At 72.2% G+C, this 49,953-nt stretch carries 46 protein-coding genes and 3 pseudogenes; 14 read left to right on the forward strand and 35 right to left on the reverse strand.

Annotation, left to right across the window (positions count from 1 at the left end; translation table 11 throughout):
* Positions 1 to 114: 114 nt before the first annotated feature.
* Positions 115 to 291: pseudogene (locus tag ABZ215_RS25775) on the forward strand (SDR family oxidoreductase); the annotation flags it as partial.
* A 495-nt stretch (positions 292 to 786) separates the two neighbouring features.
* Here ABZ215_RS25775 and ABZ215_RS25780 read toward each other — a convergent pair.
* The 13 genes from ABZ215_RS25780 to ABZ215_RS25840 form a co-directional block, all read right to left on the reverse strand.
* Complete coding sequence (locus ABZ215_RS25780; RefSeq protein ID WP_354952267.1) at positions 787 to 1,581, reverse strand: MBL fold metallo-hydrolase; 795 nt, start codon at positions 1,579 to 1,581, stop codon at positions 787 to 789.
* A gap of 22 nt (positions 1,582 to 1,603) precedes the next feature.
* On the reverse strand, positions 1,604 to 3,217 hold the full coding sequence (locus ABZ215_RS25785; protein WP_354952269.1) for a long-chain-fatty-acid--CoA ligase: 1,614 nt from the start codon (positions 3,215 to 3,217) through the stop codon (positions 1,604 to 1,606).
* 14 nt (positions 3,218 to 3,231) lie between these two features.
* Positions 3,232 to 4,209 (reverse strand): NADPH:quinone reductase, encoded by a 978-nt coding sequence (locus tag ABZ215_RS25790; RefSeq protein ID WP_354952271.1) that lies wholly within the window; start codon positions 4,207 to 4,209, stop codon positions 3,232 to 3,234.
* 19 nt (positions 4,210 to 4,228) lie between these two features.
* Positions 4,229 to 5,191, reverse strand: coding sequence for an NAD(P)-dependent oxidoreductase (locus ABZ215_RS25795; protein WP_354952273.1), 963 nt, complete (start codon positions 5,189 to 5,191; stop codon positions 4,229 to 4,231).
* Positions 5,192 to 5,201: 10 nt separating this feature from the next.
* Complete coding sequence (locus tag ABZ215_RS25800) at positions 5,202 to 6,014, reverse strand: SDR family NAD(P)-dependent oxidoreductase (protein WP_020417145.1); 813 nt, start codon at positions 6,012 to 6,014, stop codon at positions 5,202 to 5,204.
* A 3-nt stretch (positions 6,015 to 6,017) separates the two neighbouring features.
* Positions 6,018 to 7,274: an MFS transporter gene (locus ABZ215_RS25805; RefSeq protein ID WP_354952275.1), complete on the reverse strand. Its 1,257-nt coding sequence runs from the start codon at positions 7,272 to 7,274 to the stop codon at positions 6,018 to 6,020.
* Positions 7,275 to 7,374: 100 nt separating this feature from the next.
* Positions 7,375 to 8,562, reverse strand: a complete 1,188-nt coding sequence (locus ABZ215_RS25810) for an LLM class flavin-dependent oxidoreductase (protein WP_020417147.1) — start codon at positions 8,560 to 8,562, stop codon at positions 7,375 to 7,377.
* Between the two features lie 29 nt (positions 8,563 to 8,591).
* On the reverse strand, positions 8,592 to 9,389 hold the full coding sequence (locus ABZ215_RS25815) for an alpha/beta hydrolase (RefSeq protein ID WP_354952277.1): 798 nt from the start codon (positions 9,387 to 9,389) through the stop codon (positions 8,592 to 8,594).
* A 101-nt stretch (positions 9,390 to 9,490) separates the two neighbouring features.
* The gene (locus ABZ215_RS25820; RefSeq protein WP_237336599.1) at positions 9,491 to 10,738 is read right to left on the reverse strand and encodes an acyl-CoA dehydrogenase family protein; all 1,248 of its coding nucleotides are present in this window, start codon (positions 10,736 to 10,738) and stop codon (positions 9,491 to 9,493) included.
* On the reverse strand, positions 10,738 to 11,760 hold the full coding sequence (locus tag ABZ215_RS25825) for a phosphotransferase family protein (RefSeq protein ID WP_354952279.1): 1,023 nt from the start codon (positions 11,758 to 11,760) through the stop codon (positions 10,738 to 10,740). Before ABZ215_RS25825 ends, ABZ215_RS25820 begins: the two co-directional genes overlap by 1 nt.
* Positions 11,757 to 12,530 carry an SDR family oxidoreductase gene (locus ABZ215_RS25830; RefSeq protein ID WP_354952281.1) on the reverse strand — a complete coding sequence of 258 codons (774 nt, stop codon included), beginning with the start codon at positions 12,528 to 12,530 and terminating at the stop codon, positions 11,757 to 11,759. Before ABZ215_RS25830 ends, ABZ215_RS25825 begins: the two co-directional genes overlap by 4 nt.
* Positions 12,527 to 13,285 carry an SDR family oxidoreductase gene (locus ABZ215_RS25835; protein WP_237336641.1) on the reverse strand — a complete coding sequence of 253 codons (759 nt, stop codon included), beginning with the start codon at positions 13,283 to 13,285 and terminating at the stop codon, positions 12,527 to 12,529. The genes ABZ215_RS25830 and ABZ215_RS25835 overlap by 4 nt, the downstream gene beginning before the upstream one ends.
* Before the next feature lie 2 nt (positions 13,286 to 13,287).
* Positions 13,288 to 13,572 carry a hypothetical protein gene (locus tag ABZ215_RS25840; RefSeq protein ID WP_237336602.1) on the reverse strand — a complete coding sequence of 95 codons (285 nt, stop codon included), beginning with the start codon at positions 13,570 to 13,572 and terminating at the stop codon, positions 13,288 to 13,290.
* 229 nt (positions 13,573 to 13,801) lie between these two features.
* On the opposite strand from ABZ215_RS25840, the gene ABZ215_RS25845 reads away from it, so the two are divergent.
* Positions 13,802 to 14,398, forward strand: coding sequence for a QsdR family transcriptional regulator (locus ABZ215_RS25845; protein WP_354952283.1), 597 nt, complete (start codon positions 13,802 to 13,804; stop codon positions 14,396 to 14,398).
* A gap of 3 nt (positions 14,399 to 14,401) precedes the next feature.
* Here the strand turns inward: ABZ215_RS25845 and ABZ215_RS25850 are convergent, their stop codons facing one another.
* The gene (locus tag ABZ215_RS25850) at positions 14,402 to 15,169 is read right to left on the reverse strand and encodes an alpha/beta hydrolase (RefSeq protein ID WP_354952285.1); all 768 of its coding nucleotides are present in this window, start codon (positions 15,167 to 15,169) and stop codon (positions 14,402 to 14,404) included.
* A 93-nt stretch (positions 15,170 to 15,262) separates the two neighbouring features.
* Here ABZ215_RS25850 and ABZ215_RS25855 point away from each other — a divergent pair, with 93 nt between their 5' ends.
* Together ABZ215_RS25855 and ABZ215_RS25860 are read left to right on the forward strand one after the other, a co-directional pair.
* Entirely contained in the window at positions 15,263 to 16,282 is a 1,020-nt protein-coding gene (locus ABZ215_RS25855) for an NADP-dependent oxidoreductase (RefSeq protein WP_354952287.1), read from the forward strand.
* 23 nt (positions 16,283 to 16,305) lie between these two features.
* Positions 16,306 to 17,181 (forward strand): alpha/beta hydrolase, encoded by an 876-nt coding sequence (locus ABZ215_RS25860; protein WP_020417157.1) that lies wholly within the window; start codon positions 16,306 to 16,308, stop codon positions 17,179 to 17,181.
* A 46-nt stretch (positions 17,182 to 17,227) separates the two neighbouring features.
* Here ABZ215_RS25860 and ABZ215_RS25865 read toward each other — a convergent pair whose 3' ends face one another.
* The 4 genes from ABZ215_RS25865 to ABZ215_RS25880 form a co-directional block, all read right to left on the reverse strand.
* On the reverse strand, positions 17,228 to 18,766 hold the full coding sequence (locus tag ABZ215_RS25865) for a long-chain fatty acid--CoA ligase (protein ID WP_354952288.1): 1,539 nt from the start codon (positions 18,764 to 18,766) through the stop codon (positions 17,228 to 17,230).
* 128 nt (positions 18,767 to 18,894) lie between these two features.
* Positions 18,895 to 20,424, reverse strand: a complete 1,530-nt coding sequence (locus tag ABZ215_RS25870) for an aldehyde dehydrogenase (NADP(+)) (RefSeq protein ID WP_354952290.1) — start codon at positions 20,422 to 20,424, stop codon at positions 18,895 to 18,897.
* Positions 20,421 to 21,377 (reverse strand): C-terminal binding protein, encoded by a 957-nt coding sequence (locus ABZ215_RS25875; RefSeq protein ID WP_354952292.1) that lies wholly within the window; start codon positions 21,375 to 21,377, stop codon positions 20,421 to 20,423. The genes ABZ215_RS25870 and ABZ215_RS25875 overlap by 4 nt, the downstream gene beginning before the upstream one ends.
* Positions 21,374 to 22,567 (reverse strand): fumarylacetoacetate hydrolase family protein, encoded by a 1,194-nt coding sequence (locus ABZ215_RS25880; protein ID WP_354711138.1) that lies wholly within the window; start codon positions 22,565 to 22,567, stop codon positions 21,374 to 21,376. The genes ABZ215_RS25875 and ABZ215_RS25880 overlap by 4 nt, the downstream gene beginning before the upstream one ends.
* A 144-nt stretch (positions 22,568 to 22,711) precedes the next feature.
* Between ABZ215_RS25880 and ABZ215_RS25885 the strand changes: the two genes are divergently transcribed.
* From ABZ215_RS25885 to ABZ215_RS25915, 7 genes and pseudogenes are all read left to right on the forward strand, one after another.
* Positions 22,712 to 23,431, forward strand: coding sequence for an FCD domain-containing protein (locus tag ABZ215_RS25885; protein WP_354711140.1), 720 nt, complete (start codon positions 22,712 to 22,714; stop codon positions 23,429 to 23,431).
* 113 nt (positions 23,432 to 23,544) lie between these two features.
* Entirely contained in the window at positions 23,545 to 24,990 is a 1,446-nt protein-coding gene (locus ABZ215_RS25890; protein WP_354952294.1) for an aldehyde dehydrogenase family protein, read from the forward strand.
* Positions 24,991 to 25,030: 40 nt separating this feature from the next.
* Positions 25,031 to 26,536, forward strand: a complete 1,506-nt coding sequence (gene xylB / locus ABZ215_RS25895; RefSeq protein ID WP_354952296.1) for a xylulokinase — start codon at positions 25,031 to 25,033, stop codon at positions 26,534 to 26,536.
* 151 nt (positions 26,537 to 26,687) lie between these two features.
* A pseudogene (locus tag ABZ215_RS25900) lies at positions 26,688 to 27,188 on the forward strand (HAD-IA family hydrolase); the annotation flags it as partial.
* Positions 27,172 to 27,933, forward strand: a complete 762-nt coding sequence (gene rpiA / locus ABZ215_RS25905; RefSeq protein ID WP_354952298.1) for a ribose-5-phosphate isomerase RpiA — start codon at positions 27,172 to 27,174, stop codon at positions 27,931 to 27,933. The pseudogene ABZ215_RS25900 and the gene rpiA, both read left to right, overlap by 17 nt.
* Complete coding sequence (locus ABZ215_RS25910; RefSeq protein WP_354952300.1) at positions 27,930 to 28,700, forward strand: SDR family oxidoreductase; 771 nt, start codon at positions 27,930 to 27,932, stop codon at positions 28,698 to 28,700. The genes rpiA and ABZ215_RS25910 overlap by 4 nt, the downstream gene beginning before the upstream one ends.
* Before the next feature lie 101 nt (positions 28,701 to 28,801).
* A complete protein-coding gene (locus ABZ215_RS25915; RefSeq protein ID WP_354952302.1) occupies positions 28,802 to 29,530 on the forward strand; it encodes an MIP/aquaporin family protein in 729 nt (242 codons plus the stop codon).
* 68 nt (positions 29,531 to 29,598) lie between these two features.
* On the opposite strand, the gene ABZ215_RS25920 is transcribed toward ABZ215_RS25915, so the two are convergent.
* Positions 29,599 to 30,543, reverse strand: a complete 945-nt coding sequence (locus ABZ215_RS25920) for an MBL fold metallo-hydrolase (protein WP_354952304.1) — start codon at positions 30,541 to 30,543, stop codon at positions 29,599 to 29,601.
* A gap of 96 nt (positions 30,544 to 30,639) precedes the next feature.
* Between ABZ215_RS25920 and ABZ215_RS25925 the strand changes: the two genes are divergently transcribed.
* A complete protein-coding gene (locus ABZ215_RS25925) occupies positions 30,640 to 31,539 on the forward strand; it encodes an AraC family transcriptional regulator (protein ID WP_354952306.1) in 900 nt (299 codons plus the stop codon).
* Here the strand turns inward: ABZ215_RS25925 and ABZ215_RS25930 are convergent, their stop codons facing one another.
* Together ABZ215_RS25930 and ABZ215_RS25935 are read right to left on the reverse strand one after the other, a co-directional pair.
* The gene (locus ABZ215_RS25930) at positions 31,540 to 33,921 is read right to left on the reverse strand and encodes a bifunctional salicylyl-CoA 5-hydroxylase/oxidoreductase (RefSeq protein ID WP_354952308.1); all 2,382 of its coding nucleotides are present in this window, start codon (positions 33,919 to 33,921) and stop codon (positions 31,540 to 31,542) included.
* Positions 33,922 to 33,931: 10 nt separating this feature from the next.
* On the reverse strand, positions 33,932 to 35,563 hold the full coding sequence (locus ABZ215_RS25935; RefSeq protein WP_354952310.1) for an AMP-binding protein: 1,632 nt from the start codon (positions 35,561 to 35,563) through the stop codon (positions 33,932 to 33,934).
* Between the two features lie 74 nt (positions 35,564 to 35,637).
* On the opposite strand from ABZ215_RS25935, the gene ABZ215_RS25940 reads away from it, so the two are divergent.
* A complete protein-coding gene (locus ABZ215_RS25940) occupies positions 35,638 to 36,471 on the forward strand; it encodes a PaaX family transcriptional regulator C-terminal domain-containing protein (protein WP_354952312.1) in 834 nt (277 codons plus the stop codon).
* Between the two features lie 5 nt (positions 36,472 to 36,476).
* On the opposite strand, the gene ABZ215_RS25945 is transcribed toward ABZ215_RS25940, so the two are convergent.
* The 4 genes from ABZ215_RS25945 to ABZ215_RS25960 are packed head-to-tail and all read right to left on the reverse strand — an operon-like array spanning position 36,477 to position 39,584.
* The gene (locus ABZ215_RS25945; protein WP_354952314.1) at positions 36,477 to 36,869 is read right to left on the reverse strand and encodes a RidA family protein; all 393 of its coding nucleotides are present in this window, start codon (positions 36,867 to 36,869) and stop codon (positions 36,477 to 36,479) included.
* Positions 36,866 to 37,612, reverse strand: a complete 747-nt coding sequence (locus tag ABZ215_RS25950; RefSeq protein ID WP_354952316.1) for an SDR family NAD(P)-dependent oxidoreductase — start codon at positions 37,610 to 37,612, stop codon at positions 36,866 to 36,868. The genes ABZ215_RS25945 and ABZ215_RS25950 overlap by 4 nt, the downstream gene beginning before the upstream one ends.
* Positions 37,609 to 38,439 carry an enoyl-CoA hydratase family protein gene (locus ABZ215_RS25955; protein WP_354952318.1) on the reverse strand — a complete coding sequence of 277 codons (831 nt, stop codon included), beginning with the start codon at positions 38,437 to 38,439 and terminating at the stop codon, positions 37,609 to 37,611. Before ABZ215_RS25955 ends, ABZ215_RS25950 begins: the two co-directional genes overlap by 4 nt.
* Positions 38,436 to 39,584 carry an acyl-CoA dehydrogenase family protein gene (locus ABZ215_RS25960; RefSeq protein ID WP_354952320.1) on the reverse strand — a complete coding sequence of 383 codons (1,149 nt, stop codon included), beginning with the start codon at positions 39,582 to 39,584 and terminating at the stop codon, positions 38,436 to 38,438. Before ABZ215_RS25960 ends, ABZ215_RS25955 begins: the two co-directional genes overlap by 4 nt.
* Positions 39,585 to 39,703: 119 nt before the next feature.
* Here ABZ215_RS25960 and ABZ215_RS25965 point away from each other — a divergent pair, with 119 nt between their 5' ends.
* Positions 39,704 to 40,705, forward strand: a complete 1,002-nt coding sequence (locus ABZ215_RS25965) for an RNA polymerase subunit sigma-70 (RefSeq protein WP_354952322.1) — start codon at positions 39,704 to 39,706, stop codon at positions 40,703 to 40,705.
* Here ABZ215_RS25965 and ABZ215_RS25970 read toward each other — a convergent pair whose 3' ends face one another.
* The 10 genes and pseudogenes from ABZ215_RS25970 to ABZ215_RS26015 all read right to left on the reverse strand — a co-directional run.
* Positions 40,706 to 41,287: a dihydrofolate reductase family protein gene (locus ABZ215_RS25970; RefSeq protein WP_354952324.1), complete on the reverse strand. Its 582-nt coding sequence runs from the start codon at positions 41,285 to 41,287 to the stop codon at positions 40,706 to 40,708.
* A gap of 69 nt (positions 41,288 to 41,356) precedes the next feature.
* Positions 41,357 to 41,764, reverse strand: coding sequence for a DUF126 domain-containing protein (locus ABZ215_RS25975; protein ID WP_354714059.1), 408 nt, complete (start codon positions 41,762 to 41,764; stop codon positions 41,357 to 41,359).
* Positions 41,761 to 43,038 carry an aconitase X catalytic domain-containing protein gene (locus ABZ215_RS25980; protein WP_354952326.1) on the reverse strand — a complete coding sequence of 426 codons (1,278 nt, stop codon included), beginning with the start codon at positions 43,036 to 43,038 and terminating at the stop codon, positions 41,761 to 41,763. Before ABZ215_RS25980 ends, ABZ215_RS25975 begins: the two co-directional genes overlap by 4 nt.
* On the reverse strand, positions 43,035 to 44,372 hold the full coding sequence (locus ABZ215_RS25985) for an MFS transporter (protein ID WP_354952328.1): 1,338 nt from the start codon (positions 44,370 to 44,372) through the stop codon (positions 43,035 to 43,037). Before ABZ215_RS25985 ends, ABZ215_RS25980 begins: the two co-directional genes overlap by 4 nt.
* Before the next feature lie 23 nt (positions 44,373 to 44,395).
* Positions 44,396 to 46,042 carry a dihydroxy-acid dehydratase gene (gene ilvD, locus ABZ215_RS25990; RefSeq protein ID WP_354952330.1) on the reverse strand — a complete coding sequence of 549 codons (1,647 nt, stop codon included), beginning with the start codon at positions 46,040 to 46,042 and terminating at the stop codon, positions 44,396 to 44,398.
* A gap of 9 nt (positions 46,043 to 46,051) precedes the next feature.
* On the reverse strand, positions 46,052 to 47,341 hold the full coding sequence (locus ABZ215_RS25995; RefSeq protein WP_020417191.1) for an FAD-dependent oxidoreductase: 1,290 nt from the start codon (positions 47,339 to 47,341) through the stop codon (positions 46,052 to 46,054).
* Between the two features lie 81 nt (positions 47,342 to 47,422).
* Positions 47,423 to 48,367, reverse strand: coding sequence for a LysR family transcriptional regulator (locus ABZ215_RS26000; protein ID WP_354952332.1), 945 nt, complete (start codon positions 48,365 to 48,367; stop codon positions 47,423 to 47,425).
* 60 nt (positions 48,368 to 48,427) lie between these two features.
* On the reverse strand, positions 48,428 to 49,405 hold the full coding sequence (locus ABZ215_RS26005) for an L-threonylcarbamoyladenylate synthase (RefSeq protein WP_354952334.1): 978 nt from the start codon (positions 49,403 to 49,405) through the stop codon (positions 48,428 to 48,430).
* A gap of 96 nt (positions 49,406 to 49,501) precedes the next feature.
* Complete coding sequence (locus tag ABZ215_RS26010) at positions 49,502 to 49,741, reverse strand: plasmid stabilization protein (protein WP_027935750.1); 240 nt, start codon at positions 49,739 to 49,741, stop codon at positions 49,502 to 49,504.
* A 50-nt stretch (positions 49,742 to 49,791) separates the two neighbouring features.
* Positions 49,792 to 49,953, reverse strand: a pseudogene (locus ABZ215_RS26015) (lipoyl synthase); the annotation flags it as partial.

Consider the following 49,953-nt stretch of genomic DNA (forward strand, 5'->3'; position numbering starts at 1 on the left):
ACGCGATCCGGAACTACCAGGCGCCGATCCCGCGCCGGGGGCGGCCGGAGGAGATCGCCTCGCTGATCCGCTACCTGCTCGGCCCGGGGGCGGGCGGACCGGGCGGCGGCCGGCGGGCTCACCGAGGAGCAGGTCCGCGCCCAGCTGGCCGCGACGACGAGCCTCCGGCGTCTCGTCACCGCGGAGGAGGTCGCGGACGTGGTCGTGTTCCTGTGCTCGCCCCGGGCGGCCGCCGTGACGGGAGACGCGGTGTCCGTGGCGGGCGGCAACCGCGGAGCGGTGCACTACTGAAGCGAGATCACGGCTGTGGTGCCAGGGCGTGCTCGACAGAGGTTCTGGCGGGTAGCTGGGATGGCGCTGGTCGCGTCGGGGGTTTGTGGGCATTGCTCAGAGATGTGCTGCCGGCACGGGATCCCGTGGCGGGATGCGCCGGCGGTGTTCGGGCCCTGGCAAACGATGTGGACCTGGCACCCTGGCCGCCCAGGCGCCTGGGATGTGGTGCTCCACCATCGGCCGCCCCCGGGCGCCCGCACACCAAGATCCACCGGCTGGCCGACTGCAACGGCCGCTCCCCTGGTCACCCTGTTCACCGAGGGCCAGGCCGGGGACCCCGACGTTCGAGCCGCTGATGGCCACCTGAAAAGTCCCCGCCCCGGCGGCGGCCTGCCCCGCGGGCACCAACGCACCGCCATCCTCATCCACGACGTCATCACCTGAACAGAAGAGCCCTGTCGGACGCGCCCTGGCTGGTTGTGCCGCCCATGACCGTGGGCGGCACAACCAGCACTACGCCCAGGAGAACCGGCGCAGTCCGTCGGCCGTGATCAGGCGGCCGAAGGACAGCTCGGGGAAGTGCGCGGGGGCGAACGGGTCGCCCGTAGCGGCCAGCTCGTCGGCGATGCGTTCGCGGATGGCGTTGGCCGCGGCCCGGTCCACGTCGAACATCCCTTCCCATTCCGGGTCGGTGAGCTCCCCGACCGTGTGCACCACGTCGCCGAGCAGGAGCGCGCGCTCGCCGGAGTCGCTGACCACGAACACGGTCGAGCCCGGGGTGTGCCCCGGCGCGGGCCGCGCGAGGAGACCGGGCACCAGCTCGGTCTCCTCGTCGAACGTCTCCAGCCGCCCCTCGATCGGGGCCAGCGTTTCCTGCAGGACGGGATCGGCCGTGGAGCCGGTCATGAAGTACGCCCAGTCCGCCTCGTGCACCCGGAACGTCGCGCGCGGGAACGTCACCTCGCCGCGGACCGTCGCCCAGCCGACGTGATCCGGGTGCAGATGCGTGAAGACCACGTCGGTGACGTCCTCGGGCGTGACCCCGGCCCGGCGCAGGTTCGCCGGCAGCCGGCCTGTCACGAACCCCTCGTGCACGAAGTCGTCACCCGCTCCGGCGTCGACCAGGATCGTCCGGTCCCCCAGCCGCACGAGGAACGCCCCGATGTCCATGTGGATCCGGCCGTGCTCGTCCAGCGGCTGGTGCGCACAGTCCCACCGCGCGTCCCGCCGGTGGGTCACGGTGTTCCCGATCGGCAACCTCGCGGTGCCGTCGAGGATCGGGACGATGTCGACGTTTCCTACCTTCATCGGTTCCTTCCAGTCACTCCGGTCAGCCGCGGACGCGCAGGGCCTCCCCCGACCATTCCTGTTCGCGCAGTTCGTACTTCTGCACCTTCCCGGTGGAGGTCTTGGGCAGTTCGGCGACGATCTCGACCTCGCGCGGCGCCTTGTAGCGGGCGATGAGCGACCGCACGTGCGCGATCAGCTCGCTCTCCGAAGGGTTCCTCCCCGGCCGCGGCACCACGAAGGCCTTGGGCCGCTCACCCCACCGCGGGTCCGGGACACCGATCACGGCGACCTCGAGGACGTCGGGGTGCGCGGCGATGGCGTGCTCGACCTCGATGGTCGAGATGTTCTCGCCGCCGGAGATGATCACGTCCTTGGCCCGGTCCCGAAGCTCCACGTACCCGTCCGGGTGCATCACCCCGAGGTCCCCGGAGTGGAACCAGCCACCGGCGAACGCCCGTTCCGTGCCCTCGGGATCGTTGAAGTAGCCCTGCATCACGTTGTTGCCGCGCATGACGATCTCACCCATGGTCCGCCCGTCCCAGGGAACGTCGCGCAAGTTCCCATCCACCACCCGGACCTCGTCCGCCTGCAGCATCCCCACCCCCTGCCTGGCCCGCAGTTTCGCGCGCTCCTCCGGCGCCAGGTCGTCCCACTCCCGCTGGTACTCGTTCACCGCGTACGGGCCGTAGGTTTCGGTCAGGCCGTACACGTGCACGATCCGGAAGCCCATCCGCTCCATCTGCAGGATCGTGGTGGGGCTCGGCGGCGCTCCCGCGGTGGTGACGACGAGCCGGTGGTCGAGCTGGTGGGCCGGCTCGGCCCGCATGATCGTGGTGACGACCGTGGGCGCCCCGTTGAGGTGGGTGATCCGGTGGCGGTCGATGAGCTCCCACACCCGGTCCCCGCGCACCTCACGCAGGCAGATCTGGGTCCCGCCCGCCGCGACCAGCGCCCACGTCGTGCACCAGCCGTTGCAGTGGAACATCGGCAGCGTCCACAGGTAGACGCTGTCCGCGTCGTGTCCGGAGTGGAAGATCTCGCCGAAGGAGTTCAGGTACGCGCCGCGGTGGGTGTAGACCACGCCCTTGGGCCGTCCCGTCGTGCCCGAGGTGTAGTTGATCGAAATGGGCGATCGCTCGTCGTCGACCGCCCACACCAGCTCGTCCTCCTCGTCCGCGGCGGCGAGGAGGTCGGCGAACGCGACCGCGCCGGGGACCTCGACGGTCGCCTCGGGACCGAGCGGGTCGGCAGCCACGGCGATCGTCCGCACCGTGTCCAGCGACCCGGCGATCGGCGCGATCGTGGCGGCGTACCCGGCGTCGACGACGAGCACGGTCGCGCCCGAGTGATCGAGGATGTAGCGGACCTCCTCAGGCGCCAGCCGGGTGTTGATCGCGACCAGCACCGCACCGGCCAGCGGCACGGCGAAGTGGGCGGCCAGCATCTCCGGCACGTTGGGCATGAGGTAGGCGACGCGGTCGCCCGGCCGCACTCCGGCGGCGCGCAGCATCCGCGCCCGCCGCTCCACGCGCGCGGCGAACTCCCGGTAGGTCCAGGCCTCGTCGCCGTGCACGACGGCGACCTTGCCGGCGTGCACGTTCGCCGAACGCCGCAGGAACGACAGCGGCGTCAGCTGGGTGATCCCGGTGTCCATCCGTGTGCTCCCCTTCAGTGCTCGCCCACGCGCAGGATGACTTTCCCCGTCGGCGCCTGCTCGGCCACCTCGTGCGCCCGCACCACCTCGTCCAGGCCGTGCGGCAGCACCGGCAGAGCGGACAGCGCGCCGTTCGCGAGTGCGTCGGAAGTCCACCGGATCGCGGCCGCCAGCCGCTCCGGGGACACCCCGTAGAGCAGCACGAACTCCAGCGTCGTGTTCGCCTTCATGAACTCGCCCACGGGCAGGGACAGCTCCCCCTCCGCGGCGTAGACGGCGATGGTGCCGGGGGCGCCGAGCACGGCCACGTCGAGGTCCAGGTTCGCCCCGAGCGCGACCTCGACGACCCGGTCGACGGGCCCGGCGAAGTCGCGGATGCGCCGGGCCGCGTCCGCGTCGGTGTAGCGGACGACGAAGTCGGCTCCGGCCTTTTCCGCCAATGCGCGCTTCTCGTCGGAGCTCACCGTGGCCACCACCCGCGCGCCCGCGTGCTTGGCCAGCTCGATGGCGAAATGCCCCACCGCGCCCGCTCCCCCGGCGACGAGGACCGTCCGCCCCGCCAGCGCCGCGGGATTCCCGCCCAGGCAGTGCGCGGCGGTCAGCGCCGGAACGCCGAGACACGCGCCCAGGTCGTCGGATGCGCCGTCGGGCAACGGCACCGCCCGCGCCGCGGGGACGACCGCGAACTCGGCCGCCGTCCCGTAGCGGTTGTGGAACGCCGCCAGGTACAGCCAAACTCGTTGCCCCACTTGGAGGCCGGTGACGCCGTCGCCGACCGCGTCGACCACACCGGCGCCATCGTGGTGGGGCACCTGGAACCAGTCGGGCGTGCGCCCGGCGAATCCCGCCCGGGTCTTCCAGTCGGTGGGGTTGACACCCGAGGTGGCGATCCGGACCCGGACCTGGCCCGGACCGGGCTCAGGCACCTCGAGCTCGACGACTTCGAGCACCTCCGCCGCGGGACCGGGACGACGGTAGACCGCTGCTCTCATGCCCGCACCACCTGCCTGTTCACGCGAGCCGGGTTCGAACGAGCTCGTGGTAGTGCCGGATCGCGCGGTCCGGGTCGTAGCGGGGACGCCATCCAAACTCCTTCTCCATCCGGGTTCCATCCAGCGCCATGTAGTAGCTGTCGGCCATCTGCATCGGGTTCAGCCCGGGCCCCACGTCGAGCGCCGCGCCGGGAATGACCCGGCGGATCGCGTCCGCGAAGTCGTGCATCGACACCGGGTGCCCCGCGGCCACGTTGTAGGCCTGGTGGCGCAGCGGCCCGGGAGCCAGCGCGACACACGCGATGGCGTCGGCGACGTCGAGGACGTAGATGATGTCGTCCCGCTCGTCCCCGCCCTGCTCGATCGTGAAACCGCGGCCCGAGGCCAGCAGCTCGACCATCGAGCTGTAGGTGTTGATCGGGCCGGCGTGCCGCTGCAGCCTGCCCGGGCCGAAGATCGTGGCGAACCGCAGGCTGACGCACTCCACTTCGGAGTTGCGCCCGTACCACGCCACCACGTTCTCCGCGGCCGCCTTGGTGATGCCGTACATGCCGGTCGGCCGCAGCTCGTCGTCTTCGCGCACGGCCTCGTAGGTGGGAAACCCGCGCTTGCCCGTCGCCGGCGCGTACACCGCCTTCGAGCTGGTGTAGACGACCCGCCGCGCACCCGCCGCCACCGCGGCGGCGCACACCGCGGCGGTGCCGCCGACGTTCACCGCGATCGCGGTGTGCGGATCCCGTTCGCAGTCGACGAAAGCCGCGAGATGGATGACGCAGTCCGGCCGCAGGCGCAGGGCGGCGTCGGTGAAATCGTCCGCGTCGCGGATGTCGCCGACGACGAGCTCGACCCGGTCCGCCACATCCTCGATCAGCGACGTGTCGTCCCGGCTTTCGAACACGGCCACCTCGTGGCCGCGGCCCAGCAGCTCCCGGACCACCCAGGCGCCGTTGACGCCCAGCCCGCCCGTCACCAGGAAACGCATGCCGGCTCCTTCACTGTCCGGCCAGGCGCCGGAACGACGGGACCATGGGCGCGTAGGCGGACATGCCGCCGTCCACGACCAGCACCTGCCCGTTGATGAACGACGACTCGGGCGAGGCCAGGAACAGGGCGGCCATCGCGACGTCGTCCGGCCTGCCCAGCCGCGGCGTCGCGACGTGATCCAGCAGCACCTCGGTCTGCGCCGCGGAGAACATCTTCTCGGTCGCGGGCGAGACGATGTGCCCAGGCGCGAGGACGTTGCACCGGATCCCCTGCTTGCCGTACTCGACGGCCAGCGACTTCGACAACCCGATCACCCCGGCCTTCGCGGTCGCGTAGGCCGGGCGGCCTTCGAGGGAAAGCCAGGCGGCCAGGGAAGAAGCGTTGGTGATGCTGCCCCCGCCCGCGCGGACCATGTGCGGCAGGACGTGTTTGGCGGTCAGGACGCAGCCCAGCAGGTCCACGCGCAGCTGCCCCAGCCACACCGACAGGTCGGCCTCGGCGACGAAGACGTCCTCGGCCACCAGACTCCGTTCGGAGGCGTAGTTCTGGAGCACGTCCACCCCGCCGAAGCGCTCGACCGCGAACTCGACGGCGCCGGCGACCTGAACCTCGTCCGAGACGTCCGCGGCGAACGGCTCGGCGACACCACCGTCCTCCCGGATCCGGTCCACCGTCGCCGACGCCTTGGACTTGTCCACGTCCACGACGAGGACCTTCGCGCCTTCGCGGGCGAACACCTCGGCCGTCGCCGCTCCGATACCCGAACCCGCACCCGTCACCAGCGCTGACTTGCCCGTCAGCCGCCCCGCGGCAGACCCCATGCTTCAACTCCTCCCGCGCGCCCGGCGATCCACCGACGCGATCACGACGACCAAGGTGATGACGCCTGCCGCGACCATGTACCAGGCCGGCGACGTCTTGTTCCCGGAAAGCTCGATCAGCAGGGTCGCCACGAACGGCGCGGTACCGGCGAAGATCGCCGAACCGAATCCGTAGGCGATCCCGAACCCGGACGCCCTGACCTTCGTCGGGAACAGCTCCGCGAACAGCGCCGGGATGGCGCCGCCGAACGCGGCGACCGGGATCCACAGGACGAGCTGTCCCAGCAGCGCCGGGCCGAACCCGGTCAGGCCGATGATGAGCAGACTCGGGTAGGGCAGGACCACCGCCAGGACGCACGCGAAGACCAGGACCGGCTTCCTGCCGTAGGTGTCCGAGAGGCGCCCGAACGCGACCACCAGGAAGATCCCGGCCGTGGTGGCGATGATGACCGTGCTCAGCGCCTGCACCGCGGACAGTCCCACGACGCTGCGGATGTAGGTGAGCGCGAACACCTGGACCGTGGACGAGGCGATGTTGAAGCCGACGCAGATCCCGATCACGATCAGGAACGCCCGCCAGTGCTGGGTGAACAACGTGCGCAGCGGGCTGCGCTCCTGGGCGTTGCCTGCCTTGAGCTCCTCGAACTCCGGCGACTCCGCGATGCGGTAGCGCAGGTAGAGGCCGATGACCAGCAGCGGGAACCCGAGCAGGAACGGGATCCGCCAGCCCCAGCTGTCGAGGTCGCCCGGAGACAGCGACACCGTCATGATCAGGACCACGACGGCGCCGAGCACGCTGCCGAGCGTCGAGGAGAAGAAGGCGAAGGAGCCGTACAGCCCACGGCGGTGCGGGGGCGCGTGCTCGACGAGGAAGCTGGCCGATGTCCCGAACTCCCCGCCGACGGACAACCCCTGGAGCAGCCGCGCGACACACAGGAGCACCGGTGCGACGATCCCCGCCTGCGGATACGTCGGCATGACGCCGATGAGCACGGTGGTCACACCCATGATCAGCACCGCGATCGCCAGGGACACCTTGCGCCCGCGCCGGTCCGCGAGCCGCCCGAACACGACGGCGCCCACCGGCCGCATGACGAAGCCGACCGCGAACAACGCCAACGTCGACAGGATCGCGGCGAGCGGCTCACCCGAGGGGAAGAACAGCTTCGAGATGACCGGTGTGAGCGACGCGAAAATCGCGAAATCGTAGAACTCGAGAGCGTTTCCGGAGCCGGCGGCGATGATCGACCGGCGCGCCACAGCGCTGTGCCGCGGCGTTCCCGTTCCCGGGGAAACCCTGTCTTCCGAATCCAGCGGGGATGGTTGGGACATCGTTGTCCTCCGATAGGCAGCAGTTACCCTACTTCGACTGAACGGCGAGCCCGCCCGTCACGCGGTCGACCAAGGGCGCGACACCCTCGGCGAAGTTGGCGATCCCCCGGACCGTGTCCTCGTGCCCGAGGTGACCGGCCTGGCCCATGAGCAGCAGGTGCCCGAACCCGCCGACGTGCTCGTAGAAGCGCTCGATCTGCCCGGCTACGGTGGCGGCGCTGCCGGCGAACACGATTCCGCGTTCGATGAGCTCGGCGAGCGACATCGCGGTCACGTCGGGGATCGGCGAGGACGCCGGGGAGCCGGGCATCGACGTCAACGGTCCCCGCAGGCCCACGGCCCGGACGTGGTAGGGCAGGTATCCCGGCGGGTAGGCGAACTGCTTGGCCACCTTGTTGCTGTGCAGGTACCAGAGCAGTTCGCGGGCTCCTTCGAAGCCCTCCTCGTCGGTCCGTCCGGTGTAGACCAGCGCCGCGTAGCCGAACATCTCGTCGCCCGGCGCGGGCTTGCCCGTCGCGGCGCAGTGGTCGCGGTAGGCCTGGAACACCGCCCTGGTCCCGTCGAACCCCGACAGGAAGGTGCCGACCCGGTAGCCGTGGTCGGCGATCCTCGGCACGCTGGCCGGGTTCACCGCGGTGACCCACACGGGCGGGCCGGGCTGCTGGTGGGGCCTCGGCCAGATGTTGACCTGGCGGTGGTGGAAGAACTCGCCCTCCCAGTTGAACGGGCCGTCGTGCGCCGACCAGGCTCGCGTGATGAGCTCGACCGCCTCCCACATGCGCTCGGACATCCGCACCGGCCGGGAATTGGTGGCGGCGACCTCGTACTGCACGCCCCGCACGAATCCGGCCTCGAGACGGCCGTGGCTGAGCAGGTCCAGCAGGGCCATTTCCTCGGCGATGCGCACGGGGTCGGTGCGGTTCGCGACGGGGTTGCCCAGGATCAGGATCCGCGCATTGGTGGTGAGCCGCGCGAGCGCTCCGGCGATCACGGGAGCGGCGGAGTTCATGCACGTCGCGGTCGAGTGGTGTTCGTTGACCATCACGTTCAGCCCGCATTCGTCCGCGACCTGCCACTCGCGGATGTAGCGGTCCCACAGCGCCGCGGCGCGAGCGGGGTCGATGACGCCGTTGGGCAGGGTGACCCGCACCGATTCGTAGGTCTCGGGGTCCGGCAGGTACGGGTAGGCCGCTTCGCTGAAATGCCAGTACTGCACGGGAACGCTCCCTTTCTGGTTGGTCGGGGTCAGGCGGCGGAGGCGGAGATCAGCTCGGCGATCTCCGCCGGGCATTCCACCTGTGCGCGGTGCCCGGCCCGGTCGAGGCGCTCGAAACGCGCGCCGGGGATCCGCGCGGCCAGCCCGTGGCCGTAGCCGGGCGCGACGATGCCGTCCTGCCCGCCCCAGATCACCAGGGACGGCACGCGGATGCGCCACAGCCAGTGGCGCAGCCGCGGGTTGTGCAGGTAGGGCTCCCAGCCGTACAACGCGAGAGCCTCTTCGTTGCGCGCCACCTCGAGAACGTCCTCGTCCCGCGCGTGCGCGAGGTCGCCCAGCGCGAAGCTCGTGTCCGCGTAGAGGCGCTTGTCCAGCTCGGTCCGCGGCATCGCGAAGAGGTCGGCGATCTCGCGGTCGAGCGGTCCGCCGAGCTTGACCCCCACCGAGCCGACGAGCACGAGACGGCCGATCCGCGCGCAGCTCCGCACCGCCATCTCCATGGCGACCCAGCCGCCGAACTGGAGGCCGACGACGGTGACGTCGGTCAGCCCGGACCGGTCCAGCCAGTCGAGGTAGAGGTAGGCCAGGTCGTCGACGGAGGTGCACCAGTCCGGCCGGGGCGAACGGCCGAAGCCCGGGTGACTCGGCGCGACCACGGAGTAGTCCTTCGCGAGCGCCGCCACGAACGCGGCGTTCTCCTCGGCCCGCTCTGCGCCGGGCAGGACCAGGGCGACCCGGCTGCCGTTGCCCGCGCGGCGAGCGTCGAGGTGCACGCCGGCCCCGAACTCGACGCCGGCCTCGGCGCCGACAAGATCGAGCGTCTGCACAATGCCTCCCAACAATGCCCCCGGCGGGGCCTGGTAGCTGAAGCTTGCCGCCCGGCGGCGGCGAAGACTGTGACCTGGGTCCGGGACTTCGGCCGGGCTCGCTACCGCTGCGCCGCGGGTGCCGGTCGCCGAGCCGAGGCGGCCTTGCGCAGTTCGCGGCGGGCGAGGGCGTCCTTGTGGACCTCGTCCGGCCCGTCGACGAATCGGAGCATGCGGGCGAGGGCGTAGCCGTAGGCGAGCGGGAAGTCCTGCGACAACCCACCCCCGCCGTGCACCTGGATCGCCTTGTCGAGCACCCACTGGACGGTCACCGGGGTCGCGATCTTGATCGCCTGGATCTCGGTGTGCGCGGCCTTGTTGCCCCGCGTGTCCATCAGCCAGGCCGCCTTGAGGGTGAGCAGGCGCAGCTGCTCGATCCGGACGCGGGATTCGGCGATCCAGTCGCGGACGACTCCCTGGCCGGACAGCGGCTTGCCGAACGCGACCCGCTCCTCCGCGCGGGCGCACATCAGCTCGAGCGCGCGTTCGGCCACCCCGATCGCCCGCATGCAGTGGTGGATGCGGCCAGGGCCGAGCCGGGCCTGTGCGATCGCGAAGCCGTCGCCTTCGCCACCGATGAGGTTTCCGGCGGGCACCCGGACGTCGTCGAAACGCAGTTCGGCGTGCCCACCGTGTTCGCGGTCGTCGTAGCCCAGGACGCGCATCGCCCGGGTCACGCGGACGCCGGGCGTGTCCCGCGGGACGAGGATCATGGACTGCTGGCGGTGCCGCTCGGCGTGCGGATCGGTCTTGCCCATGACGACGAAGATCGCGGCGTTCGGGTTCATCGCCCCGGTGATCCACCACTTGCGCCCGTTGATCACGTAGTGGTCGCCGTCGCGCTCGATGCGGGTGGCGACGTTGGTGGCGTCGGAGGACGCGACATCGGGTTCGGTCATCGCGAACGACGACCGGATCCGCCCGGACAACAGCGGTTCCAGCCACTGGCGTTTCTGCGCGTCGGTGCCGAACTGCGAGAGCAGTTCCATGTTGCCGGTGTCCGGTGCGGCGCAGTTGAGCGCGGCGGGCGCCAGGTGCGGGCTCCGGCCGGTGATCTCGGCCAGCGGCGCGTACTGCTGGTTGGTGAGGCCGGCGCCGTCCGCCCCGGGGAGGAACAGGTTCCAAAGCCCCCGGTTGCGCGCCTCCGCCCGCAGTTCGGACAGCACGGGTGCGGAGTCCCACGCCCACGGATCGTCCAGCTCGGACAGTTGCCGTTCGAACACCGGCTCCGCCGGGTGGACGTGCGTCTCCATGAACTCCAGGAGCCGCCCGCGCAGGTCCTCGGTGCGATCGTCGTAGCCGAAGTGCATCAGCCGTCCTCCTTCAGGGCAGCCAGCCCGATCTCCAGCAGGGGCCCGGTCAGCGCGCCGATCCCGTCGAACCCGGCGCCCACGGTCTGCCCGTGCAGGCGCCGGTGGCGGATCCCCTCGACGATCGCCGCCAGCTTGTAGCAGGCGAGGCCGAGGTGGAAGCCGAAGTGCGCCGGGTCGCGGCCACTGCGCGAGCGGTACCGCGCTCGCACTTCGTCCTCGGTGAGGTGTCCCGGCGCCGAGGCGGCGTCGGTGACGAGGTCCCCGCCCGGGAGCCGGCTCAGTTTCTGGTAGGCGATCAGCAGTGCGAGGTCCGTCAGCGGATCGCCGATCGTGGCCATCTCCCAGTCGATCACGGCCGTCAGGCGGTCGGCGGAGTCGACGAGCACGTTGTCGAGGCGGTAGTCACCGTGCACGATGCCGACCCCGGAATGGGCAGGGACGTTCGACGCCAGCCGGGAGCGCAGTTCCCCGGCCGACCGCAGGTCGCCGCTGCCGGCTGCCGCCAGCTGCGCGCTCCAGCGCCGCACCTGCCGGTCCAGGAACCCGTCGGCGCGACCGAAGTCCGCCAGCCCCACCTCGGCCGGGTCGACGTCGTGCAGCGCCACCAGCGTGTCGACGAGGCGAAGCGAGATCCGGCGAACCCGGTCCGGCCCGAGCCGCGCCAGCGCCGCCGCGCTCCGGAACGGGGTCCCGCCGACCTTCTCCATGAGGTAGAAGGGCGCCCCGATCACCGAGTCGTCCGTGCACAGCGCGTACATCGCGGGCACCGGCACGGCGGTGCCCTCCAGCGCGGCCATGACCCGGTATTCGCGCGCCACGTCGTGAGCGGTGGCGGGCACGGGTCCGACCGGCGGCCTGCGCAGCACCCAGGCGCGCTCGCCGTCACCGACCTCGTACGTCAGGTTCGACCGGCCGCCCGCGAGGAGGCGCGCCGACAGCGTGGGCCCGGCCTGCCCCGGCCGCTCGGCCGCGAGCCAGCCGGCCAGCCTGGTCAGGTCCAGGCCCGGAAGGCGACTCACCGGGCCGCCCGTTCCAGGTGCCGCTGCAGCTTGTTCATCCCGCCGAGCCAGCGGTCGGTGTCGGCGGCCCGGTTTCGGTAGTGGTCTCCTGCCTCGGGATGCGGGAGGATCAGGAAGCGGTCGTCGTGCAGCGCCCGCCACGTCACCTCGGCCACGTCCTCGGGGGTCACCGCGCCGTCGGCCAGCACCGACCGCATGGGACCGCTGGCCGCGAGCATGCCGGTCCGCACCCCCTGCGGACAGATCGCTTGGACCACGATCCCGCGGTGCCGGTAGGTCGCGGACAGCCACTCGGCGAAGGCGACCACAGCGTGTTTGCTCACCGAGTAGGTCGCGGTCCCGAGCGCGGTCAGCAGCCCCGCCGCCGACGCGGTCACCACGAACCGCCCGCGGCCACGCTCCAGCCACTCCGGCACCAGCAGCCGGGCGGCGCGGACGTGCGCCATCGTGTTGACCTCCCAGCTCGCCGCCCAGGCTGCCTCGCTGGCGTCCAGGCCGTAGCCGCGGACGACGCCCGCATTGGCGAACCAGGCGTCGACCTGGCCGAGGTGACCGCGCGCGGCCGACACGAGGGCCACGGCCCCGGCCACGGACGCGGCGTCGCCCGGCACCGCGAGCGCACCGATCTCCGCGGCCGCCGCCTCCGTCGCGACGGGATCCAGGTCGTTCACCACGACGCGCGCTCCCCCGGCGGCCAGCCGCGCGGCCAGCGCCTTGCCGATCCCGCCCGCGGCGCCGGTGACGACGACGCCCTGACCCGCGACCGTCATGCGGTCGCCCCGGCCAGGGTCACGCCGCCGTCGACGACGAGCAGGTGGCCGGTCAGCAACGACGCGTCCGCCGACAGCAGGAACGCGACGGCCCCGCCGATATCGTCCGGCTCGCCCAGGCGCTTGAGCGGGTAGGCCGCCGCCAGCTGCTCCTCCCGGCCTTCGTACAGGGCCGCGGCGAACTTGGTCTTCACCACCGCGGGCGCGACGGCGTTCACCCGGATGCGCGGGCCCAGCTCGACGGCCAGCAGCCTGGTCATCGCGACGAGCATGGCCTTGCTGGCGCCGTAGAAGCCGACACCCGGCGCGGGCGCAATCGCCGAATGGGACGCGACGTTCACGACCGCCCCGCCGTGCTCCCCCATCCACGCGCGGTGCGCGTGCTGCACCCAGGACAACGCCGCGATGCAGTTGACCTCGACGACCTTGCGGGCCACATCGAGGTCGAGCTCGACCATCGGCCCGTACCACGGGTTGACGCCCGCGTTGTTCACCAGCATGTCGAGACTGCCGAACCGTTCCACGGCCTGACCGGCCGCCTCCGCCTGGTGCGCGGTGTCGTCGGCCTTGCCCGCCACGGCGAGCGCCACCTCCGGGCCACCGAGGCGAGCGACGGCCTCCTCCAGCGCCTCCTTCTTGCGCGCGGTGATCACCACCCGCGCTCCTTCGGCGACCAGCCGTTCGGCGATGGCGAACCCGATGCCGCGGCTGGCACCGGTGACGATCGCGGTCCTGCCGTCGAACTTCCCGGGCACGGTCACCGCCCCCAGGAGACGTGCGCCCGGACCCGGCCACCGTCGGCGCTGACCCAGCCCTGGCGTGCGGCGTGGGCGAGCATGCGGGTGAACCCGTCGTGCCAGTCCTGATCACGATCACCAGCGGCGGAGCGCAGCCAGGAGACGTCGAGCCAGACGTGGTCGCCGGCGACCTCGCCCGCACCGGCGGCTTCCAGTGCCCGCGACAGGAGCTCCCACCGCGGCGAGCCCGCCGCGGCACGGACCGACAACGCGCCCAGGTCTTCGGCCCTGTCCAGCTGTGGCACCCCTGGTCCACCGTCGGGTACGTACACCACCATCTCCGCTCACCCTCGCCGTTCCGGTCTCGTTCCGTGAGCAGGAGTCTGGTGTGGTGCCGGGCCGCTGACTGTGACCTGGATCCGGGAGTTGGGGAAGGCCCGCGTCCTCAGCGCACGGGCCGACGGCACCGGCGCCGCTTCGGCGGCCGGACCAGGATGCCGCCTGGTGTCCCACGCACCGGCTAGGCTGCGGTTCATGCCTGCCGCGCGACGCCAGACCGCATCCCCGCCGCACCGGGACGAGGCGGCGCCGGCTTCCCAGGGGCGGGAAGCGGCGATCCGGCTGGCGCGGCGGCAGTTCCGCAGCGGAACGCGGATCGAAATGCAGGCACTGGCCAACGAGCTCGGCGTGAGCCGGATGACGCTGAACCGCTGGGTCGGGAGCCGGGACCGCCTGCTGGGCGAGGTGAACTGGTCCCTGGCGAAACCCACCCTCGACCGCTGCCGGCTCCAGTCCAGGGCGACCGGGATCGACGCCGTGGCCCAGACCCTCGAGGGGTTCATCGCCAGTGTCCTGGATGCGCCGTTCATGAAGACGTTCCTGCAGCAGGAAGGTGAGATCGCGCTGCGGATCCTCACCACCCGCAGCAGCGAACTCCAGCACAACTTCATCGGGTACGTGGCCGACCTGCTGCGCGACGAGCTGCCTGATCCGCCCGGCGGGCTCCCGGTCGAGGATCTCGCCTACCTCGTGGTCCGCATCGCCGAGTCGTTCTGCTACGTCGACATGATCACCGGCGGCGAGCCGGATGCCGCCAAGGTCGGCGCGGCGATCCGACGGCTGCTGTCCTGATCGTCAGACGCCCGCGACCGCGCGGGCGTCGAGGAACTGGCGCATTTCCCGCGCCACGGCTTCGGGTGTCTCGTAGCAGGCGAGGTGACCGGCGTCGGCGAGCAGCACCAGGCGCCCGCCGGGGACCCGCCGCACGTCCGAAATCTGCTTGTCCAGGTCGACCACGGTGTCCTTGCCGCCGACCAGGTACAGCAGCGGGACCCGCAACCCGGGCAGCTCGTCGGCCATGCTGGTGTGGACCCCGCCGCCGAGCCAGCCACGCCACATCCGCTCGGTGACCGTGGGCATCGTGCGCACCAGATCCGCCGTCTTCGCGGGATCCTGCGAGATACTCGCGATGCCCACGGTGATCGTGTCCAGGTCGCCGAAGGCGCTGTGGAAGCCTTCGATGACGGGGTCACCGGGGGAAGTACCGCCCGCGTTCCACGGCATCACGCCCACGACCGCCTCGACCTCGCCGGGATGGTCCAGCGCGATCCGCACGGCGATGGCGCCGCCCAGCGACAGCCCGGCCACGACGAAGCCGGTGAGCCCGATTTCCCGGCAGGCCTCGGCAACGGTCTCCGCGAGCCCCGGCAGGTCGCCGTCGGCCCGCGCACCGGCCGACCCCGCGTGCCCCGGGAGATCCATCAGGACGGCGCGGTACCCGTCGAGCAGGGGAACCACCCCGGCCCAGCACTCGATCGAACACCCGAAGCCCGGCAGGAGGACGATCGTCCGCGGCCCGTCACCGCGCACTTCGTAGTGAATTCCGTTGGCGGTGATGGGCATCGTTGCCCCTCCCTCACGCGACATGTCCGCAAGCCTATGTTACGTTTCTCCAATTGTAACACCGCTGGGGGAAGTGAGCGGAGGACAGGATCGATGAGCACGACCAGCCGCGAGGTTCATCTGGTGGCACGCCCGGCCGGGATGCCGTCCCCGTCGGACTTCGCCTTGGTGGAAACCGTCGTGCCCGAGCCGGCGCCGGGAGAGGTGCTGGTGCGCAACGACTGGATGTCCGTCGACCCCTCCATGCGCGGGCGCATGCGGGACGTGCCGTCCTACCTCCCGCCGTTCGCCCTCGGCGCACCCCTGGAAGGCGCGGCCGTCGGCACGGTCGTCAAGTCGCGGAGCGGGACGCTGCGCGAAGGAGACGTCGTGTGGCACCACTTCGGCTGGCGGGACTACGCCGTGGTCCGGGCGGACGAAACCCATCGCCTGGACACGACGGGCGTCCGCGGCTCGGACTACCTCGGCGCACTCGGCATGCCCGGCCTCACCGCCTACCTGGCGCTGAGCGAGTTCGCGCCCGTGCACCCCGGCGACGTCGTCTTCGTTTCGGCGGCCGCCGGCGCCGTCGGCGTGGTGGCCGCCCGGGTCGCCCGTCACCTCGGGGCCGCCGCGGTGATCGGGTCCGCAGGCGGACCGGAAAAGGCACGGCGGCTGGTGGAACAGCTCGGCTACGACCGGGCCGTCGACTACAAGTCGGGACCGATCGGGCCCGCTCTGCGCGCCGCGGCCCCCGGCGGGATCGACGTCTACCTGGACAGCGTCGGCGGGGACCAGCTGGAAGCCGCCCTCGACGCGCTGCGCACCGGCGGACGAGTGGCGGTCTGCGGCTCCGTCTCCGAGGCGAACGCCGCCGAACCCGTGCCCGGCCCAGCCAACCTCGCGCTGATCACGAAGAAGCGACTGACCTTGCGCGGCCTCATCGTGCTGGACCACCTGGACCGCTGGCCGGAATGGATCGCCCTCGCCCGGGGCTGGCTCGCCGACGGCTCGTTCGTTCCGGCCACCACCGTCGTGGACGGCCTCGAAAACGCCGTCGGGGCGCTGCTGGGGATGCTGTCCGGCGCCAACGTCGGCAAGATGCTGGTGCGTCTCAACCGGGCTGCGGCATGAGGACATCGTCCGAGCTGCGGCGAGTGAACGGTGTCGAGCTCGCCGTGACCGCGGCCGGCGAAGGGCCGCTCGTCGTGCTCGCGCACGGATTTCCCGACCTGGCCGTCACCTGGCGGCTGCAGATCCCCGCGCTGGTCGAGGCCGGCTATCGGGTGCTGGCTCCGGACATGCGCGGCTACGGCCGCAGCTCGCGCCCCGGCGAACGATCGGCGTACGCCCTGCGCACGGTCGGGCTGGACCTGATCGGCCTGCTCGAGCACGAGGGTGCCGACGCGGCACACTTCATCGGCCACGACTGGGGCGCCGCGTGCGTCTGGCAGCTCGGCCTCGACCACCCGGCCGCCGTTCTCTCGCTGGCCGGTCTCAGCGTGCCGTATGCCCCGCCGGCACCCGCCCCGCCGACGCAGATCCTGCGCGCACGCTGGGGCGAGCAGTTCTACCAGCTCCGGTTCCAGGAAGCCGGGCGCGCGGAGGCACTGCTGATGCGCGATGCCGGCCGCTCGCTCGCCGTCATCTTCGGCGATCGCTACGACCTCCTCGACGGCGACGAGCCCGTCCGCCCGCCCGAGTGGCTGCCGCCGGACCTGTTCCGCCGGCTCGTCGAGCGCTTCCGCGAGACAGGCTTCGCGGGCGGGCTGAACTACTACCGCAACATCGACGACAACTGGCGCGAAACGAAGGCGGCACCGGAACGGGTCATCCAGCAGCCCTCGCTGTTCCTCACGGGCAGCGCGGACCCGGTGACCACCTTCATGCGGCCCGAATCGGGCGCGCGGGCGTTCGAGGATCTCCGCACCCTCGTCGTGGACGGAGCCGGGCACTGGGTGCACCAGCAGGCCCCGGACACGGTGAACGAAGCGCTCCTGGCCCACCTGCGCCGTGCCGGCGCGGCTCGATGAGCAGCTCGGCCGGGGCCAATCCGCTTCTCCGGACGCCCCGGGGCGTTCAGGAAATCTCCCGTTTGAGGATCTTGCCGGTCGACGTCATCGGCAGCTCGTCCCTCAGCTCGACGATCCTCGGGTACTTGTAGGCCGCCAGCTGCCGCCGGCCCCAGTCCACCAGGTCCTCGGGCCGGAGGGCCTCGTGGCCCTCGGCGGGCACGACGACGGCCTTGATCTCCTGGCCGTGCGACGGGTGCGGGACCCCGATCACCGCGACGAGCGACACGGCCGGGTGCTCCATGAAGACCTCCTCGATCTCGCGCGGGTAGACGTTGTAGCCGCCGCGGATGATGAGGTCCTTGGAGCGCCCGACGATGTGGTAGAAGCCGTCGGAGTCCTTGCGTGCCAGGTCTCCCGTGCGGAACCAGCCGTCGCGAACGGCATCGGCCGTCGCCTCGGGCCGCTTGTAGTAGCCCTTCATGACGTTGTGCCCGCGGATGGCGATCTCCCCGACCACCTCCGGGTCGTCGGGGAGCGTCGTCCAGTCCTCCGCGATCAGCTTCATCTCGACGCCGTCGACGGGGCGTCCGATCGACCCGGCCCGGACCGGCTCGCCGAGCCGGGTGTGACTGGCCATCGGGGAAGTCTCGGACAAGCCGTAGCCCTCCAGGATCGAGGTCCCGAAACGGGTTTCGAACTCCTTGTGCAGCTCGACCGGCAGGGCCGAACCGCCCGAGGCGGCGACCCGAAGCCGCCCGTACAGGCGGTCCCGGCCCGGCAGATCGTCGAGGGCCTGCAGCAGTGCCCAGAACATCGTCGGGACCCCGGCGAAGATCGTGACGTGCTCGTCGAGCATGAGCCGCAGCGCCTCGACGGCGTCGAACCTGGGCACCATGACGATGGTGCAGCCGAACAGCGTCGAGGCGTTCTGGACGCAGGTCTGCCCGAGCGAATGGAACAGCGGGGCGACCAGCAGGTGGGTGTCCGGCCGGGCGGGGTCGAGCTCGTACACCGAGGCGGCGGCCCGTGCGTTGAGCAGCAGGTTGCGATGGGTGAGCTCGGCGCCCTTGGGGCGCCCGGTGGTTCCGGAGGTGTAGAGGATGACGGCGGTGTCGCCGTCCTCGCGCGCGACAGTGCCGAACGACGCGGGACCGGCCAGCGGCTCGCCGCACCACGTCGTCTCCCCCGCCTCGTCGACCCCGATGGTCCAGAAGCGGTCGCACTCCGCGGCCTTCGCGAAGCCCTCCCGCGCGGTTTCGGCGAGCCGGGGGTCAGCGGGATCTTCGTGCACCAGGTAGGCGACCGCGTCCGAGTCGTCGAGGTGGTAGGCGATCTCCCGGGCGCGCAGCAGCACGTTGAGCGGCACCACCACCCCGCCCGCGCGCAGCACCGCCCAGTACGCGATGGTGAACTCCGGGACGTTCGGGCACGACAGCGCGACCTTGTCGCCCGGCGCGACCCCGGAGTCCACCAGGCGCCGCGCCATCGCCGCGGATCGCCGCGAGACCTCCGCGAACGTCAGCCGGCGCGCTCCGGCGACGAGGAACTCCCGTTCACCGAAGCGCCCGGCGGAGACGTCGAGCGCGGTGGCCAGGTTCGACATGACCGTTCTCCTGCCTGTGCGTTTCGCCAGGGACGACGCCGACTCGAGACCGATGTTACTGATTCAAAAACGTAACGTCCTGCGGGCTCGGAAGTCAACGATCACGGTCACACCGCCGGACGGCGGGATCAGCCCGCCCGGCCGCCATTCGGGCCCGTGGTGAGCACGCCGTCGACGCGGCGCGGGACGCCCAGCGGGTTGCCGTCGCGGAGTGCGGCGGGTAGCAGCGGCTCGGGCACGTCCTGGTAGGTGATGGGGCGCAGGAACCGCCGGATCGCCGTGGCGCCCACCGACGTGTGCAGGACCGCCGTCGTCGCGGGCCAGGGGCCGCCGTGGTGCTGCGACCAGGTCACCGCCACCCCGGTGGGCCAGCCGTTGTGGACGAGGCGTCCCACCCTGGCTCCGAGCGCCGCCACGACGGAAGCGGCGGCGGGGTCGTCCGGCTCGGCGTGCACCGTGCCCGTCAGCGAACCCGGGACCCGGGCGAGCGCGGCCGCGAGTTCCTCCTCGGCCGAGTAGGTGACGAGCACCGTCACCGGGCCGAAGCACTCCTCGGTCAGGACGGCGGCGTTGGCCAGGAACGTCCGCGCGTCGGCCGTCACCACCTGCGGGGCCACCCGGTGCCCGCCGCCGTCCGGGTCCGGCCCGTCCAGCAGGGCGCGCACTCCCGGGACCTTCAGCAGCCGCCGCAGGCCCTCGCGGAATCCGGATTCGATCCGCGCCGTGAGCAGCGGGCCGGCCTCCGCCGCGGCCACCCGCTCCGCCACCCGGGCGGGCAGGCCCGCCGCCTCGGGCACGAACACCAGACCGGGCTTGGTGCAGAACTGCCCGCTGCCGAGCATCGCGCTGCCCGCCAGACCGTCCGCGATCTCGTCCGGCCGGGCCGCGCCCGCGGCGGCCGTCACGACGACCGGGTTGATGCTGCCCAGCTCGCCGTAGAACGGGATCGGATCAGGACGCGACATCGCGACGTCGAACAGGGCGCGGCCACCGCCGGGTGAGCCGGTGAACGCGACGGCGGTGACCGCCGGATCCGCCACCAGGGCCCGGCCCGCCGCCTCGCCGTGCACCAGGGTCAGCACGCCCACGGGGGCGCCGGCGGCGGACAGGGCGCCGGCCAGGATCTCCGCGGTGCGCACCGACAGCCCCGGATGCCCGGGGTGCGCCTTGACGACGACCGGGCAGCCGGCGGCGAGGGAGCTCGCTGTGTCGCCGCCGGCCACGGAAAAGGCGAACGGGAAGTTGGACGCGGCGAAGACCGCCACCGGCCCCAGCGGGACGAGCATGCGGCGCAGATCGGTGTGCGGGGGCACCGCCTCCGGGTTCGGCCTGTCGATGATGGGCTCGCAGAACGCGCCGTCCCGGAGCACCTCCGCGAACAGGTCGAACTGCGCGGCGGTGCGGGCGAGCTCGCCGGTCAGGCGCGGCGCGCCGAGCGCGGTTTCGGCGTCGGCCAGTTCCACGAGCTCGCCGGAGTGGTCGCGCAGCGCCTGGCCGAGAGCCGCGAGCAGCGCGGCGCGCTCCGGGAACGAGAGCCCAGCCAGCCACGGCGCGGCCTGCGCCGCCCGCGAACACACCTCGCGGATCTCCTCGGGTGTGGTGTCGGCGATCTCCGGGCCGATCGCGGCTCCGGTGCGGGGATCGACAGCGCGGCTCATCGGCCACCTCCTCCGGTCACGGGACAGCGCAACGGTTTCCCGGCCAGCGCCCGTTCGGCCTCCTCCGCGGCCAGCCGTTGCAAGGCGGCCAGGGAACTGTCCGAATAGAACGCGGCGTGCGGGGTGAACAGGATCTGCGGCAACTCGCGCAGTGGCGAGTCCGCGGCGAGCGGTTCGGGGTCGAAGACGTCCAGCGCGGCCGCGGCGACCCGGCCCGCCCGCACCGCATCGGCGAGCGCGTCGTGGTCGACCAGCCCGCCACGCGAGGTGTTGACCAGCACCGCGCCCTCGCGCATCCGGGCGAACGCCGCCGAGCCGAGCAGGTGCCGCGTCTGCGGGGTCAGCGGCGCGTGCAGCGAGACGGCGTGCGACTCGCACAGCAGCGTGTCCAGGTCGGTGAGGGTGATCCCGTCGGCGGACTCGGCGTAGGGGTCGTGGGCGAGCACGCGGAACCCGAACGCGGCGAGCCTGCGGCGCACGGCGAGCCCGATCCGGCCCAGGCCGACCAGTCCGACCGTGGTGTCGGCGAAGCCGGGAATCGAGCCGAGATCACTCGGGGCGCACCAGCCGGTCTCGCGGATGCGGCGGTCGTACGCCGGGATCTTGCGCAGCAGGGTCAGCAGCAGGGCGACGGTGTGGTCGGCGACGGTGTCGCTGCCGTAGTCCGGCACCGTGGCCACCGAGATCCCGCGCGCCTCGGCCGCGGCGACGTCCACGTTGTCGTAGCCGATGCCGTAGCGGATCACCGTCGCGCCGGGCGCCATCGCCGCGAGCACCGCGTCGGTCACGGGGGCGAAGTTCACGAACGCCACGTCGGCGCCGGCCACCGCGCGGATCGTCTCGTCCTCGCCGCGGCAGTCGTGCACCGAGAACTCCGCGCCGAAGCGCTCGGCGACGGCCGCCTCCGCCGCCACGCCGCCGAAGGCGTGATCGGTGACGACCACCCGGGTCACGAGACCACCTCCGCCGCGCGCCGCAGCAGGCCGCGCTCGGCGAGGTTGGCCATCAGCGCCCGGATGCCGAAGGTCCAGTCCTCGGCCGCTTCCGCGGTGGTGACGGTGTTGACCAGGGTGCCCAGCGCGGGTGAGCTGATCGCGACGACGTCGCCCTGCCGGTGGGTGAAGCCCTGCCCCGGCTCGCCGCGGTCCTCGGTCGGCGCGAACATCGTGCCGGTGAACAGGACGAACCCGTCGGGGTAGCTGTGGTGGGCGCCGTGGGCGTGCCGGATCAGGTCGGTGAGGTCCCGGCTGATCTCGCTCACCGGGTTCACGCCGTGCAGGGTGAACCCGTCGCCGCCGGTGATGTCCAGCGCGACCTCGGTGGCCCGCGCGTCGTCCAGCGTGAAACCGTCGTCGAACAGCCGCAGGAACGGGCCGATCGCGCAGGATGCGTTGTTGTCCTTGGCCTCGGTGAGCAACAGCGCGCTGCGTCCCTCGAAGTCGCGCAGGTTCACGTCGTTGCCCAGGGTCGCGGCCACCGGCGTGCCGGACGAGCTGACCGCGAGCACGAGCTCGGGCTCCGGGTTGTTCCAGGTCGAGCGGGCCAGCACGCCGATCTCCGCGCCGGTGCCGACCGCGGACAGCACGGGCGCCTTGGTGAAGATCTCCGGATCCTCACCGATGCCGACCTCCAGGTACTGCGACCACAGGCCCTCCTCGACCAGCACCTCCTTGACCCGGGCCGCCTCCGGCGATCCGGGCCGCAGCTGGGCGATCCGGCCCCGGACCACCTCGGCGATCCGGGACCTGATCTCCTCGGCCCGGCCGGGGTCCCCCTTCGCGCGCTCTTCGATCACGCGCTCGAGCATGCTGCGGACGAACGTCACGCCCGCCGCCTTGACGACCTGCAGGTCGACCGGGGCCAGCAGGTGCGGGGCGGTCCGGTCGCGCCGCAGGGTGGCGTCGATCAGCGCGGACAGCTCCCAGTGACCGCCGCCCTCGCGCGTGCGGACGATCGAGACCGCGTCCGGCCGGTCCAGCAGCTCGGAGACCGTCGGAACGACGTGGGTCAGGTCCACGGCGCGGTCACCCCGGATCGCCGCGACGCACGGTCCGCCGACCGCGGGGTCGAACACACGGGCCACCAGGGTGGCTCGCTCGGCGTCGGCGGGGAGCACGGCCCCGGCGTAGGCGTGCAGGTTCATGGATCGACAGCCCTCCTCGTCGCGCCCACCCGGGCGCCATCAATGTCCTATCATCGTACAAAGATGCCGTCAATCCAGCCGCCACATCGCCCGGCAGGCGGCACAGCACGAGGCAACCGGCCTGCTTTGTCGTACGATCGCCGAATGGCCGAAGCACTCCACAAGCGCCTGTCGGAAACCCTCGCGGACAAGCTGCAGGACGAGATCGTCCGGCTGGCGCCCGGCGAGCGCCTCCCGACGGAAGCCGAACTCGCCCGCCGCTTCGACGTCTCGCGCACCGTGGTGCGGGAAACGGCCCGGCTGCTGATCCAGCGTGGGCTGGTCACGGTGAAGCCCGGCCGCGGCATGACCGTCGCGGAACTGGACGGGCGGCTCATCGCTGAGCAGTACGGCCTGCTGATGCGCCGCAGCGAGGGCTCCTTCGCCCAGCTCCTCGAACTGCGCCTGGTGCTCGAGGTCGAAATGGCCCAGCTGGCCGCGGCCCGGCGGACCGAACAGCACCTCGCCGACCTCGACGACGCGAACCGGCGACTGGCCGACGCTCTCGACCGGCCCGAGGCCCGCGACGAATTCCTGGACGCCGATCTCCGGTTCCACGAAATCGTGGCGCAGGCGAGCGGAAACCCGTTCTTCTCACTGGTGATCGGCCCGCTCAACGGGTTCCTGCGCGACACCTACCGCACCGGTCCCGGCTATCCCTCCGAAGCGGCCAACACGCTGGAGGAGCACGTCCAGATCGCCGAGGCCATCGCCGCCGGCGACCCGTCCCGCGCGCGCTTCGCCACCGAGAACCACCTGCGCCGCGTCATGCGCCACCGCGACCGCCTGCTGGCCGAGAACGAGGCGATCCCGACCCGCGCCTGACCGGGCGCGGTCACCCTCTTGCGCGACACGCAACTCCCGCTCTAAGGTCCGATTATCATACAAAGATCGCACCGCTGCCGCGGACAGTCCGCGCGCACCAGGGAGTTGAGGCAATGCAGCCCGATGAGCCCGTGCTCGTCTGCCGGAACTTCGTCGCGGGAACCTGGCGGGACACCGCGGAACCGGGAATCGAGCGGGCCAACCCCGCCACCGGCAGGATAGTCGCGGTAGCCCCGCGGTCCACCGCCGCCGAGGTCGACGCGGCCGTCCGCGCCGCCGCCGACGCCTTCCGCGGCTGGCGCCGCACCGTCCCGGCCGACCGCGCCGCGCACCTGCACCGGCTCGCGGAATCGTGCGCCGACCGCGTCGACGACCTCGCCACCGCGATCACGCGCGAGCAGGGCAAGCCCCTGGACGAGGCGCGCGGCGAAGTCCGCAAGTTCATCGCCGCGCTGCACTACTACGCCGAAGAGGCCACCCGCGTCTACGGCCGCACGATCCCGAACGACGCGCCCGGGTTCACCAGCATCGTGGAGAAGGAACCCCTCGGCGTCGTCGCGGGGATCGTGCCGTGGAACTACCCGATCGAACTGATCGGCTGGAAGCTCGCCGGCGCCGTCGCCGCAGGCTGCACCATCGTGATCAAGCCGTCCGAGTACACCCCCGGATGCGCCCAGGTGCTGTCCGAGTGCCTCGCCGAGACTCTGCCCGCGGGCGTGGCCAACATCGTCTTCGGGGACGGCTCCACCGGGCAGGCGCTCGTGGCGCACCCCCGGATCGCGAAGGTGGCCTTCACCGGCTCGATGGCCACCGGACAGGCGCTGTACCGGGCGGTCACCGGAATCACCGGGCTGTCCCTGGAACTCGGCGGAAGCTGCCCGATGATCGTCACCGGCACGGCCGACGTGCCCGGCGCGGTACGCGGCGCCACCCGCCGCGCGTTCCGCAACGCCGGCCAGATCTGCATCGCGATCAACCGGATCTACGTGCACGACTCGGTCTACGACGAGTTCGTCGACGGGCTCGCGGCCGCGGCGGACGCGCTCACCGTCGCCGACGGGCTGGCCGAGCCGTCCGCCGACGTCGGCTCGCTGACCATGGAAGAAACCTACCGGCGCACCCTCGACCACATCGCCGACGCCGACAAGCGCGGCGCGCGGATCGTGGCAGGCGGCGGACCGCTGGACGGTCCCGGATTGTTCCTGCGCCCCACCGTGATCGCCGACGCGCCCGACGACGCGCTCGTCATGACCGAGGAAACGTTCGGCCCGGCCGTCGGCGTCGCCCGCTTCACCGGCCTCGCCGACGCGATCGACCGGGCCAACCGCGTGCCCGGCGGCCTCGCCGCGTACGCCTACACCAACGACACCCGCGAAACCTTCACGCTCGCGGGCGACCTGGACTTCGGCAACGTCGCCATCAACAACGTCGACGCCGGGATCATCAACGCACCCTACGGAGGCCGCCGCGAGAGCGGGTTCGGGTCCGAGCACGGCCCCGAAGGCCTCGAGTCCTACCTCCAGCTCAAGCACGTGAGACTCCGCCACGGCGCGCGATGACGCGCGGGAAAGCGCAACGACGCGCGGGAAGGACAACAACATGCTGATCGGCATCGACCTGGGCACTTCGGCGTGCAAGGTCATCGCGGTGTCGCGCTCGGGTGAAGTGGTCGCCAAGGTGCTGCGCCACTACCCCGTGCACACCACCAATCCCGGCTGGGCCGAGCAGGAACCCGCCGACTGGTGGGCGGCCACCGACGAGGCACTCGCCGCCGTCACCGCGAGCCTGCCCGACCGCGGCCGGGAAGTGACCGGAATCGGCCTGTGCGGGCAGATGCACGGGCTGACCGCGCTCGACGGCGCGGGCGAACCGCTGCGGCGGGCCATCCTGTGGAACGACCAGCGCGCCGCGCGGGAATGCGAGTGGATCACCGACCGCGCCGGCGGTCTGGACGAGCTGCTGCGCATGACCCGCAACCGGATGCTGCCCGGCTTCACCGGGTGCAAGATCGTGTGGTTCCGCGAGCACGAACCGGAACTGTTCGCCCGGACCCGCCGCATCCTCAACCCCAAGGACTACCTGCGCCTCCGTCTGACCGGCGAGTACGCCACCGACGTGTCCGACGCCTCGGGCACCGGCCTGTTCGACGTCGCGAACCGCCGCTGGTCCGACGAGCTGCTGGGGCTCCTCGGCATCGAGCGCGCGCTGCTGCCCGACGTCGTCGAATCCGTCGAGGCCACCGGCACCGTGCTGCCCGGTCTCGCCGCCCGGTGGAACATCCCCGAAGGCACACCGGTGTTCGGGGGCGGCGGCGACGCGGTCATCCAGACCACCGCGATGGGCCTGCTGGACACCGGACCGGTCGGGTTCACGATCGGCACCGCGGGCATCGTCGCCGGCGGCGCGTCCCGGTGCCCGGACAACCCCGGCGGACGGGTGCAGGTCTCCTGCGGCAACGAACCGGGACGCTGGCACGTGATGGGGGTGTCGCTCAGCGCGGGCGGCGCCTTCCAGTGGCTGCGCGACGCGCTGGCCCCCGTCACCGCCGCCGACCCGGTCACCCTGGAACGACTGTCCAAACTGGCCCGCGACATCGGCCCCGGCTCGGAAGGCGTGCTGTTCCTGCCGTACCTGCTCGGCGAACGGTCCCCGCACGTCGCGCCCGAGGCGTCGGCGAGCTGGGTGGGACTCACCCCGATGCACCACCTGGGCCACATCGCGCGCAGTGTGATGGAGGGCGTCGTGCTGAACATGCGGGAAATTCTCGAGGTCTACCGGCAGGCCGGGCTGCCGTGCGACCGGGTCGTGGCCTCCGGTGGCGCGACCAAGGAACCGCTGTGGCTGCAGATCCTCGCCGACGTCCTGAACCGGGAAACCGTCACCGTCACCGGGGTGGCCGAGGGCGGCGCCTACGGTGCCGCGCTCGCCGCCGGGGTGGGGATCGGCTGGTGGCGGGATCTCACCGAGGCCGTCGGCATGCTGGCCGTGGAGCAGACCTTCACGCCCGACCCCGCCGCCGTCGCGACCTACGACCGGATCTTCCAGCGCCACCGGCACCTGTACGAGGGCCTGCGCCCGCTGTTCGCCGAAACGGTGCCGGCGTGACGCGTGCGGTGGTGCTCGACCTGGACGGCACTCTCGTCGACAGCGCCCCGGACATCGCCAGGGCGCTCACCTCCGCGCTGACCGCGCACGGTCTGCCCGGGATCGGCGCCGACCGGGTGCGCGGTCTGCTGGGCGGCGGCGCCGCGGAACTCGTCCGCGGCACGCTCGACGCCGTCGGCGGTGTCCCGCGCTCGCGGGTCCGGTGCTGGCGGCCTACTCCAGCGCCTACCGGGCCGAACCGGCCGCGGCGACCACCGTGCACGCCGACGCACACGAAGCACTCCAGGCGTTGCGGCACAAGGGAATCCGGATCGGGGTGTGCACCAACAAGCGCACCGGCCTGTCCCACGACGTCCTCGCCGCCACCGGGCTCGCCCCGCTGGTCGACGTCGTCGTCGGCATCGACGCGGTGCCCGCGGGCAAACCCGACCCGGGGCACCTCGAAGCCGCGCTCACCGCGCTGGACGTCTCCCCCGCCGACGCACTCTACGTCGGCGACACCGGCATCGACGCGCTCACCGCACAACGCGCCGGAGTGCCCTACCGGCACGTGTCCTGGGGGCACCCGCTCTCGGGCGTGACCACCATCGACACCTTCGGCGCACTGGCCGAGGGCTTGGCGGACAAGGAGTTCCATGCAACCGAGCAGTGACCAGGACCGGGCGAAGTGGGCGGCCGGTGTCGGCGCCATCGAAACCTACGTGCACGACGGGATGAAGCTGGGCCTGGGTTCGGGGACGACCTCGCACTGGTTCGTGCGCGCGCTCGGCAAGGCGGTGGCCGACGGCCTCGACGTCGTCGGGGTGCCGACCTCCACCGCCACCCGCGATCTCGCGATCGAGGCCGGGGTGCCGCTGACCACCCTCGCCGAAGCGGTCCGGCTGGACCTCACGATCGACGGCGCCGACGAGATCGACCACGACGGCGCCATGATCAAGGGCGGCGGCGCCTGCCTGCTGTGGGAACGCATCGTGGCCGACGCGTCGGACCGGATGGTCGCGGTGGTGGACGACAGCAAGGTCGTCCCGGCGCTGGGCGCGTTCCCGCTGCCGATCGAGGTCATCCCCTACGAGTGGGAGTCTACGAAGCGCTCGATCGCCCGGTTGCTGGACAAACTCGGCCATCCCGCCGCCGAACTGACGCTGCGCACCCGGGACGGGGCGCCGGTCGTGACCGACAGCGGCAACTACCTGATCGACGCCCACCTGAAGTCCATCGCCGACCCGCTGGCGATCGACGCCCAGCTGAACTGGATCCCCGGCGTGGTGGAGAACGGCCTGTTCACCGGGATCGCGGACGAGATGGTCGTCGGCCGCGCCGACGGCACCTACGACGTCCGCGACTGCGGCAGCGCACCCACCGCACGCCCGTCCACGACCCCGCGAGGTGACCGTTGACCAGCACCACCCCGACCCTGCCGGTGTTCTCCCTGGCCGGACGCACGGCGATCGTGACCGGCGGCGCCCAGGGCATCGGCGAAGCCATCGTCACCGGGCTGCGCGACTCGGGCGCCCGGGTGTTCATCTGCGACATCAACGACGAAGCCGGCGAGACCACCGCCGAGCGGCTCGGCGTCGAGTTCGTCGCCGCGGACGTCACCGACTCCGCCGCCGTGGAAGCCGCGTTCGACCACGTCGTCAGCACCGCCGGGCGGATCGACATCGCCGTGAACAACGCCGGCATCGTGCACAACCACCCCAGCGAGTCGCTGTCCGACCACGACTGGCGCAAGGTTCTCGCCGTCAACCTCGACGGCGTGTTCCACTGTTGCCGCGCCGCGGGTTCCCGGATGCTCGCCCAAGGCGGCGGGAGCATCGTCAACACCGGCAGCATGAGCGGCCACATCAGCAACTTCCCGCAGCCGCAGGCCGCCTACAACGCGGCGAAGGCGGGCGTCATCCACCTCACCAAGTCGCTGGCGGGCGAATGGTCCGGCCGCGGCGTGCGCGTCAACTCCGTCTCCCCCGGCTACGTCGGCACCGAACTGACCCAGCGCGGGATGGACAACGAGGAGTGGCGCCGCGCCTGGCTCGCGGGCACCCCGATGAACCGGGTCGCCACGCCCTCCGAGATCGCACCCGCGGTCGTCTTCCTGGCCTCCGACGCGGCCGCCTTCTGCACCGGCACCGACCTCGTCGTCGACGGCGGCTACACCGTCTGGTGACCCGCCACTGATCCAGTCCGCGCCACCGCCCGGCGGCACGTCCGCCGGGCGGGGCTGCGCCCTGCCCGGAAAACCGGCACGAACCACCTCAGGAGAACTCGATGGGGAGCATCTTCCTTTCCGAGCTGATCGGCACGGCGCTGCTCGTGCTGCTCGGCTGCGGGGTTGTCGCCAACGTCGCCCTCACCGGATCGAAGGGACACGGCGGGGGCTGGCTGCTGGTCAGTTTCGGCTGGGGCCTCGCCGTGTTCGCGGGCGTCTACACCGCCGCCCGGTCCGGGGCCCACCTCAACCCCGCCGTCACGCTCGGGCTGTGGATCGCCGGGCAGGACTTCGCCCCCGGTGTCGCCGCCGGCCTCCCGCACGCCGCCGTCTACATGGCCGGGCAGCTGACCGGCGCGATGGCCGGCGCCGTCCTCGTCTACCTCTGCTACAAGAAGCACTTCGACGCCGAGACCGACGACGGCGCCGTGCTGGGCGTGTTCGTGACCGGGTCGGCGATCCGCACCCCCGCCTGGAACGTCCTCACCGAAACGATCGCCACCTTCGTCCTGGTCTACGTGGTCCTGCTCCTCGGCGGAACACCGTCCGGCCTCGGCCCGCTCGCTGTCGCCCTCCTGGTCGTCGGGATCGGCGCCTCCCTCGGCGGGCCGACCGGCTACGCCCTGAATCCCGCGCGCGATCTCGGCCCGCGCATCGTCCACGCCGTCCTGCGGCTCGGCCGCAAGACCGGATCCGACTGGGCCTACGCGTGGATCCCCGTGGCCGGGCCGTTCCTGGGCGGTCTCGTGGCCGGCTTGGCCTACCACGTCAGCCCGCTGCCGCTCTGAGGGCGGACCGACAGGAACGTCCGGGCGGCTTCCCATCCGACGCAGCCGTCTCGGGCATCAGGATGTGGTCACCGGCGCACGTCGGCTGGTGCGCGGTCCGCCTCGTCCGCGCCGACCCACCGGTCGATGCGGAACCGGCTGCCGTCGCGCTTCACCTCGGCCGCTCCGGCGCCGGCGAAGTGCGCGGGGATCACGATCTCCACCTCGTCCGCGGCCTGTTCGAGCACGCGCCTGCGGGTCGCTGCCGCCTGCTCGCGGTCCTCGCAGAAGCAGCTGTTGCAGGACGGCTCCAGGATCTGCACGGGGCTGTGCAGGATGTCGCCGACGAAGACGGCCTTGTCGCCGCCGGAACGAACGCGCAGCACGGAGGATCCCGGGGTGTGCCCGGGCGCCGGTTCCAGGGTGAGGTTCCCGTCCACCCGGTAGCTGTCCTCCCACAGCGTGGCGCGGCCGAGCACCGGCGCGATGCTGTCGGCGTAGACGAGGAGACTTCCCTTGCGCCGCAAGCGATCGTAGTCGTCGCGGGGCGTGGGGCGCCGTCCGGCATTCTCGGGCGCGAAGTAGCGCGCGTCGACGGCCGGGATGAGGTAGGTCGCGTTCGGGAACGCCGGCTCCCAGCCCCGGGCGCCGCCGAGGGTGTTCCAGCCGACGTGGTCGTAGTGGATGTGGGTGTTGACGACGACGTCCACATCGTCCGGCCGGACACCGGCGGCGGCGAGCCGGTCGAGGAAATCGGTGTCGAGGTGGTCGAACAGCGGGATCTGCGGCCGGTCGCGGCCGTTGCCCACCCCGGTGTCCACGAGCACGGTCTTGCCTTCGCTGCGCAGGACCCAGGTCTGCACAGCGCCGTGGTAGGCGCCGGTGTCCGGGTTCCAGTGGTCGGGCGCCAGCCAGTCGTTGTCCCGCCAGATCTCCGGGGTGCTGTCGGGAATGATGAAGCGGGCCGGTGCGATCTCGCCGGTCCATTCGCGCACTTTGGTCACTTCGACCGCGCCGATGGTGAAATCAGCCATGAGCCCAGGCTAGGCACGGCAGGTGAGCCGGTGAATGATCGATCGGCCCGTTTGCATACGAGTCCGGCCCAGTGCGTGAGCGGTACAGTCGACCGCGTGGATCTGCTCAGCGACATCATCGGGGTGATGCGCACCGGGCGGCCCGCGGCCAACCGGATGCGGGTCGGTTTCCCGTGGTCGTACCGGTTCGCGCCGTACGACGGCGCGGGCTTCCACGTGGTGCTCCGTGGTTCCGGCTGGCTGCTGATGCACGGCCGGGAGCCGGTTCAGCTCGGCCCCGGGGATGTCGTGCTCCTGCCCGCCGGTGACGGGCACGTGCTGTCCGGCTCGCGCGACGGGGCCGGCGCCGTGCCGTTCGAGACCGCCGTGGCCGATCCGTCGGGCGGCGTCGAATTCCTGTGCGGCAAGTACCGGCTGGACCGGCGGCACAGCCACCCGCTGCTGGCCACGCTGCCGGACCTCGTGCACCTGCCGGCCCACCTCGGCGACCACAGCCACCTGCGCGGGACGCTGGACCTCCTGGCCGCCGAGACGACGACCCGGCGCCCGGGGCGGGACGCGGCGCTCGCCGGCCTGCTCGATCTCCTGCTCGTCTACATGATCCGCGCCTGGTTCGACGATCACGGGCACCTCGGCTGGCCCCGGGCGCTCCGCGATCCCGCCATCACGGCGGTGCTCGAAGCGATGCACAGCAGCCCCGGCAGGCCGTGGCGGATCGAGGACCTGGCCGCGGAAGCGGGCCTGTCCCGCACAACGCTCACCCGCAAGTTCACGGACCTGGTCGGGCAGGCTCCGATGACCTACCTGACGCACTGGCGGATGACGCTCGCGGCGCGGCTGTTGCGGGAAACCGACCTGGGGCTGGCAGCCATCGCGAGACGCGTCGGATACGCCTCGCCGTTCGCGTTCTCGCACGCGTTCAAACGGGAATTCGGCGTGGCACCGGGGCATTATCGCGACGCCCACGCCGGAGCCGCGCAGGTGGTTCCCGGGTAGTCACTCGTCTGGCTCACCCCGCCCGGGCCGCCAGCGGCGGTGCGCCGTCCCGGGTTCGCCGTGGCGGATGAGTTCCAGGCGTGGCTTCGGGCCTTCGGTGCGGCCCGTTTGGGGGCGGCGGGAACCCGCGCGCCACGGCAGCGGCCAGTCCGCGCCGGGGCCGGTGTAGGACTGTTCCGCGGCCGCGTGCAGGGTCCAGTTCGGGTCGTAGAGGTGGGCACGGCCCAGCAGGCACAGGTCCGCGCGGCCGGCCAGCAGGATCGAGTTCACGTCGTCGTGCGAGGAGATCGCGCCCACGGCCATCGTGGCGACGCCGGTGCGGTTGCGGATCCGGTCGGCGAACGGGGTCTGGTACGACCGGCCGAACGCGGGCTTCTCGTCGGGGTGGACCTGGCCCGTGGAGACGTCCACGAGATCCACACCCGCCTCGGCGAAGGCGGCCGCGATCTCCACCGCGTCGTCGGCCGTGATCCCGTCGTCGCACCAGTCCGTGGCCGAAATCCGCACGCTCATCGGCCGATCGGACGGCCACACCTCACGCATCGACGCGAACACCTCCAGCGGGAACCGCAGTCGCGCCCGCAGGGAACCGCCGTAGCGATCCGTGCGGCGGTTCGTCAGCGGCGAGATGAACGACGACAGCAGATACCCGTGCGCGCAGTGCAGTTCCAGCAAGTCGAACCCGGCCTCGACGGCGCGCGCCGCCGCGTCTGTGAACTGCTGCCGGATCTCGCCGAGGTCCCGCACCGTCAGTTCCCGCGGCACCTGGTTCACCCCCGGCCGGTACGGCAGCGGCGACGGCGCGACGACCGGCCAGTTGCCCTCCGGCAGCGGCTGGTCGATCCCCTCCCACATCAACCTCGTGGAGCCCTTGCGGCCGGAGTGCCCGATCTGGATGCCGATCTTCGCCGTGGTCTCGGTGTGCACGAAATCGGTGATCCGCCGCCACGCCCGGGTCTGCTCGGCCGTGTAGATCCCGGTGCAGCCGGGGGTGATGCGGCCGGTGGCGGACACGCACACCATCTCCGTCATCACCAGGCCCGCGCCGCCGAGCGCCTTGCCGCCGAGGTGGACGAGGTGGAAGTCGCCTGGCAGGCCGTCGGTCGCCCGGTACATGTCCATCGGGGACACCACGACCCGGTTCTTCAGCTCCAGCCCGCGCACGCGGAACGGCTGGAACATCGGCGGCCGCACGTCGCCGTCGCCGTTGCCGCGCCGCTGCTCGTGCCGGGCGAACCACTCGTCCACCCGCTCGACGAACTCCGGGTCCCGCACGCGCAGGTTGTCGTAGGTGACCCGGCGGCTGCGGGTCATGATGTTGAAGGCGAACTGCACCGGCTCCTGGTGCACGTACTGCCCCAGGTTCTCGAACCACTCCAGACTCGCCTGCGCGGCCCGCTGCGTCGACTCGACCACCGGCCGCCGCTCGGCCTCGTAGGCGGCCAGCGCCCGCTCGACGTCCGGTTGCTCGTGCAGCGCCGCGGCGAGCGCGAGGGCGTCCTCCATGGCGAGTTTGGTGCCGGAGCCGATCGAGAAGTGCGCGGTGTGCGCGGCGTCGCCGAGCAGGATGACGTTGCCGTGGCGCCACCGCTGGTTGCGCACGGTGGTGAAGGTGATCCAGCGGGAGTTGTTCGCCAGCAGCTGGGCGTCGCCGAGCACGTCGGCGAACAGTTCCCGCACCAGCGCGATCGACTTCTCGTCGGAGTCGCCGGGCGCGAACTCACGGTCGGCGAAGGCCTTGAACCCGGCGCGCTGCCACACCTCGTCCGCCATCTCGACGATGAAGGTGCTGCCGGTCGCGTCGAATGGGTAGCCGTGGATCTGCATGACCCCGTAGGGGGTGTCGACGATGTAGAACTTGAACGCGTCGAACACCTTGTCCGTGCCGAGCCACATGTAGGCGCAGCGGCGGGACTCCAGCGACGGGCGGAACACGCCGGCGTGGCGGGCGCGCACCGCGGAGTTCACCCCGTCGGCGGCGACCACGAGGTCGTAGTCCGCGGCGAGCCGGCCGACGTCCGGGGCGAGCGTGCGGAAGTGCAGCCGCACACCGAGTTCCGCGCACCGCTGCTGGAGGATCTGCAGCAGTCGTTTCCGGCTCATCGCGGCGAAGCCGTGCCCGCCGCTGGTCAGCACCTGGCCCCGGTAGTGGACGTCGATGTCGTCCCAGCGGGCGAACTCGCGCTCCATCTGCCGGTAGACCGACTCGTCGGCGTGCTCGATGCCGCCGAGCGTCTCGTCGGAGAACACCACGCCGAAGCCGAAGGTGTCGTCGGCGGCGTTGCGCTCCCAGACGTCGATCTCGTCGCCCGGGCTCAGCTGCTGGGCGAGCGCGGCGAAGTACAGCCCGCCCGGGCCACCGCCGACGACCGCGATCCGCATCCTCGTCTCCTCACCCGGCCTGCGCGGCACGTTGCCGCAGCTTGAACCGCTGGAGCTTCCCGGTCGCGCTGCGCGGCAGGCTGTCCACGAACTCCACCGCCCGCGGGTACTTGAACGGGGCGATGCGCTGCTTGACGAAGGCCTGGAGCTCGGCCACCAGATCCGCGTCGCCCGCGACGCCCGGCCGCAGGACCACGAACGCCTTCACGATCTGCCCGCGTTCGGTGTCCGGGGCGCCGACCACTCCGCATTCCTGCACGGCGTCGTGCGCGAGCAACGCTTCCTCCACCTCCGGGCCGGCGATGTTGTAGCCGGCGGAGACGATCATGTCGTCGTTGCGCGCCAGGTAGTGGAAGTAGCCGTCGGAGTCGGCGACGAACGTGTCGCCGGTGATGTTCCAGCCGTTCTGCACGTAGGCGGCCTGCCGGTCGTCGGCGAGGTAGCGGCAGCCGGTCGGGCCCTTCACCGCGAGACGGCCGGGCGTGCCGGGCGGCAGCGGCTCGCCGTGGTCGTCGAGGATCGCGGCCCGGTACCCGGGGACGGCGCGGCCGGTCGCGCCCGGCCGGATGTCGTCGTCGGCGGCGGACACGAAGATGTGCAGCATCTCGGTGGAGCCGATGCCGTCGATGAGCGCCAGTCCGGTCGCCTCGTGCACGGCCCGCCAGGTCGACTCCGGCAGGTGCTCCCCCGCCGACACCGCGCGCCGCAACCGGCCCAGCGCCTGCACCCGGCCCGAGCGGAGCATCGAGCGGTAGGCCGTCGGGGCGGTGAAGCAGACCGTGACGTCGTGGGCCTCGATCGCGTCCGCGAGCTGGTCGGGGGTCGCCTTTTCGATCAGGAGCGTGGCCGCGCCGGCGCGCAGCGGGAAGACCAGCAGCCCGCCGAGGCCGAAGGTGAAGGCCAGCGGCGGCGTCCCGGTGAACAGGTCGTCCGGGCGCGGTTTGAGGACGTGCCGGGAGAAGGTGTCGGCGATCGCGAGGATGTCGCGGTGGAAGTGCATGGTGGCCTTCGGCCGTCCGGTGGTGCCCGAGGTGAAGGCCAGCAGGGCGACGTCGTCGGCCGCGGTGTCGACGGCGGTGAACTCCACCGGCGCGCCGCGGGTCCGCGCGTCCAGATCGTCCGGGGCCGCCGATCCGTAGGTGACCACCGGCGCGCCGCGCAGGTCCGCGGCGCGCAGTTCGTCGGTGAAGCGCGCATCGCACAGGGCCAGGCCGACCTGGGCGATCTCGGCGATGGTGGTGAGCTCGGCCGCCCGCAGCAGGGGCATGGTGGGCACGGCGACCGCGCCGGCCTTCATCACGGCGAGCCAGCACGCGGCCAGCGCCGGGGTGTTGGGGCCGCGCAGCAGCACGCGCTGGCCGGGGACGACGCCGAGCTGCTCGGTGAGCACCCACGCGGTGCGGTTCACCTGGTCGCGCAGCTCGCCGTAGGTCCAGGCCCGGCCGTCCGTGGTGAGCAGGCACCGGCGGTCCGGCCCGTGCTCGGCGATCACCGCGTCGAGCAGTTCGGCCCCGCAGTTCAGTCGTCGCGGGTAGGGCAGGTCGAGGAGGAGTTCGGGCCACAACCGCGCCGGCGGGAGGTGGTCCCGGCAGAAGGTGTCGACATGAGCGGAGGGGCTGAGCCCCGGACCCACGGTGGTCATAGGCCAAGTATTCTCTCTTCGTGACGACAGTCAAGCAATCGTCAGAAAGCAGGGCACCCGATAAGCTGCGCCGCGTGCCTGCCGATCCCGAAGACCGCGCGCCGAAACCACGCGCGCTGATCGTCACCGTCTACGGCCTCTACGCCCGGGAGGCGGGCGGCTGGATGAGCGTCGCCTCGCTCATCCAGTTGCTGGCGCAGTGCGGGGTCGACGAGCCCTCGGTGCGCTCGTCGATCTTCCGCCTCAAGCGCCGGGGACTGCTCACCGCGGCGAAGGTCGGCGGCGTCGCCGGGTACGAACTGTCCGACACCGCACGGGAAATCCTCGACGAAGGCGACCGCCGCATCTTCGAACGCCGCCGCGCGAGCGCCGGCGAGGGCTGGCTGATGGTGGTGTTCAGCGTGCCGGAGTCCGAACGCGACAAACGCCACCAGCTGCGCTCCCGGCTGTCCTGGCTCGGGTTCGGGACCGTCTCCGCGGGCGTGTGGATCGCCCCGGCGCACCTGCTCGACGAGACCCGCGAAACCCTGGCCCGGCAAGGGCTGCAGGGTTACGTCGAGCTGTTCCGGGCCGATCACGCCGGCTTCGCCGCGACCGCGGACCGCGTGCGCGACTGGTGGGACCTGGACCGCCTGCACGAGCTCTACGACGCGTTCCTGGCCCAGCACGGGCCGGTCCTGGCCGGTTACCGGCGGCGCCGCCGCATCGACGGCGCCCGCGCCTTCGCCGACTACGTCAACGCGCTCACCGACTGGCGCCGCCTGCCCTACCTGGAGCCCGGGCTGCCGCTGGACGTGCTGCCGCCGGACTGGATCGGCATCCGGGCGGCGGACACGTTCTTCGAGCTGCGGCGCAGGCTGGCCGGCCCGGCGCACGACTACGTCGAATCGCTGCGCGCGGCGGCCTGACCGCCTCACACCACGGCGAAACCCTGCACCTCCACCAGCGCCTCGGCGTCCCACAACCGGGACACGCCGATCGCGGCCATGGCCGGGTAGTCGGTGCCCGCCAGGCGCCGCCACACCTCGCCGATCTCGCGGGCATGCGCGCGGTAGCCGGCCAGATCGGTGGCGTAGACGGTGAGGCTGACCAGCCGGTCCGGCGTGCCACCGGCCGCGCGCAGCGCGCCGAGCAGGTTCGACAGCGCCCGCTCGAACTGCTCGACCACGGTGCTGCCGACGATCCGGCCGTCGGCGTCGAGCGCGGTCTGCCCGGCCAGGAAGACCGTCGTGCCGGTCGCGACCACCGCGTGGGAAAACCCCCGCGGCGGCGCCAGCTCCGGCGGATTCACCCGCTGCACGCTCACTGCACCGCACCTCCGTCCACCTGGAGCGCCTGCCCGGTCACCGCGCCGGACCGCACGCAGAACCACACCGCGTCGGCCACCTCGTCCGGCTGGATCAGCCGGCCGATCGGCTGCTTGCGCGCCAACGTCTCCCGCGCCTCCTCGGCGCTGCGCCCGGTCGTGGACACGATGGCGGCGATCGTCTGCTCGGTCATCGGCGTGTCCACGTAGCCGGGGCAGACGGCGTTCACCGTCACGCCGGTGCGGGCCAGTTCCGCCGCCGCGGCGCGCACCAGGCCCAGCACGCCGTGCTTGCTGGCGGTGTAGGCGGCGATGTAGGGCTCGCCGATCCGGGCGGCCGTGGACGCCATGACCACGATCCGCCCCCACCCCGCCGCGCGCATCGACGGCACCGACCGGCGCACGAACCGGAACGGCGCGGTCAGGTTGAGGTCCAGCATCCGCTGCCAGTCGGCGTCGGTGGTGCGTTCCAGGCGGGCGGAGTGGCCCGCGCCGGCGTTGGCGACGAGGATCTCCACCGGACCCCACTGCTGTTCGACCTCGTCGTGGACGCGGTCGGCGGCGTCCGGGTCGGTGACGTCCGCGGGAATCACGCGCACCGGCCCCGCGCACCCGGCGGCGGTTTCGTCGAGCTGCTCGCGGTTGCGCGCCACGAGCGCGACCCGGCAGCCTTCGGCGCTGAGCCGCCGCGCGATCGCGCGACCGATGCCCCGGCCGGCCCCGGTCACGAGCGCGACCCTCACCGCCCCTCCCAGCGCGGCGGGCGGCGTTCGGTGAAGGCGGCGTGGAACTCGGCGTGGTCGCGGGTGGTCATCAGCAGGGCCTGGGTCATCGCGTCCAGTTCCATCGACGCCGAGATCGACATGTCCAGCTCGGCGGTCAGCAGCGACTTGGTCTGCGCGAGGGCGAGTGCCGGCCCGTCGGCGAGCCTGCGGGCCAGGTCGGTGACCGTGGCGTCCAGGTCGGCGTCGGCGACCAGCCGCGACACCAGACCGTAGCGGTCGGCCGTCTCGGCGTCGATCGTGTCGCCGAGCATCAGCAGTTCGGTGGCGCGGCCCAGCCCGACCACGCGCGGCAGCAGGTAGGCCGCGCCCATGTCGCCACCGGACAGGCCGACCTTGGTGAACAGGAACGCGAACCGCCCGGAGGTGCTCACGACGCGGAAGTCCGAAGCCAGCGCGACGACAGCGCCCGCTCCGGCCGCGATGCCGTGGACGGCGGTGATGATCGGGATCGGGCACTCCCGCATCGCCCGGATCACCGCGCCGGTCATCTTGGTGAACCGCATCAGGTCACGTGGTTCCATCTTGATCAGCTCGCCGATGATCTCCTCGACGTCGCCGCCGCCGCAGAAACCCCGGCCCTCGCCGCGGATCACCAGCACCCGCACGTCCTGGTGGTGCGGCAGCTCGGCGAGCAGGTCGCGCAGGTCGGCGTAGCTTTCGAAGGTCAGCGGGTTGAGCTTCTCCGGCCGGTCCAGCGTCACCGTGGCCACCCCGTCGGCCTTGCCGAACCGGAAGTGCCGCCAGTCCTCGGTGAGCCGCGGCGAGGCGTGGAAGCGGTAGGTCATCGGGTGTACTCCCTGCCGATCAGGTTGCGCGCGATGATGGAACGCTGGACCTCGGAGGCGCCTTCGTAGATGCGCAGCGCCCGGACGTCGCGGTAGAGGTGTTCGAGCGGGTGCCCGTGCCGCAGGGCGGCCGCGCCGTGCAGCTGCACGCAGCCGTCGATGATCTTGTGCGCGGCTTCGGTGGCGTACAGCTTCGCCATGGCCGACCGCCGGGACTGCTGGTCCGGCTCGCCGCCGTCGTCGTAGGCGGCGGCCGCGGCGTAGACGAGCAGGCGGGCCGCTTCGAGTTCGGTGGCCAGGTCGGCGATGCGGTGCGCGACGGCCTGCTGGCTCGCCAGCGGCGCGCCGTACACCCGGCGCTCGCGGACGTGGGCCACGGTCGCGTCGAGCGCCGCCTGCGCCATCCCCACCGCGAACGCGCCGACGCTGGGCCGGAACAGGTCCAGCGTGCGCATGGCGACGGCGAACCCGCGGTCGACCTCGCCGAGCACGGCGTCCGCGGGCACCCGCACCCCGTCGAACACCAGGCGTCCGATCGGGTGCGGTGACAGCATCTCCAGGGGCTCGCCGGACAGCCCCGCGCTGTCGCCGGGAACGGCGAAGGCAGTGACCCCGCGCGCGCCGGCGTCGGGGGTGGTGCGGGCGAACACCGTGTAGATGTCGGCGTCGGGAGCGTTGGAAATCCAGAGCTTTTCGCCGGTCAGCACCCAGCTGTCGCCGTCGCGCTCGGCACGCAGTTGCAGGGCCGCCGCGTCCGACCCCGCGCCGGCTTCGGTCAGGGCGAACGCGGCGACGGCTTCCCCGGAGATCACTGCGGGCAGCCAGCGCGCCCGCAGCCCGGCGGAGCCGGACTGCAGGATCGGGTAGCTGCCCAGCCCCTGCAGGGCCAGCGCGGTCTCCGCCTCGGTGCTGATCTGGGCGATCGTCTCCCGCAGCAGGCACAACTGCACGGCGGCCGCGTCCGAAGGTTCCGCGCCCCCGCCGAACAGCCCGCGGAGCAGCCCGAGCTCGCCCAGGGTGCGGACGAGCTCCCGGTCCACCCGCCCGGTTCCGCGCGGGGTGAGCTTGCCGGTGGCGACGTCGCGCACCCAGCGCTGGTACTCCTGCTGCTCGTCGCTGAGCCGGAACGCGGCAACCCCGGACATGCTCCGAGACTAGCGCACTGGTGACGCTCGTCAAGATTGCGCAACACGGCTGGCGGCGATCAGAAATCCTCCGCCAGGTCGTCGGTACGGGTAGCCCTCTCGTGGAAGGATTGACGACCATGACCGACGCCCGGCCCCTCGGCGCCGACGAGGCCACGTTCATCGCCGCGGCCCGTTCCGGCGATGCGGCGCGGTTCGCGCTCATCACCGAGCGCCACCGGCGTGAGCTGCTGGTGCACTGCTACCGGATGCTCGCCAACTTCGCGGACGCCCAGGACCTGACGCAGGAGACGTTCCTGCGCGCGTGGCACAAGCGGGAGTCGTTCCAGGGCCACGCCGCGCTGCGGACCTGGCTGTACCGGATCGCGACGAACGCCTGCCTCGACTTCCTGGACAAACGCGACAACCGCACACCCGTGCCGTCCGGGCTGCCGGACTTCGAGCTGCCCTACCTGCAGCCCTACCCCGACCGGATGCTCCCCGAGGACCCGCAGGAAACGGCGGTGGCGCGGGAGACGATCGAGCTGGCGTTCATCGTCGCCGTCCAGCACCTGCCGCCACGGCAACGGGCGGTGTTCATCCTGCGCGACGTCCTCGGCTGGCCGGCGCCGCGGACCGCCGACGCCCTCGACTTGACCGTCGCCTCGGTGACCAGCGCACTGCAACGCGCCCGCGTGACCATGCGCGAGCAGCTGCCCGGCCGCCGGCTCGACTGGCGCAGCCCCGCCACCCACGAGCTGTCCAGCGACGAACGCAGCGTGGTCAAGGCCTACATCGACGCGCACCAGCGCAACGACCTCGACGCGCTGACGTCCCTGCTGCGCGACGACCTGCGCTTCGCGATGCTGCCCGACTCCGGCGCCGTGACCACGACGGCCAAGGACGCGGTGGACGGCTGGATCGCCGGTGGCCTCTTCCAGCCCGGCCACGACGACTGGCGCGGCATCCCCACGACCGTCAACCGCATGCCAGCCGCCGCGCTCTACCTGCTCACCCCCGGCGACCCGGACCACCGGCTGTTCGCCGTCGCGGCCCTGCACGTCGTCGACGGCAAGATCGCCGAGCTCACCGGGTTCGACGCCGCAGGCACACCCTGGCTGGGCCTGCCGCCGACGCTGTGATCACCTCGTCTCGTACCGGGTCAGCACCACCCCGCCGGGGAACGTCCGCGTCTCGACCAGGTTCAGGTTCACCCAGCTGTCCAGCGTGGTGAAGAACGGCGTGCCGCCGCCGACCAGGACGGGGTGGGTGACCAGGACGTACTCGTCGATCAGCCCGGCCCGCATGGCCGCCCCGGCGAGCGTCGCGCCGCCGATGTCCATCGGGCCGGCGTCCCCGGCCTTGAGGCGGGTGATCTCGGCGACCGCGTCGCCGGTGACCAGGCGGGTGTTCCAGCCGACCCGGTCGATCGTCGAGGAGAACACCACCTTCGGCATGTTCCGCCAGCGGCGGGCGAACTCGATCACCGCCGGCGTGGCGCCGGGCTGTTCGCCGGCGGTCGGCCAGTGGGGACTCATCGCCTCCCACAACTTGCGCCCGTACAGCGACAGGCCGGTCGCCGCCACCCGGTCGGACCACCACTGGAACAGCTCGTCGCCCGGCGACGAGTCCGGCCCCTCACCCCCGCTCCAGCCCAGGTCGTCGCCCGGCGCGGCGATGTAGCCGTCCAGGGTCACGTTCATGGCGAAGGTCAGTTTCCGCATGGCGTCAGCCTCTCGTGAGTCGGTCTCACACGTACCGACGGACGCGGCGCGGAAACCTCATCGGTGCGCTCACCCCCGGGTGATCTCCACGATCCCGCGGTCCGCGTCGAGGCGGAGGTGGTCGCCGGTGCGGATCACCGCGACCGGGTCCTGGTCGAGGTCGCTCAGCGTGGGGACCCGGGTGACGACGGCACCCAGCGCGGCCTTCGTCGTGGTCACGGTGAAGATCATGCCCAGCGGGGCGGTGCCCAGCAGCCGGGTGGACTGGAAGAAACCCGACCAGCCGGACGAGCCCTTCGCGCCCGGGAACACCAGGATCTTCCCGGTGAAGCACACCCCGCACAGCTCGTGCCTGCGCTCGATGATCGTGCCGGTCGCCGGGTCGATGCCGCCCCAGCCGGAGATCGTCTCGTGCGACACCAGCGCCTCGCCCTCGGCCACCCCGGGCACGACCGTCCGGCCACGCAACGTGATCATCGCAGCCCTCCCCGCCAGCACCCGGTGACCGCCGCGTCCACGCAGTCCTCCAGCGACCCGAACCAGGCCTCGATGCCCAGGATCGCGGGCAGGTAGTGGGCCTGCTTGGCCGAGTCGGTGGCGAAGACCTTCGTGCCCGGCGGCGCCACCCGCGACATCGCCGGGCACGAGTCGGCCAGCAGCTTGCCGCCCGCCTTTTCGATCACTGCGGTGTAGCCGCTGCGGTCGGCCACGGCCTTGAGCGCCCGCGGTGCCATGATCCACAGCTGGGTGCCTGAGTGCAGGCTCTTGCCGTCCAGCGCCCGCGCCGCGGCGCGGATCTGGTCGATCGAGGCGTGCGGGCAGCCGAGCAGGACGAAGTCGACGTCGGTGGACCGGCCCTGGTCGTTCAGCTTCTCGTAGATCGCCCGCCGCTCGCGGGGACCGTAGACGACGGCGTCCGGGACGGGGCCGTCGAACGCCGCTTCCACGGTCGGCGCCTCGGGGGTGATCCCGGGCAGGTGGTAGAGCTCCACGCCGCCGGAGGACGCCGCCGCCGCGCCGAAGTGCTTGAGGTCCACCAGATCCGGCCGCGTGAACTCGCCCGTGATCACCGGCCGCTGGTCCTGCACCAGCTCTCCGGCGAAGTACCCGAGCATGCCCCAGTCGAGGAAGTCGCGCACCCCGGATTCGACGCGGATGTGGTGGGTGCCGAACCGGTTCTCCGCGAGGTGGTTGCCCCAGCACGGGATCTTTCCGGTCAGCGACGCCGCGCCGGTGGACGTGCCGCCCTCGCAGTTGGTCCGGGCGCCGAGCACCGAGTTGCAGTAGACCACCGCGGAGGACTCCATCCACGCGCAGTGCTCGCCGCGCACCGGCAGGTTGCCCACCTGGTAGGGCGTGCAGGTGGCCAGGATGTTCACGCCCCGCCGGCCGTAGAACGCTTCGGCGTCGCTCTGCAGGTCGACGAACTCCTTCGGATACGGCACCACACCGGCGGAATCCGGTCCGAAACCCTGCTGCAGCTGGCAGGTCGGCACCCGCATGTCCGGGATCTCGATGGCGTCGTCGCAGTCGAGGTTGAGCACGGCGAACGCCTTGTGCCAGCCGCCGGCGGCCACCAGCTTCGCCTTCAGCGGCGAGGGCTGGGTGCTGGTGCCAGCCACGTTGCGGGTGTCGCACAGCCGCTGCGCGCCCAGCGCATCGCCGTACCGGATGAGCAGGTCCATCGCGGCCGCGACGGCCGGGCCCTCGGCGCCGTCGCGCATGGCCTTCTCCTCGTCGGTGAGGATCACCGGACCACCTCGCTCGCGACGACGGGCACGTGCTGCCCCACCGGGTTCGTCTCCGGCCCGCGGCGCACCGCCGCGAACATCAGCAGGCCGCCGAACACGATCAGCACGATCGGGGTGAACTCGTAGGGCATGATCGCCGACAGCGCGAGCAGCCACACGGTGTAGAGGCCCGGCAGGATCAGCCCGAACATGTAGCCGATCCCGTACCCGCTGGCCCGCACCGAGGCGGGGAACCGCTCGTTGAGGTAGACCAGGATGACCCCCAGCGGCGCCGACGGCAGCACCTTCGCCACCACCGCGATGAGCGCGATCAGCCACACCGGGGCGCCCGCCCGCGCGGCGACGACCAGCAGCGCGAACGCGCCGCCGACCACGAACGCCAGCACCAGCGCCCACCGCATCAGCAGCGCCCGCCGCCCGAACCGCTGCCCGGCCGCGGCCAGCACCATGATCAGCACGATCGAGCAGACCGATCCGATGATCTCCACGGCCGACGACAGCCGCGGGCTCTGGTCGAGCACCTGCACGAGCAGCGTCGGCAGGAACGACACCGACATCTGGCTGGCGAACCAGTAGCCGCAGGTGAACAGGAACACGCTGAAGATCAGCGCCCGGTGCGCGGTGAACAGCTCGACCACCGGCTGACGGGCGCCCTGGCGCGCGGTGCGCGCCGACTCGTCCTCGACGACGTGGCGGTAGTGCATCAGGTACGCCACCCCGAGCGCGAAGCCGAGGAAGAACGGGATCCGCCAGCCCCAGGAGAGAAAGCCGCTGTGCGGGAGCACGTCGAGCATGCCGAGCAAGAGCGTGTTGATCACCAGGAACGAGGCGGGGGCGCCGACGCCGATGAGACCGCCGACGCGGCCGCGACGGCCGGGTGGCGCCTGTTCCAGCGCGAGCGGGATCGGCGCGGCGTACCCGCCGGCGAGGAAGATCCCGCCGATCAGCCGGAGCACCGCGAACACGGCGATCGCGCCGTAGCCCCACGACCCGTAGCCGGGCAGCAGGCCGATCAGCAGGGTGACGATGGTGAAACCCCAGCCGCTGATCATGGTGACCGGTTTGCGGCCGATGCGGTCGGAGAGGTTGCCGAAGATCACGCTGCCGATCGGACGGGCGACCAGCCCGACCGTGAACAGCAGGGTGGTGAACGTGGCGCGCACCGACGCGGGCAGGTCGGGCGGCATGAAGTAGGCCATCGCGGCAGGCAGGACCAGCGCGGGCAGGTACACGTCGAAACTGTCGACGAACATCGAGAACGCCCCGCCGCGGGCGGACCGCCGCTGGTCGGCTTCACCGATCGCGGTGGACGGGGGAACTTCGGGCAGCGCCATTGCGGCCTCCTGTCGGGGAGAGGTCAGGGACGGAGCACGGCGCCGTCGTCGAGGGGACGCACGGTCCGGCGGTAGACGGACAGCCAGCCGGTCTCCTCGTGGTCCCGGGCCGGCTGGGGGTTTCGGGTGCCGAGTTCGGCCGGGCCGACCCGCAGGTCGCAGACCCGGGCGGGCAGGTCGATGTGGACGGTGTCGCCGTCGCGGGCGAGCGCGAGCGGCCCGCCGTCGGCGGCCTCGGGGCGCACCTCGCCGACCACGATGCCGCGGTTGACCAGGCCGGAGAGCTGGCCGTCGGTGACGACCGCGACCCGGCCGGTGAGCCCGTCGCGGTCCAGCGCGAACACGATCTGGGAGGCCATGCCCATGCCGGGGCGGCCGCGCGGGCCCAGGCCGCGGACGATCACGACGTCGCCGGGGGCGATCCGTCCATCGGCGAGCGCGGCCACGGCGTCCTCCTGCGACTCGAAGCAGCGGGCGGGGCCGATGAAGGCGGCCGGCCGCTCGTCGCCGACGGCGAGCTTGACGATGCCGCCGGCCGGGGCGAGGGAACCACGCAGGACCACGATCAGCGGCTGGTCGGTGAACGGCTGGTCGCGGGTACGGATGATCTCCGGGTCGGCCACGGTGACCGGGGCCAAGTTCTCACCCACGGTGGCGCCGGTCGCGGTCAGCGGCGACGGGTCGATCAGGTCGCCGAGCGCGTGCATCACCGCCGCCGCGCCGCCCGCGGCCTCGAACCGCTCGATCGTGTGCGGGCCGTTCGGCCGCACGGCGGACAGGACCGGCGTGGTGGAGCCGAGTTCGGCGTAGAGGCCGAGAACATCGAGGTCCACTTCGGACTCGGTCGCGACGGCCTGGAGGTGCTTGACGGTGTTGATCGACGCGCCGACCGACAGCGCCACCCGGACCGCGTTGCGGAAGGCCGCCTCGGTGAGGACGGCGCGCGGGCGCAAGTCCTCGCGGACCATCTCGACGATCCGGGCGGCGGCCGCGTCGGCGGCGGCCCACATCGCGGGCGAGTTCGCGGCCACCGGTGTGGTCCCGGGCAGCGCCATGCCGAGTGCCTCGGCGACGATGTGCATCGAGTTCGCGGTGCCCATGCCCGGGCACACCCCCGGCCCGCCGACGGCGACGTCGCTCATCTCGGTCAGCTCGTCCACTGTGGACTGGCCGCAGGCGTGCAGGAACACCTCCTCGATGTCGCAGTGCCCGCCGCGGAAGCACCCGCTGGGCTGGTAGCCGCACGCGACCAGCAGCGTGGGGATGTCGAGCCGCCCGGCGGCCATCAGCTGCGCCGGCGCGGTCTTGTCGCAGCTGGCCAGGCAGATCATGCCGTCCAGCTGGGCGCCCTCGACGGCGACCTCGATGTCGTTGACGATGAGGTCGCGGGCGGACAGGATGTAGCCGCCGCCGTGGCCCGCGGAGTGGATGAAGTCGCTGGGCGCGGTGGTGCGCACCTCGAACGCGAGACCGCCCGCCGCGGCGATGCCCTTCTTGATCCGCGCGGCGATCTCGTCCAGGTGGCTGAAGCAGATGGCCAGGTCCGACGAGGAGTTGACCACGGCGATCTTGGGTTTGCGGAGGTCGTCGTCGGTGAGGCCGAGCGCGCGCCACTGCGCCCGCCGGGTCGCCCAGCGCACGGTTCCGGGCGGGAAGTCGCTGCGTACCAAGGGTCCTCCTCAGCCGTCGAGGTTGGCGGACAACCGGGCGGCGAGGTCGCCGTGGTCGATGTCGTGCACGCTGTCCTTGCCCGCGAGGTCCAGCGCGTGCGCGGCCGCCATGCCCATCGCCCCGCACGGGCCCATTACCCGGATGCTCGACAGGGCGGCCGCGTCGCCGTCGACGCAGCGGCCGGCGACCAGGACGTTGTGCGCCTCCGGCGGCGTCATCGCGCGCAGCGGCACGTAGTGCACGTGGTCCGGCCCGAAAGTCTCCCACACGTAGCCCTCCGGGCTGTCGTGCAGCTCGACCGGCCACGCGGTGCGCGCGACCGCGTCCGGGAAGCGCTTCCCGGACCGCACCTCGTCCAGCGTCAGCTGGTGGGCGCCCTGCGCCCAGCGGGTCTGGCGCCGTCCGGGGAACCCGTAGGCCCGCACCCGGGCGCGGCCGAACGCGGCCGGGAACTCGGCACGCAGGAACGCCACGACCCGGTCGGCCTGCGCCTTGCCGTCGAGCTGGGCGCGCGCGGCGGCGATCGGGTCCAGCGGCGCTTCGATGTGGGTCATGTTGAGCACGGCGGTGCCGCGGCCGGGGAAGTAGAACGCGAGCCCGTCGTGGCGGCGCAGGCCGTACTCCGCGGCCTTGGCGCCGACCCGCTCGGCCAGCACGTCCGGGTCGGGCTTGCCGTCCTCGTCGACGTGCTCGACGACCAGCTGCTGGGAGCCGTAGATCTCCCGTTCCGGCAGCCGGCACGGCAGCCCAGCCTCCCACACCAGGGAGGCGTCGCCGCTGGCGTCGACGAAGCCGACCGCGCCGACCTCGACGGAGCCGTACCGGGTCGCGAAGGTGACCGACTCGATCCGTTCCCCGTCGCGGACCACCCCGGTGATCGACGCACCGGTGATCACCTGGATGCCGTGCTCGCGCACGGTGTTCTCCACCCACCGGCCGAGCGCGACCTCGTCGTAGCCGACGGTGATCGTGTGCCGTCGCGTGTAGAACAGGTCGCCCGTGGCGTCCAGGTCGCGGAAGATGTCGTCGAAGATCCCGTGGGTGAGCCGGCGGTAGCCGGGCGCGTTGCCGAACACGCCGCAGAACAGGCCGATCAGCGAGTTGACCATCTGGCCGCCGAGCACCGGCAGCGCGTCGACGAGGACCACCGAGCGGCCCAGGCGGGCGGATTCGACGGCGGCGGACAGGCCGGCGATCCCGGCTCCGACGACGCAGACGTCGGCGGTGACGTGGTGTCTGGCAGGGCCGGGGGGTTTGCGGACCGTGTGGACCTTGAGCTCGGTGAGGGGGTGCGGCATGGATCACACGCTAAGCGGGTGCGCCGGGCGGCCGGAAATAGAAGATCGTGCTGCGCGGGCATAAACCGCATTGATGGTGGTTCAGATGCCGGCGGCCAGGGACACCAGGACCTCGCGGAACCAGCGGTGCGAGGGGTCGCCGTCGTAGTCGGTGTGCCACCAGAACCGCTCCACGATCGGTTCCGGATCGCCAGGGCACGGCAGGATCCGCAGGCCGAGCCGGGGCGCGACGCGCCGGGCGAGCCGTTCCTGCAGCAGCGCCACGCGGTCGGTGCCGGCCACGAAGTGCGGCACCGCCTGGTAGCTCTCCACGCGGACGCGGATGCGCGGCTGGATGCCGAACAACACCAGCTGGCGGCTCATCGGCGCGGCCGGGGCGAACCCGCGGTCGGGCTGGAACGGGGCGACCCAGGTCATCTCCGCCAGCTGCGCCAGGCTCAGCTCGTCCCCGGTGACGTGCGGGTTCGCGGCGTCGACGACACACACCCACCGCTCGGTGAACAGCTCCACCGAGCGCACGTCGGGCAGGTCGAAGCGGCTGGCCGGGGGCGCGACGAGGCCGTCGATCAGGCGGATCGTGCCCCCGATGTCCCTGGCGAACGCCTCGCGGACCAGCCGGACGTGCAGCTGCACACCGGGCGCCTGCTCGGCCAGGAGGGCGGACAGCCGGGAGCCCAGCACCTCGATCGTGTAGTCGGCCATGAACACCGTGAATTCGCGGCCGGAGACGCCCGGTTCGAAGTCGTGGCCGGTGCCGAAGAGGCGTTCGGTGGCGCCGCAGATCGCCTCGACCTGGTCGGTCAGCTGCGCGGCCAGCGGGGACAGCACGTAGCCGTTGCCGCTGCGGACCAGCAGGTCGTCGTCGAAGTGGCGGCGCAACCGCGCCAGCGACGCGCTCACCGCGGGCTGGGTCACGCCGAGGCGCGCGGCCGCCCGGGTGACGTTGCGTTCCCGCAGGAGCTCGCGCAGCACGACGAGCAGGTTGAGGTCCAGGTTGACCAGATGGACGGCGGAGGGCCTTGCCACCGAGGGACTATAAATCGGACTGCTGGCCCCGGCAAGCTCCCGGGTCCCTGGTGCTTCGTGTCAGTCGCGGGGGCCGGCGGCGCGGCGCAGCCGGTTGGCGATCGCGAGCCCGAGCCCCTCCTCCGGCGGCAGGGACGCCACGACGAGGTCGCACCCCCGCTGATCGAATTCACGCAGGAATCCGTAGAGGTTGCGTGCGTAGTCGGCCATCGAGCCGGGGACCGGCACCACCGCGTGCGCCGTCGTGGGTTCGCCGGACGACGGCGGCAGCAGGACGCCCACCTGGTGCCCCTGCTCCTGCGCGAGTTCCGCCTCGACGACGACCTTCTCGGGCTCGACCAGCACGACCCGCGCGCGCGGCGCGTAGTGCGACGGGTGCTGCCCCGGCACCCGGACGTGGCTCGTGGCAGGGACCGTGACCGGCCGCCCCAGCACCGCTTCGAGGTCCTCGCGCGTCACCCCGCCGGGCCGCAGGACGCTCGGGGTCTCGCCCGTGAGGTCGACGATGGTCGATTCCACGCCGACGTCACAGGGGCCGCCGTCCAGCACGAAGTCGACCACGTCGCCGAGCTCCGCCCGCACGTGCTCGGCGGTCGTGGGGCTGACGGAGCCGAACCGGTTGGCGGAGGGGGCCACGACCCCGCCGCCGAACGCCGAGAGCAGCGCGAGCGCGACGGGATGGCTGGGCACCCGGATGGCCACGGTCTCCAGGCCGCCGGTCGCTTCGAGCGGCACCCGGGGCGCGCGCCGGAGGACCAGCGTCAGCGGGCCGGGCCAGAAACGCTCGGCCAGCAGGCGCGCCGTCTCCGGGACGTCCTCGACCCACTCCCCCAGCAGGTCCGCACCGCCGATGTGCACGATGAGCGGATGCGACGGCGGGCGCCCCTTGGCCTGGAACACCCCCGTCACGGCGGCCGCGTCCTCGGCGTTGGCGCCCAGGCCGTAGACCGTCTCGGTGGGGAAGGCCACCAAGCGCCCGGCGCGCAGCAGGCCGGCCGCCTTGTCGATGTCGTCGGTACTCGCCGTCACGGACGCCATCTTCCCATCGGCCCCGCTCACCCCTCGCGGCCCCGGCCCCTCTGCCAGGGGTGACAACGGCTGTCGGGCAGCCTCGGGGCGTCGATGGCGAGCAGGTCACTCGTCGAACACCGCGGCCCCTGCCGGTTCACCGCGAGCGGGCGGCTCGATCTCGACGCCGCCGGCGAAGCGGCGCCGGATCCTGGTCGCCATGCCCGCACCGCCGGAGGGCCTGGTCAGCACCGAGTGGAGAATGTCACGCACCTCAGCCTCCACTGACCGGCCGTGTTCGGCTGCACGCACCCGCAGCGCCGCCACCAGGTCGTCGTCGAGGTCCCGGATCGTCAAGGTCGCCATCACACCCCCATTGCAGGCAGTGCGTGCAATGCTCGCACGTCGGGGGACTTTCAGCGCGTGAGGAGGCTGCTGGCTTCTTGGGCGGCGGGTCCGGCTTCGGCCAGGTGCGCGAGGTTTGCGGGCAGTTCCTCGCCGCGGTGGCGCTTGGTCTGGGCGTAGAGCCGGCCGGCGCGGTAGGAGGAGCGGACCAGCGGCCCGGCCATCACCCCGGC

The organism is Amycolatopsis sp. NPDC006131, from assembly GCF_040614175.1.
Lineage (GTDB): Bacteria > Actinomycetota > Actinomycetes > Mycobacteriales > Pseudonocardiaceae > Amycolatopsis_E > Amycolatopsis_E tucumanensis.

Coding starts and splice junctions, on each gene's coding strand:
- ABZ215_RS25955 (WP_354952318.1), bottom strand. CDS start 38,439: ATGACCTACCGCTTCCACGCCTCGCCGCGGCTCACCGAGGACTGGCGG.
- ABZ215_RS25985 (WP_354952328.1), bottom strand. CDS start 44,372: ATGGCGCTGCCCGAAGTTCCCCCGTCCACCGCGATCGGTGAAGCCGAC.
- ABZ215_RS25795 (WP_354952273.1), bottom strand. CDS start 5,191: ATGCGTTTCCTGGTGACGGGCGGGCTGGGCGTCAACGGCGCCTGGGTG.
- ABZ215_RS25965 (WP_354952322.1), top strand. CDS start 39,704: ATGACCGACGCCCGGCCCCTCGGCGCCGACGAGGCCACGTTCATCGCC.
- ABZ215_RS25830 (WP_354952281.1), bottom strand. CDS start 12,530: ATGACGGTCGCGGGTCAGGGCGTCGTCGTCACCGGCGCCGCGGGCGGG.
- ABZ215_RS25785 (WP_354952269.1), bottom strand. CDS start 3,217: ATGGACACCGGGATCACCCAGCTGACGCCGCTGTCGTTCCTGCGGCGT.
- ABZ215_RS25820 (WP_237336599.1), bottom strand. CDS start 10,738: ATGCACTTCGGCTACGACGATCGCACCGAGGACCTGCGCGGGCGGCTC.
- ABZ215_RS25790 (WP_354952271.1), bottom strand. CDS start 4,209: ATGAGAGCAGCGGTCTACCGTCGTCCCGGTCCCGCGGCGGAGGTGCTC.
- ABZ215_RS25930 (WP_354952308.1), bottom strand. CDS start 33,921: ATGCGGATCGCGGTCGTCGGCGGTGGCCCGGGCGGGCTGTACTTCGCC.
- ABZ215_RS25975 (WP_354714059.1), bottom strand. CDS start 41,764: ATGATCACGTTGCGTGGCCGGACGGTCGTGCCCGGGGTGGCCGAGGGC.
- ABZ215_RS25880 (WP_354711138.1), bottom strand. CDS start 22,567: ATGAACCTGCACGCCTACGCCGGGGCCGTGCTCCCCGCCGACGCCGAG.
- ABZ215_RS25885 (WP_354711140.1), top strand. CDS start 22,712: ATGGCCGAAGCACTCCACAAGCGCCTGTCGGAAACCCTCGCGGACAAG.
- ABZ215_RS25845 (WP_354952283.1), top strand. CDS start 13,802: ATGCCTGCCGCGCGACGCCAGACCGCATCCCCGCCGCACCGGGACGAG.
- ABZ215_RS26010 (WP_027935750.1), bottom strand. CDS start 49,741: ATGGCGACCTTGACGATCCGGGACCTCGACGACGACCTGGTGGCGGCG.
- ABZ215_RS25970 (WP_354952324.1), bottom strand. CDS start 41,287: ATGCGGAAACTGACCTTCGCCATGAACGTGACCCTGGACGGCTACATC.
- ABZ215_RS25780 (WP_354952267.1), bottom strand. CDS start 1,581: ATGAAGGTAGGAAACGTCGACATCGTCCCGATCCTCGACGGCACCGCG.
- ABZ215_RS25935 (WP_354952310.1), bottom strand. CDS start 35,563: ATGACCACCGTGGGTCCGGGGCTCAGCCCCTCCGCTCATGTCGACACC.
- ABZ215_RS25890 (WP_354952294.1), top strand. CDS start 23,545: ATGCAGCCCGATGAGCCCGTGCTCGTCTGCCGGAACTTCGTCGCGGGA.
- ABZ215_RS25915 (WP_354952302.1), top strand. CDS start 28,802: ATGGGGAGCATCTTCCTTTCCGAGCTGATCGGCACGGCGCTGCTCGTG.
- ABZ215_RS25855 (WP_354952287.1), top strand. CDS start 15,263: ATGAGCACGACCAGCCGCGAGGTTCATCTGGTGGCACGCCCGGCCGGG.
- xylB (WP_354952296.1), top strand. CDS start 25,031: ATGCTGATCGGCATCGACCTGGGCACTTCGGCGTGCAAGGTCATCGCG.
- ABZ215_RS25850 (WP_354952285.1), bottom strand. CDS start 15,169: ATGCCCATCACCGCCAACGGAATTCACTACGAAGTGCGCGGTGACGGG.
- ABZ215_RS25870 (WP_354952290.1), bottom strand. CDS start 20,424: ATGAGCCGCGCTGTCGATCCCCGCACCGGAGCCGCGATCGGCCCGGAG.
- ABZ215_RS25865 (WP_354952288.1), bottom strand. CDS start 18,766: ATGTCGAACCTGGCCACCGCGCTCGACGTCTCCGCCGGGCGCTTCGGT.
- ABZ215_RS26005 (WP_354952334.1), bottom strand. CDS start 49,405: ATGGCGTCCGTGACGGCGAGTACCGACGACATCGACAAGGCGGCCGGC.
- rpiA (WP_354952298.1), top strand. CDS start 27,172: ATGCAACCGAGCAGTGACCAGGACCGGGCGAAGTGGGCGGCCGGTGTC.
- ABZ215_RS25920 (WP_354952304.1), bottom strand. CDS start 30,543: ATGGCTGATTTCACCATCGGCGCGGTCGAAGTGACCAAAGTGCGCGAA.
- ABZ215_RS25960 (WP_354952320.1), bottom strand. CDS start 39,584: ATGTCCGGGGTTGCCGCGTTCCGGCTCAGCGACGAGCAGCAGGAGTAC.
- ABZ215_RS25800 (WP_020417145.1), bottom strand. CDS start 6,014: ATGGGGTCTGCCGCGGGGCGGCTGACGGGCAAGTCAGCGCTGGTGACG.
- ABZ215_RS25995 (WP_020417191.1), bottom strand. CDS start 47,341: ATGCCGCACCCCCTCACCGAGCTCAAGGTCCACACGGTCCGCAAACCC.